The organism is Pseudorhodoplanes sp., assembly GCF_035565855.1.
Classification (GTDB): Bacteria; Pseudomonadota; Alphaproteobacteria; order Rhizobiales; family Xanthobacteraceae; genus Pseudorhodoplanes.
The window spans coordinates 1-50,110 of the sequence record NZ_DATMRX010000006.1 but is presented as its reverse complement, the minus strand read 5'-3'; the positions used below and the strand labels follow the sequence as shown (position 1 = coordinate 50,110).

Genomic DNA, 50,110 nt, shown 5'->3' with positions numbered 1-50,110 from the left:
ATTACCTCACGTTCGAAACCGCTCTCGGTCATTGCGCCGTCGCCTGGAACGATGCGGGTATCGTCTGTTTCCGGTTGCCGACCGCAAGTGCCGATGCCGCGAAGGGTTCACTGCTTCGCCGCCATCCGGATGCCGTTCCGGTGTCCCCTCCGGAGAATGTGGCTGCGGTGGTGTCGGCAGCTTTCCGCTATTTCGAGGGAGACGAGGTCGATTTCTCATTCTGCACCCTCGATCTGCGTCCGCAGGAGCCGTTCTTCGCACGGGTTTACGACGCCGTGCGCCAACTGCGATGGGGTGAGACGACAACCTATGGCGCGGTCGCAAAGACACTCGGTGCCGGTCCCGAAGCCGCGCGGGATGTCGGACAGGCGATGGCGAAAAATCCGGTGCCTCTGATCATCCCCTGCCATCGGGTGCTGGCCGCGGGCGGCAGGATCGGTGGCTTCTCGGCGCCGGGAGGCTCCGCCACCAAGGCGCGGATGCTGGCGCTCGAAGGCGCCCGGAGCGGAGCGGTACCCGCAGCACAGGGGACTTTCGGATTCTAGGTCGCGAGGCGGAAGAATGCTTTCGTCTCCGGCTCTCCTGCGCTAAGCGGGCCGCTTCATTTTTGTCTCGCCCGCCGCAATGATCCGTATCGACAATATCTCCAAGCAGAACGGTCACCAGATTCTGTTCATCGAGGCTTCGGCCGCCCTGCACAAGGGCGAGAAGGTCGGCCTCGTCGGTCCGAATGGCGCGGGCAAGACGACGCTGTTCCGCATGATCGCAGGGCAGGAGCAGCCGGACGAAGGCCAGGTCTCGGTCGATCGCGGTCTGACCATCGGATATTTCAGCCAGGATGTCGGCGAGATGAGTGGCCGCAGCGCGGTCGCCGAAGTCATGGAAGGCGCGGGCCCGGTCAGCATTGTGGCGGCGGAGCTGAAAGAGCTCGAGGGGGCGATGATCGATCCCGATCGCGCCGACGAAATGGACCAGATCCTCGAACGCTATGGTGAGGTCCAGGCGCGTTTCGAGGAACTGGACGGCTATGCACTCGATGCGCGGGCGCGCGAGGTGCTGGCGGGGCTCGGCTTCAGCCAGGAGATGATGGACGGCGATGTCGGCAATCTGTCGGGCGGCTGGAAGATGCGCGTCGCGCTGGCCCGCATTCTTCTGATGCGGCCGGACGGCATGCTGCTCGACGAGCCGTCGAACCATCTCGATCTTGAAAGCCTGATCTGGCTTGAGAATTTTCTCAAAGGCTATGACGGCGCGTTGCTCATGACCTCGCATGACCGCGAATTCATGAACCGCGTCGTCAACAAGGTGATCGAGATCGATGCCGGCACGCTAACCAGTTATTCCGGCGATTACGAATTCTACGCACGGCAGCGCGCGTTGAACGAGCAGCAGCAGCAGGCGCAATTCGAGCGCCAGCAGGCGATGCTGGCGAAGGAAATCAAGTTCATCGAGCGCTTCAAGGCGCGCGCATCGCATGCGGCGCAGGTGCAAAGCCGCGTCAAGAAGCTGGAAAAGATCGAGCGGGTCGAGCCGCCGCGCCGCAGGCAGTCAATCGCGTTCGACTTCATGCCGCCGCCGCGGTCTGGCGACGACGTGGCAAGCCTCAAGGGCGTGCACAAGGCCTATGGCAGCAAGCGCATCTACGAAGGGCTTGATTTTCACGTCGCCCGCATGGAGCGCTGGTGCGTTCTCGGCATCAACGGTGCCGGCAAGTCGACGCTTCTCAAACTCGTCACCGGCTCAACCGAGCCGGATGCCGGCACGGTGACCGTCGGCAGCAGCGTCAAGCTCGGCTATTTCGCGCAGCACGCCATGGACCTGCTCGATGGCGAGCGCACGGTGTTCGAGGAGCTCGACTATAGCTTCCCGCAGGCCGGGCAGGGGCAGTTGCGCACACTGGCCGGCTGCTTCGGCTTTTCCGGCGACGATGTCGAAAAGCGCTGCCGCGTTCTTTCCGGTGGCGAGAAGGCGCGCCTCGTGATGGCGAAGATGCTGTTCGATCCGCCGAATTTCCTGGTGCTGGACGAGCCGACCAACCATCTCGACATGGCCACCAAGGAGATGCTGATCGCCGCGCTGGCGCGGTTCGAGGGCACGATGCTGTTCGTGTCGCACGACCGGCACTTCCTGGCAGCCCTCTCCAATCGCGTGCTGGAGCTGACGCCGGACGGCGTACACGTCTATGGTGGTGGCTATACGGAATATGTCGCGCGGACAGGCCAGGAGGCTCCGGGGTTGCGGAGCTGACGGGCCATGGCCGATGAAGGGGCGTATGACGCTTAAGCGTCCACGCTCGCCTGCAATGCGTTTTCCTGGATGAAGTCGCGGCGCGGTTCGACGAGATCGCCCATCAGCCGGCCGAAAATGTCGTCGGCTTCGTCGACCTCCCGCACCTTGACCTGCAACAGCGAGCGGACGTCGGTGTTCAGCGTCGTCTCCCAGAGCTGCTCCGGGTTCATCTCGCCGAGACCCTTGTAGCGCTGCATCGAGATGCCCTTGCGGCCGACGGCAGTCACTGCCTCGAACAGCCCGACCGGGCCGTAGATCGGCGTCTCGTCGTCCTTGCGTCGCAGGATGCCGGGCTTGGCGTAAACCTCCTGCAGGAGCGGCGCATATTCGTCGAGCCTGCGTGCATCGGCGGACCCCAGCAGCGCCTGATCGATCAGCGCCGCTTCCTTCACGCCGCGCACGGTGCGCTCGAAATGGAAGCCTTCGGAATCGAACCAGCCCGTCCAGCCGCGCTCGGTCTCGTCGGACAGGACGTCCAGCCGGCGCGCGATATATCCGGCCGCCGCTGCGGCCGCTTGCTGATCGCCTGTCACTCTCGGGGTCAGGACACCGGCGATCGCCGCCTGCTCGATGACTTTGCGATTGTAGCGGCTGTGCAGGCCGTGGAGGAGATTGCGCACATTGCGCGCGTTCTCGACGAGCTTCTTCAGATCGGCGCCAGCGCGCTCCTCGCCACTGGCGACGCGCAACACCGAATCCTCGAGCCCGTGTTCGATGAGGAAATCTTCCAGCGCGCGTTCGTCCTTCAGATATTGCTCGGACTTGCCGCGCGAAACTTTGTAGAGCGGCGGCTGCGCAATGTAGAGATAGCCGCCCTCGATGATCTGCGGCATCTGCCGGAAGAAGAAGGTCAAGAGCAGCGTGCGGATGTGGGAGCCGTCCACGTCCGCGTCGGTCATGATGATGATCTTGTGATAGCGCAGCTTGTTGATGTCGAACTCGTCGCGGATGCCGGCACCGAGCGCGGTGATCAGCGTGCCGATTTCCTGTGACGACAGCATCTTGTCGAAGCGCGCGCGCTCGACATTGAGGATCTTGCCGCGCAGCGGCAGCACCGCCTGGAATTCGCGATTGCGGCCCTGCTTGGCCGAGCCGCCGGCGCTGTCACCCTCGACGATGAAGAGTTCGGATTTGGCTGGATCGCGCTCCTGGCAATCGGCGAGCTTGCCGGGCAGCGAAGAAACGTCCAGCGCGCCTTTGCGCCGGGTCAATTCGCGGGCCTTGCGCGCGGCCTCGCGAGCCGCGGCCGCCTCGACCACCTTGCCGACGATGGTCTTGGCTTCCGAGGGATGCACCTCGAACCAGTCCTGCAGCGCCTCGTTGATGACGTTTTCGACAACCGGACGCACTTCCGAGGAGACCAGCTTGTCTTTCGTCTGCGAGGAGAATTTCGGGTCCGGCACCTTCACCGACAGCACCGCGGTCAGGCCTTCGCGGCAATCGTCGCCGCTCAGCGAGACTTTCTCTTTCTTGCTCGTGCCGTTGTTCTCCGCATAACCGGTGATCTGGCGCGTCAGCGCGCCGCGGAAACCGGCGAGATGGGTGCCGCCATCACGCTGCGGGATGTTGTTGGTGAAGCAGAGCACGCTCTCGTGGTAGCCGTCATTCCACCACAGCGCGCATTCGACGGCGATCCCGTCGCGCTCGGCGCGGATGGTGATTGGCTGCGGGATCAGTGGGGTCTTGTTGCGGTCGAGATATTTGACGAAGGCCTCGATGCCGCCCTCGTAACGCATCTCCTCGCGCTTTTCGACGGGATGCCGGGCATCGGTCAGGATGACGGTCACGCCGGAATTCAGGAAGGCGAGTTCGCGCAACCGGTGTTCGAGCGTTGCGAAATCGAACTCGGTCATGGTGAAGGTCTGCGGCGACGGCAGGAAGGTCACTTCGGTGCCCTTGCGGCCCTCGGCCTTCCCGGTGACTTTGAGGGGCGCCTGCGCAACGCCATCCCTGAATTCCATCTGATGCTCGTCGCCGTCGCGCCAGATGGTCAGCCTCAGCCAGGTCGACAGCGCGTTGACGACCGAGACGCCAACGCCGTGCAGGCCGCCGGAGACCTTGTAGGAATTCTGGTCGAATTTTCCGCCGGCATGCAGCTGCGTCATGATGACTTCGGCAGCCGACACGCCTTCACCCTTATGGATGTCGACGGGGATACCACGGCCGTTGTCGCGAACCGTGCAGGAGCCGTCCGGGTTCAGCGTGACGACGACTTCCGTTGCGTGTCCCGCGAGCGCTTCGTCGATCGCGTTGTCGACGACCTCGTAGACCATGTGGTGGAGGCCCGAGCCGTCGTCGGTGTCGCCGATATACATGCCCGGCCGTTTGCGCACCGCGTCGAGGCCCTTGAGGACCTTGATCGATTCAGCGCCGTACTCGGTCGACGCCTGGGGGGGATTCTGGCGGGCGGGCTCAGCCATCAGGCAGCCTTCGAATCAGTTGCGAAAAAATGGGACGGGACGTGCCTTCGTGACACGAAAAAACAGGGCCGTACAGCCCTATTTCCTTGCCGTTAAGTAATTGTAATTGAAGCGTTTTCAAGCCCATCCGAAGCGCAAAATCTGCGCACTGGACGGCCTCATTCCGAAGACTTTTGGCGTCCGGTTGGGGGCGTCGTTCCGGCCTCATTTTCCGGCCGCTCGGCGGCCTCTCCGGGACGCCCAAGCTCATATTTGGGGTTCGGCCGATAGTCCGGAACCGGCTTTGCAAACTCGGACAGCGCAGTCGCCCAGATCTCGACTCGCGTCACGTCCTTGCGCAGCCCGTCGATTGCCTCATGGAGCTTTTCGGTCACCACCTGCGGAGCTGAATCTTTCGGTGCCATGCTTCCGGCCTTTCTCAAGCTTGGCGCCGACGCGCCTCCTTTCCACCATGGGACAAACCAAGAGCGCGGGATGGGTTCCTGACAAAGAGCCGCCGAAAACCTGCCGTGCACGCGGAACTCAGCTGAGTTGTCCCGGCGAGACCTCGACCATCTGCGCGCTGCCCACGATCTCTGCAAAGGCCTGCGGGTCGGCGCCGGTCATCCAGACCTGCGCGCCCAGTTCGGCCAGTGCTTCGAACAAGGCCCGGCGGCGGCCCGGATCAAGATGCGCGACCACTTCATCGAGCAGGAGTACCGGCGCCCGGCCGGTCATCCCGGCCAGCAGCGTCGCATTGGCGAGCACGAGACGGATCAGGACCGCTTTCTGCTCACCCGTTGAAGCATCCGACGCGGAAATGCCCTTCGGGCCATAGACGACCGCGAGGTCGGTCAGATGTGGGCCCTCCAGTGTGCGTCCGGCGGCGGCATCCCGTGCGCGGTTGTCCCGCAGGACCGTGCGATAACGCTGTTCGATGTCGGACGCTGGAAGCGAGAGCATCGCATCCTCCATCCAGCCCTTGAGCGCGATCTCCGCGAACGGAAAGACGGTCGCCGCACCCTGGCTCTCGGCAAGGGCGATCTGCAGCCGGTTCACGGTTTCGGCGCGCAGGGTCGCAACGGCGACCGCGAGCTCCGCGGTTTCGCGCTCCACGGCGTCGAGCCAATGCGTGTCGGCTTGCGCGTTCTCCAGGAGGCGATTACGCGAGCGCAGCGACCGCTCCAATGCGGAGACACGGCTCCCGTGCGAGGGGTCAACCGCCAGGACCAGCCGGTCCAGGAAGCGCCGCCGCTCCGAGGCCGGGCCGGTGAAGAGGCCGTCCATGGCGGGCGTGAGCCAGATGACCCGCACATGGTCTGCGAAGTCCGCGGCCGAACCCGCCGGCTCGCGGTCAATGCGATAGAGGCGGGTGGTGGGCTGATCGGGCTTTGGCGCCTCGATGCCGGTGCCGAGCGTTGCGAGCCCGTAGGCGCCTTCGACTTCGGCGGAAATCGCCCAGGATCCGTCCCCCTCGCTGAACGCTACTTCGTCGAGCGTGGCGCGGCGCAGCCCGCGGCCGGGCGACAGGAATGAGATCGCCTCGAGGAGATTGGTCTTGCCCGCGCCATTCGGTCCGACCAGCACGATCCGGTCTGCGGTCGTGGCGAGGCTCGCCGCGCGATAGCTGCGGAAATTTGACAGGCTGACGCGCAGGATGCGGGCGGGAGTCGCGGGCATAGGGGCGAACTACCAATATCCGCCGGTCCCGTGGAAGCGGAAAGGCGGACATTTTCCATAGTCCCGCCTGCGCGGGACCCCAAGCGAAACAGGCCGGCTGTGCGGAGCCTACACCCGCATGGGCATGAGCACGTATAGCGCGCGGCCGCCGTCCTTGTCCTGGATCAGCGTCGGCGATCCCGGATCGGCGAGCTTCAGGATCGCGGTTTCGCCCTCGATCTGAGAAGCGATGTCGAGCAGATAACGCGAATTGAAGCCGATATCGAGCGCGTCGGAATCGTACTCGACCTCAAGCTCTTCGGTGGCGCTGCCTGAATCCGGATTGTTGACCGACAGGGTCAGCTTGCCGGCTGTCAGGGACAGTTTCACGGCGCGGCCACGCTCGCTGGAGACCGTCGACACGCGATCCACCGCGTGTTCGAACTCGCTCTTGTCGACCTGAAGGATTTTGGAATTGCCGAGCGGGATCACCGGACCGTAATCCGGGAACGTGCCGTCGATCAGCTTCGAGGTCAGGACCACATCGCCGATGGTGAACCGGATCTTGGAGGTCGACAATTCGACCAGGATCTCCGCGTCGGCGACCTCGATCAAGCGCTGCACCTCGCCGACCGTCTTGCGCGGCACGATCACACCCGGCATCCCCTTCGCGCCGGACGGCAACGGGATTTCGAACTGCGCGAGGCGATGACCATCGGTCGCGACCGCACGCAATGTCTCGGCCTTGCTGCTGTTCGTGGCAGTGTGCAGGAAAATGCCGTTGAGATAGTAGCGGGTTTCCTCGGTCGAGATCGCAAACTGGGTTTTGTCGATCATCGTCTTCAGGTCGGCGGCCGCCAGCCTGAAGCTATGCGTCATGTCGCCCGCATTGAGATCGGGAAAATCGCTTTCCGGCAGCGTCTGAAGCGTGAAGCGCGAGCGGCCGGCGCGGATCGTCAAGACGCCGCGATCGCCGGACGCTTCGAGAATGATCTGCGATCCTTCCGGCAGCTTGCGCACGATGTCGTAGAGCATGTGCGCGGGCACGGTCGTCGCGCCGCCGGGTGATACCTCGGCGGAAATCGTCTCGTTGACTTCGAGGTCGAGGTCGGTCGCCTTGAGCGCGAGCTTGCCGCGCTCCGCCCGGATCAGGATGTTCGCGAGGATGGGGATGGTGTTGCGGCGTTCGACCACGCGATGCACGTGGGCGAGCGATTTCAGCAATTGCGCACGCTCGACGGTGACCTTCATCTCGCAAAAACCCTGAGGCGAGCGGACTGCGCCGCTGTGACGATGACCGGCCGCCAGCGGATGCCGGACGGCCGGGGGGACGCGAAATTGCCGTGCCTGAGGCCTTTGGGCAAGCCCCTCATTCCAGCTGGAGCTGGCGCTTCAGGGTGTCCACCTCGTCGGCCAGCGTGGTGTCGTTGCCGAGCAGGTGCTCGATCTTGCGCACGGCGTGCAGCACGGTGGTGTGGTCCCGGCCGCCAAACCTGCGGCCGATTTCCGGCAGGGACCGCAGGGTCAGCGTCTTGGCCAGATACATCGCGACCTGACGGGGGCGCACGACATTGGCCGTCCTCCGCGACGACAGAAGGTCCGAGCGGCTGACATTGTATTGCCGCGCCACCACGCGCTGGATGTCCTCGATCTTGACGCGCTTGGGCTCCTGCGGCCGGATCAGATCCCGCACTTCGCGCTCAGCCACTTCCATGGTCATCGGCTGACCCGTCAGCTTGCTCAATGCGAGCAGACGGTTGAGCGCGCCTTCGAGGTCGCGGCCGTTATGCGTGACCGATTTGGCGATGTAGGACACCACGGAGTCCGGCACATCGAAACCGGTGTGATGAGCCCGCGCCGCGAGCACCCGGTTCTTCAGGATTTCGAAGCGCAGTTCCTCGCCAAGCGGACCCATCTCGACCACCAGACCGCCGGCCAGACGCGAGCGCACGCGATCGTCAAGCGTCTCAAGATCCGACGGCGGACGGTCCGCCGCGATGACGACCTGACGCCCGGCGTCGATCAGCGCATTCAGTGTGTGGCAGAACTCGGCCTGCATGTTCTTGCCGGTGAGAAACTGCAAATCGTCGATCACCAGAACATCGATCCCGCGCAGCGCTTCCTTGAATGCGATCGCATTCTGGTTTTTCAGCGCGGAGACGAAGCCGTACATGAACTTCTCGGCCGTCAGATACAGGATCTTGCGGTCGCCGTTGGCATTGCCGGCCCAGGTGATGGCCTGAAGGAGATGCGTTTTTCCGAGCCCCACGCCCGCATGGATGTAGAGCGGGTTGAACATGACGAGATCGCCGCGCCGCGCCGACGCCACCTGCTTGGCGGCTGCATGGGTCAGCGTGTTCGAACGCCCGACGACAAATGTATCGAAGGTCAGGCGCGGATCGAGCGGCGAACCGCCGGACGCTTCATGCGCCGTTGAAACCGGAATCGGAGCCGCGCTCGGTGCGCGATGCTCGGCGCCATTTGACTTCTCGACGCGTTGATCGCGCGAAGCCTCCGGCTGATCGTCCACGCGCGGCTTCGCCGCCTGCGTCTTGATCGCCGCCGTGCGCACAGTCAGTTCGATCTTCTGGACGTTCCGTTCTTCCGCCTGCCAGCAGCGCAGCACGCGATCGCCATAATGCGACTGAATCCAGCTTTTCAGGAAACGCGTCGGCACCGACAGCCGCGCCGTATCTTTCTCCAATCCTTCGAGATCCATTCGAGCAAACCAGCTCGAAAAGACATCGTCGCCAACTTCAGCCTTGAGCCGGCCCTTAACCCTGGACCAACGCTCCTGCTCCAAACTCGTCATTTCGGTCGCCTCTTCCCGAATGTCGAAAAACCGATGGTGAATAGCGAGGCGAAACGCCCCGATTGTTGGACCGCAGCCCATTCACGTCGCAGGTTGGAGATTTGAAAAACCTTTCAGGCTGATCCGAAGATCAGCCTCTCCCGCGACACGAATGAGCGCGATCACCAGCCATCGATTGGAGGTGAAGCTGCCCGTAGCGATCCGGCTGTTATCGATGCCCCCAGCCGCACACGATCCGGCGTGAGCCGGGTGATGTCCTGTCCGTATTCAACTCGCCACTCATATGCGAGCTGCTTTTGACGCCGCGTGTGTAAGCGGCGCTTGTTCGCCTGACTCTTCGTCATGACTCCCCCTACCATCCGCGCGCCTCCACGCGGTGGACCGATTCTTTGTCGACGTTAACGTTCCGGGAGCTTCCCAGCGACACAGATACAAATACGCAGCGTCGCGAAGTTCAGCAGTGAATTAAACGTCTTGTCCGTCCAGTTCGTCGTCGCCTTTGTCACGTACAGAAGGTTGAGAAACGCAGACATAGTTCGCCCGTTCTCATTCCTCATGAGTTTGAAAGAAGACCATTTCCTGAAGGCCGCCGCAGCATTGTGCGGCGGTGGTTTCAAGATACACGCGCGCCCTCAAACTGCAATGAATTTGTCGCGCGCAGGATCGCCGCACCTTCAAAAAAGCCCCAAAAGACTGGCGATTTTGCATCTTTGTCACACAACGTCTTGAATCGCCGCGCGCTTTTCCGCGGACCAAGTTGCCTTCAAATTTACTGGCAGCCTCGGCCTTTGCGTCCAATGGGCACGAAATTGAAAGTCCCCGCCGCGCTTTGGCTCTAAACCGTTATTTTCGCGGTAGATTTTTTGCTCAAAATTCAGGGCAGTACGTCGAACGCGAGCCGCAAAAGTTGGGCGTTTCAGAGCGTCAGACCGGGCAAAGTGTGACGTCGTTGCGACACCGGGCAGGCAAAATAAAAGGGCCCGGCGGTGCCGGGCCCTTTTGATCTCTTCGAGATGATCAGGCGCGTTACTGCGCGAGCTTCGCGACCCGTGCGGTCAGACGCGACACTTTCCGGCTCGCGGTGTTCTTGTGAACGATGCCCTTCTGGCTCGCGCGCATGATCTGCGGCTCGGCGGCCTGAAGCGCTGCCAGCGCCGCAGTACGATCGCCACCCGCGATGGCCTCTTCGACCTTGCGGATATAGCCGCGCATCATCGACCGGCGATGCTGGTTGATCGCGGTGCGACGCGCGATCACGCGCGTCTTCTTCTTGGCCGACTTCGTATTGGCCATGGAGCCCTCTGCAACAAGGTCCGCTGCGCCTGCCTCGGCACCTGCGGATCGGTGATCTGGAAAAATGATAGAGGCGGCGGATAGCCGCCGCCTCATTTGGCGCGGGTTATAATCGCAGGACCCCTTCCCGTCAACGAACGAAAACGGGACCGAGGGCCGCCTTTAGGCGACCTTTTTGGCCCGAACGGCGTCATATCCGGCGATAATGGCCGTCCGGTCCGCCGCGGAGGGCTCCGCCAGAGGCGGTTTGACTGCGGAAAGCGCCGGATCGCCGTGAATATGGGCCAGGAGCGCCTTGATGCCCGAAACCAGCGGCTTGCCGTTGAACAGGTTCCGGATCGTCACGGCCGCTTCCGACGCCACCGGATCGCCCGACGACCAGGCGCGCTGGCACAGGTCGGCATTGCAATTCGCCGTGGCGGAAATGCAGCCCGCGAAGGTCCCGGTCCTCGCTTCGAGCAAGGCGGCTTCGGTCGACGGAAATACGTCGAAGTCCGGCGCGACCTGCGCAGCCTCGCGGGCATAGGCCATGTCGCCGGAGGAATCCTTCAGCCCGACGATGCGGCCGCGATGCTTCTCCAGCAACCGCCGGATCAGCGCCACGTGCCAGGGCAGCCCTGACTGCGCCGGGAAGTGATAGAGGTAGAGCGGGATCGGCTGGTCCGCGGTCGCCTTCACGATCGCGTCGATATAGGCGACGAGTCCGTCGTCCGGCACGCCCTTGTAGTAGAACGGCGGCAGCACCAGCGCGCCGGCAAAGCCAAGCCCAGCGGCGTGCCGCGTCAGTGCGATCGCATCGGAAACGGCCGCGGCGCCGGTGCCGACCATCAGCCGCTGCATCGGCAGGCCGTTGTCGCGATAGGCGCTCATCAGCCCCATGCGCTCCTCGCGCGAGAAGGATGTGGCCTCGCCGGTGGTGCCAAGGACGTTCAGCCCGTCGCAGCCATTGCCGAGCAGGAAGCGCGCGAGCTTGAGCGAGCGCGCGTGGTCGGGCGAGCCGTTCGCGTCGATGACGGTGGCCACTGCGGCGATCACGCCGCGCAAGCTTCGTTCGGTCACGAGATGATCTCCCAGCAATAAGACGGGGCTGTTCTAGCGCGCCGGGTGCAGCGCGCGAAGCGGAAAACCGGACCGCGGAACAAGAGTTGACGCGGACATCATTCCTGATAGTTTCCGTGGAAACTATTTGGACATTCGACATGGCGAACAAGGCTGGCGTCAGCCCTCTGGAGGCGCATCTCGGCTACTGGCTGCGGTTCGTGTCCAACCAGGTGTCGCACAGCTTCGAGCGCAAGGTTGCGGCACTCGAGGTCAGCGTCGCCGAATGGGTGGTGCTGCGCGAACTGTTCGATGGCGTTCCCGTGGTGCCGAGCGTTCTGGCGGCCCGGATCGGGATGACGCGCGGCGCAGTGTCGAAAATCATGGACCGCCTGGAAGCCAAGGCGCTGCTGACGCGGACGGAGAACGAGCGGGATCGCCGGTTTCAGGTGGTCGCGCTCAGCGCCAAAGGCCGCGCGCTGGTGCCGCGCCTTGCCGCCCTGGCGGATCAGAACGACCGGGAATTCTTCGGGCATCTGAGGCCCGCCGAACGACAGCAACTCGAGCGGATGATGCGCGATGTGGTGCGCCGGCACGGCCTGACCGCGGTGCCGGTCGATTGAACCGAATGAGGGAGTGAGAAGGATGGACACAGGTGTCAGCAAGATACTGCACGAATGCAGCCGCGCCTCGGACGAAGGCCGCGAGAGTTTTCCGGTGATCGTCGGCCGGCTTATGGCGGCAGGCGTCGAGCGCTATCACGCCGATCTCGTGCGGTCCGAAAAGACCTATTACCTCGCCAGCGGCGATTCCGAGATCGTGCCCAATGCGTCAGTCGGTGCGGAAGCGTCGGCGGCGTTTTCAGCAAGCGGCGTGGAAGCCGCGGTCCGCGACGTGCAGGCCGGCACAATCGCTTACAAGACGTTCTGTCAGCGTGTGCTGGCCGCGGGTTGCGTCGGTTATCACGTGTCGATCGCGGGCCGCCGCGTGGTCTATTACGGCCGCACCGGCGACAACCATGTCGAATGGTTTCCCGATCAGAAGAGCTGATGAGCGCGGACGGAATGTCCCGGTCATTGTCTATCCAACACCGGGGCTTGCCGCAATCCGGGGTGGTTGTCGCAGGAAGGCGCCTCTCTGTTCGCATCCATGGAGCGCCATTCCAATGTCAGCTACGGCCAGCACTTTCGCGCAGTCGTTCTTCCACGGAACACGCGCCGACCTGAAACCCGGCGACTTGATCGCCGTTGGTCACCAGTCGAACTTCACCGACGTCGCGCCACTGTCGTGGGTCTATTGTTCGGCGACGCTGGATGCGGCGATCTGGGGCGCCGAGTTAGCCGCCGGAAGCGGGCGCGAACGGATTTACGTCGTGGAACCGACCGGACCAATCTTCGACGATCCAAACGTGACCGACAAAAAGTTTCCAGGAAATCCGACGCTGTCCTATCGGTCCCGCGATCCGCTTCGCGTCATCGGCGAAGTCATCAACTGGCAAGCTCATTCGCCCGAAAGGCTGCAGCAGATGAAGGACGGCCTCGCCGCCCTGAAGGCGGCGGGCCGCGATTTAATCATCGACTGAGGAGGCGCCGGCGCGTCGGCGATCAGCCGCCGACATTGTAGGCCGCCAGCGCCGCCATGTTGACGAGGTTGGTGTCCTTCGCGCCGAGTTGCACGATCTGCACCGGCCTGTCGAGCCCGACCAGAATGGGGCCGATCACCGTCGAGCCGCCGAGTTCCTGCAGGAGCTTTGTCGAGATCGATGCGGAGTGGAAGGCCGGCATCACCAGCACGTTGGCCGGCCCGGTCAAGCGACAGAACGGATAGGCAGTCTGCAGGTCCGGATTTATCGCCACATCGGCCGCCATCTCGCCGTCGTATTCGAAATCGACGCGGCGTTGATCGAGGATGCGTACGGCTTCCTGAACATGCGCCGACCGTTCTCCGGGCGGATGGCCGAAGGTCGAAAAGGCAAGCAAGGCGACGCGCGGCTCGTAGCCAAGACGTCGCGCGACGCCCGCGACCTCGACCGCGATATCGGCCAGAACAGCCGCGTCGGGCATCTCGGTCACCGCCGTGTCCGCGACAATTACGGTGCGGCCCCGGGGTGCGAGAACCAGCGATACGCCAATGACCCGGTGCCCTGGTTTTGGATCGATACAGCGCCGCACGTCTTCGAGCGCGACCGAGAAATTGCGGGTCACGCCGGTCACCATCGCGTCGGCATCACCGGCCGCCACCATGCAGGCCGCGAAGTGGTTGCGGTCGGTATTGACCAGGCGCTGGCAGTCGCGGACCAGATAGCCTTTGCGCTGCAGCCGCTCGTACAGATAGCTCGCGTAATCGGCATTGCGTCGCGACAATGCGGCGTTGACGATCTGGAGATTGCCGCCGATCTCTACGCCGAGCTCTTCAGCCGCGGCGCGCACGCGATCCTCGCGGCCGACCAGGAGCGCGGTGCCGAGCCCCTGATTGACGAAGCTCGCAGCGCCCCGGATCACTTGCTCCTCCTCGCCTTCGGCGAAGACCACCCGCTTGGGCGAGCGGCGGAGCCGGTCAAAGACCCGCTGCAACACGCCGGCGACAGGATCGCGGCGGGTCCGCAATTGCTGACGATAACCGTCCATGTCCACGATCGGCTTGCGCGCAACGCAGGTGTCCATCGCAGCTTTGGCAACGGCGGGAGGCACGAACGAAATCAGACGAGGATCGAAGGGCACCGGGATGATGTATTCGGGCCCAAACCGCGGACGCGTGCCGTAGGCCGCCGCGACCTCATCGGGAACGTCCTCTCGCGCCAGTTCCGCAAGGGCGTGAGCGGCCGCGATCTTCATCTCCATGTTGATGGTGGTGGCGCGAACATCGAGCGCGCCCCGGAAGATGTAAGGAAAGCCGAGGACGTTGTTGATCTGGTTCGGATAGTCGGAGCGGCCGGTCGCCATGATGGCGTCGTCGCGCACTTCGGCGACTTCCTCCGCGGTGATTTCCGGATCCGGATTGGCCATGGCGAAGATGATCGGCTTGTCCGCCATCGACTTCACCATCTCCGTGGTCACCGCGCCCTTGGCCGACAGGCCGAAGAACACGTCGGCGCCGACCAGCGCCTCGGCGAGCGTGCGGGCCTTGGTCTGCACGGCGTGCGCCGATTTCCACTGGTTCATGCCATCGGTGCGGCCCTGATAGATCACGCCCTTGGTGTCGCAGAGGATCAGGTTTTCCTTCGGAAAGCCGATCGCTTCGAGGAGTTCGAGGCACGCGATGCCGGCCGCACCCGCGCCGTTGCAGACGAGCTTTGTGGTCTTGACGTCGCGGCCGGTGAGATGAAGCGCATTGAGAAGACCGGCCGCTGCGATGATGGCCGTGCCGTGCTGGTCATCGTGGAAGACCGGAATATCCAGCAACTCGCGCAGCTTCTGCTCGATGATGAAACACTCCGGCGCCTTGATGTCCTCGAGGTTGATGCCGCCCCAGCCCTTGCCGAGCAGCTTCACGCAATTGATGAATTCCTCGGGATCCTCGGTCGATACTTCGAGGTCGATGGAATCGACATCGGCGAAGCGCTTGAACAGCACCGCCTTGCCTTCCATCACCGGCTTTGCGGCAAGCGCGCCGCGATTGCCGAGGCCGAGAATGGCGGTGCCGTTGGTGATGACGGCAACGAAATTGCCCTTCGTCGTGTAGTCGAAGGCGCGGCTTTCATCCTCCGCGATCGCCAGCACTGGCACCGCGACACCCGGCGAATAGGCCAGCGACAGGTCGCGCTGGGTCGCCATCGGTTTGGTGGCGACGACCTCGAGCTTCCCGGGCCGGCCCTCCGAATGGAACAGCAGCGCTTCCTGATCGGTGAAATGGGGCCGTTTCGAACGGCCGGGCGGCGTGGCCGGCATTGCAACTCCCTGCACTCGTACTTTGGGCGGAGGCCCATTCGCCGACCCTAGCGGAACCCGGCTATGAGCCTCAAGGATGAACCGAACATGTCCGTATCGTGACCATTGCGGTTGAACCAATCCGTCTGGACAGGTATCGACTGGGTACGCCGAAAATTCTTTCGATTCTGGGACTGGGTATGATCCGTGCGCTGCTGCGACTGATCGGCGTGATCTTTCTCGCCGCTGGTTTTATCCTTCTCGTCTACGATGGCGCGAAGTCGATCGCCGACAGCCGGGTCTATATCTACAAGCTCGGTCAGCTCTGGACCGATATCCATGCGACCAGCCTGCAGGCCGCACAGGCCAAGGTGCAGGCGAGCCTTCCCGCAGCGGCCTGGGACCCGGCCATTACGACGGTGCTGGACCAGCCGGCCTGGCTGATTTTCGGCATCGTCGGAATCGTCCTGATCCTGCTCGGCCGCAAGCCCAAGCCGCTGATCGGCTACGCGCGCTGAGCCGATCCCGCTAGCGGCTCGGATTTTCGAGCGCGGCCAGCCCGGCCTTGGCGACCTGGGCGTCCTGTGCGGACAGCACGCCGGCGACTCCGATCGCGCCAATGATCTTGCCATCCTCGATGATCGGGAACCCGCCCTCGAACGGTGCGATGTCCTGGACGGCGAGCAGCCGGGTGCCGGCGCCGCCAGCGGCGACCGCGTCCTCGAGCAGCTTGGTCGGCAGGCGGAAGCCGAGCGCGGACTTTGCCTTCGCCTCCGCAACCCGGATCGAGACGAGCTGCGTGTTGTCGAGCTTCACCATCATCACGAGGTGCCCGCCGCTGTCGATCACCGCGATCGCCACCTGCCAATTGTTGCGCGTGGCCTCGCTCTCGGCGGCGGCGACGATCTTCTTGGCCGCCTCCAGGCTGATCGGCGGGCCGTAGGGCGGGGGCGACCCCGTCTGAGCCGACAGCGTGCCCGCGAAAAGAACGCACGCAAAGAGCGCGAGCGCGATTGTACTGAACCTCATGACAGCCTCTCTCATGCCGGTGCCGCGGCCGGAATCCGATCGCCAGCATAGGGGCTTGATCCATTCAGGGGAAGATGACGCGTGCGTGACCGTGACGCCGGGGGCATGCGGAGCGCTCGCATCATGATTATATTGGGGCCCAGATCAGGAGACCCATCCATGTTCACGTTCAAGAAGTCTCTGACCATCCCGAGCAAGGCCGACGCGCTGCCGGGCCGCAGCAATCCGATCCCTACCGCCAGCACCCATTTCGTCAACGGCAACCCCCTGAAGGGCCCGTATCCCGCGGGTGCGCAGAAGGCTCTTTTCGGCATGGGGTGTTTCTGGGGCGCCGAGCGGAAATTCTGGGAGCTCGGCGACGGCGTCTTTGTGACCGCAGTCGGCTACGCCGGAGGTCACACGCCGAATCCGACCTATGAGGAGGTCTGTTCGGGGCGCACCGGACATAACGAGGTGGTGCTGGTGGTCTTCGACCCGAAGAAAATCTCTTACGAGGCGCTTCTGAAGACCTTCTGGGAAAATCACGATCCGACCCAGGGCATGCGCCAGGGCAACGATATCGGGACGCAATATCGCTCGGGCATCTACGTCTTCGACGATGCACAGCGCAAGGCGGCGGAAGAGTCGAAGGCCATGTACGCCAAGGCGCTTGCGGACAAGCGCTACGGTGCCATCACGACCGAGATTGTCGACGCGCCGGAATTCTACTTTGCCGAGGACTATCACCAGCAATATCTGGCGAAGAATCCGTTCGGCTATTGTGGGCTCGGGGGCACCGGGGTCAGCTGCCCGATCGGAACGGGCGTCGCGGCCTGATCGGCCAATGAGATCGAGGGGGGCGGCGGTCTTCGCCCCTCTTCCATTCAAGGACGCGCTTCGGCTCCGGCAACGTTTCCATAGAGGGCGCGCCGTGGTGAGGGTTTGTTAACCATACAACGGGTTAATTGGGCTCGGATTTTACCGCCCGGATTCGCCCATGGGGCCCAAGGCCGCCACGCTCCGACGCCTGATCGTGTTGCTTGTCGCGCTGGCTTTGCCCGCCTGCGTGCACAATCAGGCTGCGGTCGCGCCGGTCGCGGTGGAAACCGCTGCCTTGCAGCCGGTTGTCGCCGCGCCCTACGCACCGACGGCACTCACTGGCCATGACGCGCCCTATCAGCTGGACGCCGGGGACCGGTTGCGGGTGCAGGTCTTCGGCCAGGAAGGTCTGACCAATTCCTACATCGTCGATGCCAGCGGGAATATCTCGTTGACCCTGATCGGGACCGTGCCGGTGCGCGGGCTCACCACCGCGCAGGTCGCGCGCGCCATCGCCGAGCGGCTCCGCAACGGCTACATCCGCAATCCGCATGTCTCGGTCGAGGTCGAGGTCTATCGCCCGTTCTTCATCCTCGGGGAGGTGAACGCGCCGGGCCAATATCCGTATGTCCCGAACATGACGGTGGAAGCCGCTATCGCGATTGCCGGCGGCTTCGCGCCGCGCGCCAACAAGCGCGACATCGTCCTCGCCCGCAATTTCAACGGCGAAGTGATGCGCCAGTCCGTGCCGCCCGATTTCCCGTTGCGGCCGGGCGACACCATCACGGTGTGCGAGCGCTGGTTCTGATCTTCGCGACTTTTCGCAGCACCGGCTGAACGACATGCGGGACGGCCCGCCATGTCGCGTTCACCTGAGGCCGGCAACGGCCGCAGGATTACGGCTGTTTCTGCATCGTCCAGCAGGCGACGACCTTGCTGCTGGTGTTGTTGTGGCGATAGCACACGTCCATGGTCGTCGCATCGCGCAGCGTGAAGTCATACTCGCCGTCATTGTCGAGCATGATGCCGCTTTGGAATGCCGGCGGCCGCAGCGTGCCGATCACGGTTTCGGTGAACTTGCCCAGGAACTCACCGGCAAAGCGCGTGCCCTGCTGCTGCTTGAACACGAAAGTGAGTTCCATCTCGCCGCCGAAACCCGGAACGGTGCCGTCGGACGGACGATGCGGATTGGGGCCGACGAAAACGGCTTCGGGCTTGCCCTTCCAGGTGCCGACGAGGTTCGGCACCGTCTGGGCGAAGGCGGATGTTGCGGCAAAAACCAGTGCGGCAGAGGCGACGAACGGCAGATAACGCAAGGCAGACTTCGCTTTCATCAAAACGATCCTTCCTTGATCAGACGAACGAGGGGCCGCCGCGAAGACGGCTATTTCAGGTGCTTGCCTAAGAAGTCGAGCGTGCGCTGCCAGGCGAGCTTCGCGCTCGCATCATGGAAGCTGCCGCGCTCGTCGCAATAGAAGCCATGTCCGGCGGCATAGGTGTAGACCTCGGCGTCCGGCTGCTTCTCCTTGATGATCGCGACATCCGACATCGGGATGTGCGGATCTTCCTCGCCGAAATGCATCTGGACCGGGCACTTCGCCTTCTCGTCGGCGAATTTGACGATCTGTCCGCCATAATATGCAACAGCCGCCTTCACGCCGCTGAGACGGGTTGCGGCAAGGAACGCGATGGTGCCGCCCATGCAAAAGCCGATGACACCGACCGGGCCGACGGATTTCACCTCATCGATGCCGGCTGCAACGTCGAGCAGCATCTTGTCCCAGTCGATCTTGCCGAGATGCGAGCGCGCATGTGCGACTTCTTCCGCCGAATAGCCGCTCTCGAAATTGCGCACGAAGCGATCGAACAGGGCGGGCGCGACGGCCACATAGCCCGCCGCCGCGAGCCGGTCGCAGACATTGCGGATGTGATTGTTGACGCCGAAAATCTCCTGCGCGACGATCATCGCGCCTTTTGGCTTGCCGGACGGATCCGCGCGATACGCCGCGAGCGTGTGATTGTCGGTGGTGGTGAGCGAAAAATGCTTGCCCAAAGCGGTTACTCCCTATGCGGTCACGCCGTTTGCGGCTGGGGCATAGCATGAGGCGGCGTGAGAGAAAACGCCTTCGCGAGCAGGGCATATGAGCGCTTCCGCGCGGTATGGTCGTAGACCATTGTGGTGATCATGATTTCGTCGGCCTGCGTTTCCGCGGCGAGCGACTCAAGCCGGCTCTTCACCATGGCCGGATCGCCGACGGCGAGACGTTCGCGATTTTTCGCAATCCGTTCGCGGTCGATCGGCGTGTAATCGTAAGCGAGCGCCACTTCGGGACTCTCCAGCGGGGCATAGACGCCCTTCGCGCGGCGCACGAAATTTAAATCAATTGTCGATGCAAGCCGTTCGGCTTCCTCGGCCGTGTCTGCGACGACCGCGGCGGTGGCCAGGATCGCAAGCGGCTGCTGAAGATGTTGCGAGGGCTGGAACTTCTCACGGTATTGCCGCATCGCGGCCGCGGCGTCGTATCCGGCAAAGTGGTGCGCGAAAGCGAAACCGGCGCCGATCTGCGCGGCGAGCTGCGCGCTGTAATTGCTCGAACCGAGCAGGAAGATCGGCGGCAGCGCAACGTCGTTCGGCATCGCATGCACGCTGCTGAACGGATGATCCTTCGGATAGCCGTTGTTCTCCAGAAGCAGCAATTCCTGGAAGCGATCGAGGAAGTCGTCCTCGTCGCGAACATCCTGACGCCGGCGCAAGGCGACCGAGGTGATGTGATCGGTGCCGGGCGCGCGGCCGAGTCCGAGATCGATCCGTCCGGGAAACAGCGCTTCCAGCACCTTGAATCGCTCGGCGACGGTCAGCGGCGCGTGGTTCGGCAGCATCACGCCGCCCGATCCGATCCGCATATGCCGTGTCGCCGCGGCAATCTGCCCGATCATGATGTCGGGTGCCGAACTCGCGATGTTCGGAAGATTGTGGTGCTCGGCGAGCCAATAGCGATGAAAGCCGAGAGTGTCGGCGTGCCGCGCGAGATCAATGCTGTCGCGGAGCGATTGAGCGGCGGAGCCACCGGCCGGGACCGGAGACAGATCAAGGATGGAGAGCGGGATCATGCGGCATGGCTCAAATGATTATGAGCCGATGTAAGCCAAATCGCACAAAGCGCCACCCTTCGGCAGCAGGGCGGCCATGCGGCAATCCCGCTTCAATTATCGAAGCGCTGCACCGAGGAGACGGAAGGGGTTGATGGGCGCCTGCGCCGCCCGCCTGACGCGGACCCCGCGTTGTGCTCTCCTGGCCGCCGCGGCTTTCTTGGCCGCCGCAGCTTTCTTGGCAGCCGCCTTCCTGGCGGCTTTCTTCGAAGAGGCCTTTTTCGCTTTCGCTTCCGAGCCGGGTTCCGGCGTTGGCACCGATCCAAGGGCCTCCTCATCCTCGATCGCATCGTCCGCAGCGTCCGGCTTGCTCGCGATCACCGGATTTGAAGGCGCTATTGCTGGCTGATCGACGTCGCGGTCAGGCGCGGTTTCGGATTGAGCCGGCTTGATGGACGCAGTTGACGTCGGCGCTTCAACGACAGGAGCCGCGCCCGGCGACGCCGCGGCGGGAGCCGGCGGCGTTTGCAATTCCGGCGGAAGTTGAACAAGCGGGGGATATTGAACCGCGACTTTGATCTCGGGTTCTGGATTGGGGATTGCCTGCGCCACCGGCGCGGGTTTCACCGTCTGAGCGGGCTGTGCGACCGGAACAGGAGAGGTCGGAGCCGGCTGCTCCGTCGGAGCAGACTGCGCGGCCGGAGCTGGTTGCACAACAGACGCAGCTTCGACGGTCGGCGCGGGCGGTGACGGCGGCGCAGTCTCGATTGGCGCGGGAGCGGAAACGGTCTTTACCGCCGCAGCCGCGGCGGAGCGGTCATCGGCGTTGGGCCGTCCGGCATCCTGTGCCGTGGTGCGGACAGGATTTCGGGTTGCTTCGGCGGCCGGCGCGTCATCCGTGACATCGCGCACCGGATTGCGCAGCGCTCGCGCAGTCACCGCGAAATCGAGCGCCAACGGTTCGGACTGCTGGATCGGCTCCGGCCAGCTCAGTGCGATGCGGTTGACCGGCGTCTCCTCAGCGGCAGCGAGCAGATCCGGACGCGCCTTCGGCTCCTGAATCATGCGCGAGGAGGCGTAGAAGCCTACGCCAACTGTGAGGACGAACGTCGACAGAACAGCAACGATGACGATCCGAAGATCGGGAAGCATTTGCTAACCCAGCATTAGGAGCTTTTTTCGGTTCACCTGAACCGGAACGGTCACGCGATTACGCCAGAGGTGGGAGACCCGCATGGCGGCCACTGCACCGCATCATGACCATGACCGCGATAGCCGTCGCAGCGACAAACGGCCGACCTCATCCGCCGAATCTTTTCTGATTCGCATGAGTCCGTCATGCGAATTAAGCGGTGATGTTCGGGGTAATTGCAGGTGCGTCAGCCCGCCATCATTCAGGGCGGGCTGCTATCGTCGCTGGATCGCGCGCTGCGTAGGCTAGCGCGCTGTGTTCCTGGCTTCCTTGCCGTCGCCGAGCACGACGACCTTCGTGCCGACCTTTACGCGCGAGTAGAGATCCATCACATCCTCATTGAGCATGCGGATGCATCCGGACGACACGAATTGACCGATTGTCGAGGGCTGGTTCGTGCCGTGTACGCGGTAGACGGTCTTGCCGAGATACAATGCGCGCGCGCCCATCGGATTGCTCTCGCCGCCCGCCATGAAGCGGGGCAGGTAGGGCTGCCGTTCGATCATCTCCGCCGGCGGATGCCAATCGGGCCACTCGGCCATGCGGGTGATCTTCTCGGTCCCCGACCATGTGAAGCCCTCGCGTCCGACGCCGATGCCGTAGCGGATCGCCGTGCCATCTCCGTTCACGTAGTAGAGAAACGTGCTCGGCGTATCGATGATGATCGTGCCGGCCGGATGCTTGGTCTGATAGTTGACCACCTGCCGCCTGAATTGCGGCGGCAATTCCTTGGGCTTGCCGACCTCGGGCTGATCTTCCGGCGGCAGCGCGGCGATTGTCACCTGCGGGATGGAGCCGGTGGTGCCCGGAATGCCGGGGCGGCCGCTCTCGATCGAGACCGGCGGGCGCGGGATGCCGGCATCGTCCTGCCGGACGCCATAGGGAGGCCCATAGGGAGGATTGTACGGTGCCGCGCCCTGGGGGGCTGCGCCATATCCCGGTGCGGCCGGGTAACCCGGATGCGGCTGCGAGGCGTAGGGTCCGGGCGGCGGTGGGGCATACGTCCCGGGCGGCGGCGAGGCATAATTGCTCGGTGGCTCGTTATAGGCTGGTCCCTGGCCTGGCGCTGATCCGACATAGGGCCGGTCCGGCGGGGGCGGCAAAGCCCCGGACGGCGCGCTGACGCGGGGATGCAGATCGTAAGGATAGGTGCCGCGGCCGGTGAGTGGGGGCAGGGACTGGCTGTCGATTGCCGGATCCGACGCCCGGCGCGAAACCTGACCCGGTGGCAGCACCTCATCGTCGTCGGGCTCCGCCGCGATCACGCCACGGTTTGGACCGGCCGGATAGGAATATTGCGCTGCCGCAGGTTCAGCCACGGCAAGGCCGAACGCCGCAAGCGATGACACCAGAACCAGTCGCCGCATCTCGCTGAAGTCCCCCATCGGAATTCTCGTTACTCCATGAGAGATAGATTGGGCAGCATGAAGGCGTGGTAAAGGTCCTCGATCCCGAACGAATTCGTGATCTTCGTCGATTACCTGGCGGGGAAGCGCGGTCAGCGGCCATCGCCCCGCATTAGACAAAGGTCGACAGCGCCCGCATCCGGCAGTTCCGGGAATAACCCGCGATCATCTGTTGTTTGACGATTTGGCCTGCTCGAGGCCGGGCGATGCGGGGACCGACCGGCGACGTCGCGCCAAAAGGTGATCCTGGGGGAGCGTGAGGAGAGAGCGACGAATGCCGTCGACGGACGACCGAAATGTGCAGTCGCCGGCGCAACCGCGACCGGGCGATTATGCGTATGATCTCAATCGTGCCTTGCAAGCCGTGGTGGGGCTGAGAGCCGCCGTCCCGGGGGACGCCTTCACCGCAGAGGTGCTGGGTACCGAGCGCGCGGGGCACGCGGTGCATATCCGCGAGGGCGGGCTGTTTCTCACGATCGGATACCTGATCAGCGAAGCCGACCAGATTTGGCTGCATCCTGCGGATCGCCAGCCGCTGGCAGGCACCGTCATCGCCATCGACCAGGTCACAGGCCTCGGCCTCGTCCAGGCATTGGGCCGTGTCGACCTTCCGGTCCTGCCGCTCGGGGACTCGGACGCAGTCTCGCTTGGCGACAAGGTGGTCGTGGCCGGATCAGGCGGATGCAAGCGATCAATCGTTGCCCAAGTTGTCGGAAAGCAGGAATTCGCCGGTTATTGGGAATATGTGCTGGACGAGGCCATCTTCACCGCGCCGGCGCATCCCAATTGGGGCGGCACCGCCTTGATCGGAGCGAGCGGCGAATTGCTGGGCATCGGTTCGTTGCAGCTTGAGGCCAATGAGGGCCGCGACATCAACATGATGGTCCCGATCAACCTCCTGAAGCCGATTTTCGATGACATGCTCGTCAGCGGCGGACGCAAGGGGCCGGCGCGGCCCTGGCTCGGGATGTATGTCGCCGATACCGACGGAAAGCTTGTGGTGATGGCGCTCGCCAATCGCGGTCCGGCGCAGCGCGCCAAGGTCGAGAGCGGCGACATCGTGGTGGCCGTCAACGGAGTGAGCGTGGAAAGCCTCGCCGACCTGTTTCGCAACATCTGGGCCACCGGAAATGCCGGCGTCGATGTCACGCTGACGCTCGCGCGCCATCGGCGTACCCTTGACGTCACGGTGACGTCGGCCGACCGCAACACGTTCCTCAAGACGCCGCGCATGCACTGAGCATGCCGGCCGCGCACGCGAGCGCGCGCGTTAACGTGCGGCGCCTGTGAGCGCGGTCGTTTCGAACTGGGTGGCCTGGAGCACCATGTTGCCGAGGAGGCTCGCCACCGAAAGCCTCACCGGTGCGAGGAGGCGCGTTCCTATCACCGGTACCAGCCACACTTCGATGTCGCGGCCTTCCGCCAGGAATTTGACGAGCTGGCTGGACGAACGATGGCCCGACATCGGCGTGAACTTGATCGAACAGACCAGCGCCATCTTGCGCGCGCCATTGTCGCCCTTGATGTGGTCGGTACGCTTGAACGCGAGCGCGAGGTCGTAGCGGCGCCGGCCGTCGAACATCGCCAGCGTGCGCATGCATCCCTCGGCCGCCATGGGGTCGTCGCCGCCTGGAATCAGGAAGGCCGACAGCGGATCGATCACGCCGACCTTGTGTGCCTCGGGAATGGGAACGCGATCGGATTCGAGCGGCGGCTCTTCCACCTGCAATTCGCGGACGCGCGATCCTTCGAAGCCGATCCGGACATTCACCTTTTCGTCTTCGCGCACCACCATCGAGACAAAGCTGTCCGGCTGCGGGCGACCGTCCCGAATCTGCCCGATCACGCTGACCTTGCCCTCGCCGCTGACCAGAAGGCTGAGAAAGCCGGTGATCCGGCCGTTGGCGACGATCGCGTAATCCGACGGGCTGAGGCGCGTCTGCCAGGTCAGCTTGCCGATCGCGACCCCGGCCATGGTCAGCGCATATTGAGCGTCGATCCGGACCTGTGCGGATGCGGAGGATGTGCCGACTGCGCCCAAGGCAATCAGTGCGGCGACGCCTTGTGCGATTTTTAATTTCATCCGCTGTCCACGGCGCCCCGTTGTCCGGCAGTGGAAGAGTTATAGACGCCGCCCGCTGCGATTGCATCCGTCTCACGGCTGAGAATTCCGCTATCCGGTGGGATGATCGGCGTGATGGCTCAATCGGCGAGCGGCAGAAGCTCGATTGTATCCACGCGCTGCGGATAGAAGGCGAGGTAGCCCGCGATCTTGCCCACTGCGGCGAAGGGCTCCTCGTAGGTCCAGACTGCGTTGGCCGAGTTCCGTCCGTCGATCGCGATCGAGTAATAGGCGGCGTCACCCTTGTACGGGCAATGGGTCACGTGAGGTGTCCGCGCCAGGGCATTCATGTCGACATCCTCGCGCGGCAGATAATGGACGGTCGGGTAGGAGGCTTCCTTGAGCGCAAGCGCACGGCGCGAATCGGCGACGACTCGCCCGGCATGGATGACGCGCACTCGATGCGCCGCAGGCGAAATCGTGATGGGATGCGAAGCGTCCGGAACCTTCATGCGCCGGCCCTTGGCCTCACGCGGCCGCAAGATCCGGTGCAGCGCGCGGGTAGAGGCATCTAAGTCATTGATTTAATTGGCGCACCCGACACGATTCGAACGTGTGACCTTTGCCTTCGGAGGGCAACGCTCTATCCAGCTGAGCTACGGGTGCGTTTCGGCCCCCTCCATAGCGCATGCCGCGCCCGCGCGGCAATGCCGCGTGAAGGGGGATCGTGATGTTGGCGAGTCCGAGTTCATGAAGCAGCGTGAGCCCGCCCCCCCCCCCTGCGGGTCCGATTTACGGTCCGTAAACCATACGGCGTTATCGATTCATTAAGCATGATTGCGCTGGTGCGCGCCTGAAGGGCCAATCGCGAGACCGGCAGCACCACGCCCGAAATCTGGGAGCTTGCGATGCGGCGTATCGTTGGTGGCTTGCTGGGCGCGGCGATCGCTTGTGCGAGCGTGACCGATCCCGCGGCTGCCGCCGACATGCCGCCTTATCAATATCCCCTCGCGGCGCCGCCTTCGTTTTACAACTGGACCGGCTTCTATGTCGGAGGCCAGGGCGGATACGGCTACGGCTCGATCGACGTCAATCCGCACGGCTCCAACATTCATGGATGGTTCGGCGGCGGGCAGATCGGGTTCAACTGGCAAGCCGAACGATCGCCCTGGGTGCTCGGCGTCGAACTCGACGCCGCCTTCGGAAGCATCAATCGCGCTATCGGCGCAATCAACGGCTATCCGTTTGCAAGCGCCTACAACAAGGTCGACTCGTTTGGCACCGCGCGGGTTCGCGTTGGCTACGCGATCGATCGCGCGATGATCTACGGCACCGGCGGCGTAGCATGGGCGCACAACGATCTCAGCCTCTATGCCGATCCGGATTTCCTCACGTTGATCACGTCATCGGCGAATACGCATGTCGGCTATTCGGTCGGCGTCGGATTTGAATGGGCGCTGTCCCGGCGTTGGACGATGAAGCTCGAATATCTCTACAACGGTCTTGGCTCGGCGAATTATCTCAGCGCGGCCGTGCCCGGCGGCGTCAATGCCGATCTCAGCTTCGGCACCGGCCGGTTGGGATTCAACTATATCTTCGATTGGGGCAGGCCCTATTTCGGAGAAAAGTTCTGAGAATTAAGTCGCTGCCGACGATCAGCGGCGACCCGCTCTACGCGATTATCTCTCTCTTCGGGCTTAGAGCGCATCAAATCACAGAAGCAGCGGCGCTCTCTTTTATCATCGTCCGCGGGAGCGGGCGATCCAGTCAGCACAACCGCTTCAGCAGTTTACTGGATGCCCGCTTTCGCGGGGCATGACAACAAACGATGTCAGGACGCGCCGCGTGCGAAAATGCCCGATCGGGTCTTCCGGCTCTCATCCGACGTTCGCTCCCAGCCGCCGGCCGGCGCCGCCACACTCACGGCTTCAGTCGGTTGCGACTGCGGCGTGAAAGACCGGACCGCAGCCTGCGCGGCCGCGACCGCGCCCGGTTCAAGCTTGCGGCCGATCTCGTCGCGATGCCGCGCGGCCTCGCGGTCGCCCTGGAGCGCTGCGAGTGCAAACCACTTGTAGGCCTCCTGGTGGTTCTGATCGACACCGATCCCGCGCATCAACAGAATGGCGTAATTGTACTGGCTGTCGGCGATGCCGCGCTCGGCGGCGCGCTGGAACCAGCGAACGGCCGTCTTGTAATCGCGCCGGCCGTCGACGCCCTCGGCATGAAGCACGGCGAGATTATGCATCGCCTTCGCGTTGCCCTTCTCGGCGGCTGCGAGGTAGTGCTTGCGGGCGAGATTGAGGTCCTTCTCGATTCCGTGGCCCTTCTCGTACAGGCTGCCGAGCCACAGATGCGCCGGTATGACTCCGGCTTTCGCCGCGCGCTTCAGCCAGCGTACGCCTTCCTCGACATTGACGCCGACGGACTTGCCCTCGACCAGTCGGACACCGACTTCGTATTCCGCGGCCGCCTTTCCCTTCAGCGCTTCGGATCGAAGTCCCGCGGGAAGGGTGGTCGGCAATGGCATCGTCGGCTCGCTCGCGGCGTCGGGCGAGCCTGCCGGCACGGTCACCGGACGGCCTATTGTGCCGGTATTCTCCTGATCGCCAATCGCGAGCGCGGATTGCTGGAGGCGCTCCGGCGACGCCATTGCATGATCCGGCGCTTGCGAGCGAATAAGATCCGGCACTTCGACATCGGCGCGGTCGCTCCCGATCGCGCGCGGCTGTGGCGCAATCGTCGCTACCGTATTCGCCTTGGCGATGACCGGGAGCGGAAGGTCCGTTACTTGCATCGACACGCGCGCCGCAACAACCGCAAGGATGATGACGAGCGCACCGAACATCAGCGGCTTGACCGGAATAACGATTGTGCGGCCTGGCAGATTCGGTTCGATATGCGCGGAAACTGAATCGTGCGCCGCGACGCTTCGCAGGCGCATCTTGCCTGCGAATTCGGGATCGTACTCATTCGCGACATCGTACAGGTAACGCGAGTTATCCTCGCGCCCTCCCGACAGGCTCATGTGATCTGTGGGTGCGGGCTTGATGTCGCGCGCGGCTTTCAGATTCTCTGCAAGTTGGTTGACCAGTTGCGAGAGTGTGGCGTGCGCGGTCTCAAGCGCGTCCTGCTCGGTCTTGTTGCCGGACGATTGAGCCGGGGGATTGCCAGGAGACTGCGCTTGCGGATTTTCGTCGGGTGTCCGCAATCCCTGCTTTTGCAGGGCATCCAGCCTTCGGTTGATGTCCTGCAAGCTCCGCTCGATCGAAAACGCTACGGGTTCCGCGGGGGCCGGAGCGGGTTCGGCCGGCTGGGCGGCTTGGACCGTCGTCATGCGATGGAGCTTCGCCGAAAGGCCGCGCACCTCTTCAGCGAGGGCGCCCAGCATGTCCTTGGCATCGGCCAATCGGGCGATGTCGCGCAGCGCGCCGATGGCATTCTCGATCTCTGCGGCGATCGAGCGGGGCTGCCGGGCGTCAGCCTGGTCGAGGCGTTCCGCCAAAACGTCAATCGCGGCGCGAAATGTCGCCAGGCTCTCCGCCGGCTTCAAATCGTCGAGGACGACGCGAATGTCCCGGAAGCCCTGCTCGATCGGCGCGAGCGCACGCGGGTCGAGACCGGCCCTGCGGCTGGCATCGAGTTTGTCTTTCAGCGCCTGGACGTCGGCTTCAAGGGTCTCGATGGTCTTGAGCGGCACCGCCTGCATCAGCGGCGCAACGATCTCCTCGAGATTTTGCCGTGTCGGTTTGCGTCGTTCTTGAGGGAATCCGGCAGCTTCTCCGCGCAGCGCTTCCATCCCCCGAATGAGGGCGTGCAACGGCCCTTCGATCTCAGCGGTGTGCGATGCGACCAGGTCCGGACGATGAGGCGCATGCGCGCCGGGCCGCAGCCACCAGAGCCCGGCCGGATTGGGCTGATGGGGCGATCCGCTCGCATGCGGCGGCGGAGAGAAAGCGGGAGGTTGCTCCATCCGATGCGGGCCGGGTTCTCGGACTGGATGAGCGTCAGGCCTCGCGGGGCCCGTGAGGGCTGGTCCGAAATGCGGATGAAGGTGTCCTTGCGATGCAGCCGGGTGAGGCGACGCGTTCGGCGGCATCGCGTTTTGCGGCATCGCTTGCGGGTGGAACGGCTGCGCCGGCGGCATGGTCCAGCGGGGCGCACGACCATTCTGATGATCTGGCATGACGGGGTATGTGACCGGAGCGCGCCATCCGGGATGCGCGTAATGATCTCTGGTCCACCCGCGCCTGCTCATGAGTTTCGACCCGCTTGACTCGTTTGCCCGGCGGCCCGCGCGCGACAAGCCAAAGCGTGCTTGCGCCGGGACCGAGGGCTGCCTGCGCACAGCTTTTTGCGCTTATGGTAAAGAACGCGTTAAGGCGGGTTAATTTTGTTTGGAAATCAGGCTTGTGCGGCCGATCCGACTGCCTGGACGGCCTGCCGGGGATCGAGCGCGGCCGCGTTCGGTGACGGGCTCAGCGTCACCACGCGGCGCGGACGTTAACGATTTCTTAACGATGCGATAAGCGGGCATCGGCGACGATGCGCGGCTCAGAAGTATTTGACGATCACTGCGATCGCGATTGCGATCATGATGCCCGACACCGTGAGCCATCCGGCCAGCAGCCACATTGCGCGGGAAGGCTTTGTCCTGATCTCGTCCATCGCCGCATGCGCGTCGCCCGCGATCGGCGTTCCGGCAAGCAGCGGTGGCGATTTGATGACAATGTCTGGCGGCGTTTGAACGCGTCCGAAATCACGCTCGCCCGTCTTCAAAGACAGGATGCGCGTGGCCGAGCTCGCTCGCAAACGGTTTGACATCGGTCGATCTCGTTGTGTGGAGCGACCATACGCGCAACGCTGCGCCTCGGGTTATCAAATTGTCGCTAGCGTAAATGACGCTTGCGTAATGTTCCGCAGCGATTGCCGCGGGCTCCATTGGCGAATGGTTAATAGGCGTTGATATGGGCGCGTCGCGAAAAGGCGGTGGCGAACAGGATCTTCACGTCGAACCAGATCGACCAATTGTCGATGTAATAGAGGTCGCACAGGATGCGGCCGCGAAGCTGCTCGTCGGCGTCGATGCCGCCGCGGAAGCCGTTGATCTGCGCCCATCCGGTGATGCCCGGCTTGACGTTATGCCGGCGCGCATAGAGCGCGATCTTTTCGCCCCAGGCCAGATCGTGCGCAACAGCGTGAGGGCGGGGGCCGACGAGTGACATGTCACCTTTCAGAACATTAATGATCTGCGGCAGTTCGTCGATGCTCCAGCGCCGCATGAAGCGGCCGATCCGTGTCACCCGATCGTCATCGCGGGCCGCCTGCCGCACCGCAGGGCCGTTCTCGAGCGTCGTCATCGTGCGGAACTTGTAGATCCAGAAGGATTCCTGGTTGAAGCCGTAACGCTGCTGCCTGAACAGCACGGGCCCCGGACTGTCGAGCTTGATCAGAACGGCGACAATCACAAAGAGCGGCATCAACATGATCAGCAAGGCGGTTCCGAGCACGAGGTCGAAGGCCCGCTTGATGACCGTCGATGCCGCCGACATCGGCGGATGCAGCAGATGGAGGCTGGCGATCGGACCGAGCTTCTCGATCGAGATGTGATCGAAACGCTCGAGAATGCGCTCGGGTGCGAGGCTGATCGAGCACGGCAGGGTCATGAACGCCTCGATGCAGCGCTCGATCATGGTCTGCTTCGACCACGGCGCGATCAGCAATATGTTGTCCGGCGCGAGCGCGCGGGCCTTGGCCACCGCACGATCGAGCGCGACGTTCAGCGGTCGAGCGCGCGAGCCTTGGTCCGCAGGATCGAACGCGGAAGGCAGGTAGGCGGTGCCGACAACGCGGCAGCCGAGGTTGAAGAGGTTATATCGCTGCGTGAAATCGTGGATGTCCTCTTCACCGCCGACCAGGAACAGCCGCTGTCCGGCAATCAGGCCCACGCGGTTTGCGGCATCGAGGCCGATGATGCGCAGCGCGTAGACGCTGAGCAGGGCGAACAGCCCGAAGCCGTAGAACAGCACGAGCCAGCCGCGCGAATAGAGCACGCTGGTCTTCGACAGGAATCCGATGATGACGAGGCAGATAAAGGCGAGAGTCCAGTAGCGCGCGATCTGGGCGGGACGCAAATCGAATTGTGCGCTCCTGATCGCCTGATACTCATCGCGGTAAATGCACGGGATCAGATAGAGCAGAGCCGCCATCAGTCCGACCTTCACGTAGTCGGTGACGGGTCCGATGTCGTCATAGGCAAGCTGGTGATAGAGAATGCCGGTCCCTACGGAGACCAGGATGATCGCGGCTGCGTCCGCGGCTGCGGCGATCACGGCAAGGCCGAAACGCCGCAGGGATGGACGCACCAGGATCGAGGCGCCGGCCCGCGTAGTCCGATCCAATAAGATATGAGTCACTGCAACGACCGTCACTTGTTTCAAAAAGAGGCGGTTCGTGCGAACCACCCCGCTTCCGAGGACAAGTGAGCAAGCGCAGGGCCATCAGCATGCGGCGTGCCGCTGCGTCGCTGTGGACGTCGCCGCGGCCCGTTCTTTCTGCGTTTTTGAAAAGTGCGGCAGGACCGGTTTGGTTAACCCGAGCGCCTTCGAACGCTCGCGTCTGTTCCGGATGTCCTAACGCGAAACAGCCTCGGCTCAGTTGGACGATTTGATGTTGATCGTGTTCCTGAGCGTGAAGTGATCCTGCGCGGTCGCGGTTATGTCGCGAACGAATTGCAGGAATTTGGTGAAGTCGACCGTCGCCGCATTCGAAATGTAAATGACGTCCTTGTTCTGAATCGGCGTCTGCGTCGCGAGAAAATAGCCGGCCGGGTCGCCGAAATTCGCCCAATAGATGACCGGGACGTGGCGGGTATTCCCCCATCGGCTCACATCGACGCCCATCTCGGCGAGGATGTCGATTGGTTCGACGCGATAGATGAAGACGGTTCGCGGGTCGGCTTGTTGATCGATCAGACCGCCGGCCTTGGCGACGGCTTCCGCAAGCGACAGCCGGTCCTGATCGAAGTTGAACTGGCCTTGCTGTCCGGTGGCGCCGAACGCAAGGAAGGTCTGCTGTTCGCTGAAGACGTAGATCGTATCGCCTGGCTGCACATTGATGTTGTTCTCGGGCTCCGAGATCAGCCGGTTGAATCCGACGGTCTGCTTGTGCCCGCGCCGTTGCAGCGTCACGAAGGTTTGCCAGCCTTGGCTTTTGGGTCCGCCCGCGCGGGCAATCGAATCCAGGATGCGCTCGCCGGGCAAGGACAGCGCGAATTTCACCGGATTGTTCACATCGCCCATGACGCTGACGAGGTTCGAGCGCTGTTCCGCGATCGAAATGACGACTTGCGGTTCGATCGCGCGATTGCGCAACTTCGCGACGATGTCGTTCTGGACCTCGGGAACCGTGCGCCCCGCCGCGCGGACCTGTCCGGCATAAGGCACGGTGATATTTCCCGCCCGGTCGACCGTCTGGTTCGGAATCTGCACGAAATTGCCGGGGCGCGACGCCGCCTGCAGCGGGATGAAAAGGCCGCCGGCCTGCGCTTCAAACACGGTGACCGAGACGACGTCGCCAACCCCGAGCCGGATGTCGGGCGCGGGCGGTCTGTCGGAGAATGACCCTACCGCCTTGAGCCCGCCGCGGCGCGAGAGAACCGTCGCAACCCCGGGAGACAACGGAACCAGTTCGTATTGCGCATCCGGCCCGCCATTGTAGGCCATGATCTGCGGGCTGTACGGCCCGGACGCCGGAAACAGGCCGCAGCCGGTGGTGAGAAGCGGCGCGCAAAGCAGGAGCGCCATCGCCAGCCATCGTCTGGCGGCGCGCAAGCGCGGACGGCCGAACTCGAGGCCCCCTGCGCCATCGAGGTGCAACAAGCCGCGCAGACCCACAATGCGGCACTCGTAAATCTTCATTGAACCCGGTTTGCCATGCGCACCACCGGGCGATCATTCGGATTTTATGGTTAATGGAGCTTTAAGCAGCGGGGCTAAGGGTTACCAATCCCTTTCGAATTTTAGCGGCCGCCACGGCCGGAAGGCGCGTCAGCGCGCGGGAGCGACAGGACGCCCGAGGCACGCGAGTCTCGCCGGTTAAGCATTAAGGGTCTGTTTACTTGCGTGGCGGGGGGCGATGCCATAATCCGGCTGGCGGGGGCAGGCCTTTGCTGGATGGCCGTTTTCTGGATCCGGCGACGTTTCGCGGCAATTCGCCGCGATGTGACAGGTCAGGCGCATGCTCAACGCGGCCCCGTTCAAACGACTGGACATGGCGGAACCGAACGGAACTCTTCCGGACGGCGGAGACTCGATCGACCTTCAGGGCATCCTGAGATTTCTGCGTCGGCGCGCCCCGATCATCGCCGCTGTCACCGCGGCTCTTGTGGCGATCGGCTTCGTCTATTCCTTGATTGCGACGCCCCGCTACACCGCGACCGCAAGCGTGCTGGTTGACAACAGCACCATCAAGTCACTGCGCGACCAGACTCCAACGAACGACTCGCCGGTCTCCGTCACCATCGACAGCCAGGTCGAGATCATCAAATCGGAGCGTGTCCTGCAGCGGGCCGCAAAGGATATCGATCTGGCGAACGATCCGGTGCTTCGGAGATCGCCCGGCCTCCTGACGAAGCTGAAGAATGCGGTGAGCGCCATTGTCGCGCCGCACGAAATCACGAAGGAGGAAGGCGTCGATGACGAATTCCTGGTCGACTGGCTGCACGGTCACATCGATGTCAGGCGCGTCGGCCTGACCAACGTGATCCACATCAACGCAACGTCCGAGAACCCGGACACGGCGGCGCGCGTCGCGAATGCCGTTGCCGAGGCCTATCTGAGCGACATCCATAATGCGAAGCGCGAGATGGGCGAGAACGCCGTGTCGTGGTTGCAGGACCGCCTCAAGCAGTTGTCCGAGCAGACATCGGAGTCCGACAGGGCGGTTCAGAAATTCAAGCTCGAGAACAACATTGTCAGCACCGGCAAGGGTGGCCTGCTGAACGAACAGCAGATCGGTGAAATCAGCAGCCAGATCATCCTTGCGCGCGCCCAGGTCGCCGAAGCCAAGGCGCGGTGGGATCGCGTCGAGCAAATCCTGAAAGGCGACGCGAGCGACGCTACGGTGACGGAGTCGCTGCGCAACGATGTGATCGTGCGCCTGCGCCAGCAATTTCTGGAAGTGGCGCGGCGCGAAGCCGAATTGTCGGCCCGCTACGGCTCGGGCCACATGGCGGCGGTCAATCTGCGCAACGAGAAGAAGCAGCTCCTCGACAACATCAAGGACGAATTGCGGCGCATCGCCCAAAGCTACAAGAGCGACTACGAGATCGCGAAGCTGCGCGAAACCACGCTGCAGAAGAGTCTCGACGAAATCGTTTCGAAGACCAGCCAGACCAATCAGGCGCAGGTCAAGCTTCGCGAGATGGAGAGCGCGGTCCATACGTCACGCGAGGTTCAGGAGAATTTCCTGAAGAAATACATGGAGCTGGCGCAATCCTTCCCGGTGACCGAGGCGCGGATCATCTCCGCTGCGAAGACGCCACGCTACAAGAGCTGGCCCTCGGTCACCAAGATCACCGCCGGAGCCGCGGTTCTCGGCCTGATCCTGGGATTGATCTTCTCGCTTGGCCTCGAAGCGATGGACACAACGTTCCGCACGCCATCGCAGGTCGAGGATGCGCTGGGCGCCCGCGTGCTGGGCGTTCTGCCGAAAATCGTCAACCCGAAGCTGCCCTACCGGACCCTGCATGCCGATGGGTTTCCTCATGCAGGCCCCTATGGAAAACAGCTGCTCGGTGAAGACCTCGGTTCGTTGCGTTACGCGGTCGAAAATCCGCTGTCGCATTTCGCGGAGACGCTGCGGCACGTCAAATTCGAGGCGAGCGCCAATCCGGTCGGCGCGCGTGAAGGCAAGGTGATCGGCATCTGCTCGACCAAGGCCGGAGAGGGCAAGAGCTTTGTCGCTGTGAATTTTGCCGAACTGATCGCCGATGCCGGCCAGCGCTGCGTCCTGGTGGATTGCGATCTGCGCTATCCGGCTCTGACCTATATGCTGAGCCCGGAAGCCGTGCAGGGCCTCGCCGATGTCATCAGGATGCCGGGGGCGCTCGATGGCGCGCTCTGGACCGATTCCCTGACCCGGATGTCCTTCCTGCCGGCCGCGTCGCAGCGGCGCATGCATCACCCGCACGAGCTTCTCGCATCGGACGGTCTCGCTGTGGTGATCGAGGAATTGCGCCGGCGCTACGATTTCGTCGTGCTCGACCTTCCGCCCGCGACGCCGTTCGCCGATGTGCGTGCGATGAGCCAGGTGGTGGACGCCTTCGTGTATGTGATCGAGTGGGGCGCGACCAGCCGCGATGCGGTGGCTGCGGCGCTGCGCGGTGCTCCGGTCATCCGCGAAAAGCTGCTCGGCTGCCTGCTCAACAAAGCCGATGTGACCAAGCTGAGCCGCTACGACCGCAGCACCGACAGCGACTATTACGCGCGTTACAGCGGCGCTCCCGCCTACAGGCCGGATCTGCTCGGATGAGCCGGCGTCCCCCCATGGCAGCGTCAGTCTGAAAGAAGCCGGCCATGAGCGGGACCATCCTCGTCAATCATCTGCTCGAGCCCCCGAACATGATCTCGGGGATCTCGCGCTATCTGTTCGCGCTGCTTGAGGAGCTGGCGAAGTCGCAGCGCTATCGCTACGTGCTTGCCACCACCTGGTCCGCCGAACAGCTCCCGCCCGCGCTGCGGGCTCTGCCGGTCGAAATCCGCACCCTTCCGTTTCAGCCGAAGACTCCGGTCAATGTCGTGAATCAGCTCGCGACAGTGTCGCGGCTCATGCGCGAGACCGGGGCGATCCTCGAATTTAATTGCAATCCGGTGGGCTGCTTTCTCGGCGGCTGGCCGCGCGTCATCACCGTCCACGACATCTATATGGACACGATGCCGCTGTCCTATCCGTGGCGGCACCGGATGTGGTGGAAGCTGCTTTTTCCGCTGGCCCTGCGCGGAGCCTCCGCCGTGGTCTGCGTCTCTCAAAGCACGCGGCGGGAAGTCGCGCAGCGTTACGCCTTCGCCAAGGACAAGCTCGTAGTCGTGCACGAGGCGCCGATTCTGGCGGGCGATGCGGGTGACGCCGGGGCGTGCGATGCCGGCTTCGAGACGCCGTACGGGCTCTATGTAGGCAACGTGTCGCCGAACAAGAATGTCGCGGTTCTGGTGGAGGCGCTCAAGCTCCTTAAGGCTGAAGGCGACGCGCCGATTATCTATCATGTCGGCCGCGACTCCGCCGGTTTGCTGGCGGAGGCGGAGCGGCGCCACGCGTCCGAAGGACTCATCCGCAAGGCGGGCGTCCTCTCGGATCGGGCGCTGGCGGCGGCGTATCGGGGCGCCACCTGCTTCATTAACACATCGCTGAATGAAGGCTTCTGCCTCCCCGTCGTCGAGGCGCAGTCGCTCGGCGCGCCGGTCATTTGCGCGGATATCCCTGTACTGCGTGAGGTCGCGGGCGAGGGCGCGTTGTTCTTCCCGCCGGACGATCCGGCGGCGTTGGCGCGCCAGATCAAGGCGATGTTCGCCGATCAAGCGCTGCAGCAGCGGATGGCGCAGGCGAGCCGCGACAATGTCGCACGCTTTTCCTGGCAACGGGCGGCGCGCGAAACCGAAGATGTATTCGGCGCCGTGCTGGCCAGCCGCACGCGCCCGCAGCCCCTGCGTCAGTGCGAAGAAGTCGGAGCGCTCAGTGACCGATAGGCTGATCCCCGCGGAGGCCCGCCTTCGCATCGACCACACGCATATGCGGCGCCGTGCCACCGGCATCGAGCGCATCACCCGCGAATTGTTCAGCGCGCCGGTTCTGGCGCCGCTGCCGGTCGAGACGGTTCAGGCCTCGGCGGGGCGTTTGGGCGTGGTGCTGGGGCAAAACATCACGCTGCCTTTTGAAGCGCTGCGTCACCGGAAGGACGTGTTCGTGTTTCCCGGTTTTGCGCCGTCGCCCTTGATCTCGATGACGTGCCGCGATCGCACCGTCATGTATGTGCACGACGTCTTCCTCCTGACGCGCAAGGACGAACTCAATCTCGCGGGCCGGTTCTATTTCGCGCCTATTTTCGCGAAGGCGCTGCGGTCGTTGCGCTATTTCCTCGTCAATTCGGAATACACGGCGTCGTCGCTGCTGCCCTATTGCCGGCCGGATGCGCAGATCATGTTGTGCCGGCCGACCGTGCGGAATGTCTTCGGGCTGAGCGCCGGTGACCGGGCTGTGCGCGATCCTGCGCCCCGTGCGCTGACCGTCAGTGCGATCGGTACGATCGAGCCGCGCAAGAATTTCCGTGCCGCGGCCGCGATCTGTCAGGCCCTGGCCGAGCGGCTGAACATTCCCGTCCAGCTGAATATTGTCGGACGGAAAGGGTGGGGGCCCGATGCCGATTGGCTCTCGCAGCAACCCCATGTGAAGCTTCTCGGGCCGTTGCCCGACGGTGAGGTCCGCACCGCGATCGAGGCGAGCGATCTCTTCATCTGCTCCTCGCGCGACGAAGGGCTCGGCCTTCCGCTGCTCGAAGCGCAATATGCCGGGCTGCCGGTGATCGCACCGGACATGCCGGTGTTCCGTGAGGTGCTTGGCGGGTCGGGGTGCCTCGTCGATATCGAGAACCCGGCATTTGCGGCGGGGAGGGTCTCCGCTCTCCTGGCATCGGGAGACTGGCGCAGCCGCCAGGCAGAAGCGGCGCTCGCCAACGTCAAGCGGTGGAATACACTCGCCGCGTCCGACCATTCTCATGTGCGCGGCTTCCTGCTGGACCTGCTCGCACGCGGCGCCGAACGCGCCGAGCATCGCGCGAGTCCGATCCGGTCCCGCGCCGCTTGAAACCGTCATCCCGTTAGGATTTCGTTAACCATACTTTCGCAGGCTGCACTGGCATCCGCGAGGGCGATTCAGATGAAGTCCGTCATTCTTGCTGCAATGGTCCTCTTCGCAACGGCGACGTTTGCGCAAGCCCAGAGCACGATCACGCCGGCGCGGATCAATTCCCGGGTCGACTCGCTGAAATACAATTCCAACCCGAGCACACTCGGTCCGAACGACAGGGTTTCCCAATACGGATTGAGCCATCGGACGGATTCGCGCGTTCGTTCGCGGGTGGATTCGTACAATTACAACACCAACCAGAGCCTGTTCCGCGTCGTCGATCCGCGCCTGAACGTGCAGCGGTTCTGATCGGTAAAATCCGATCTTAGGCTTAACACGCCAAATCGCCCCCATCTTGATCCGGGCGTCTTAGATATCGTTCACAGCAGACGGGATTGTATGTCCGCCGCCTGTCTGAGCTGAATGGGAACGGATCGATGCGTGTGCGTGAGGGTCTCGTTGAAATCGACGGGCAGGTGGTCACGACCCGAAGCCTGTCCGATTCAGTTTCGGCGATCGTGCGTCGCCTGCGGGAGATGCGGTCGTTTCTGGTCTGTACGCTGAACCTCGATCATCTGGTGAAGCTGCGAAGGGATCCGCGATTTCGCGACGCCTATGCCAAGGCCGAGGTCGTGACCCCGGACGGCTTTCCCATCGTCACCTTCGCGCGGATGGAAGGCGTTGTTCTGGAACGCACGACCGGCGCGGACCTGATCGTGCCGCTCTGCCGCGAGGCGGCGGCGCACGGTTATCCAGTGTTCCTGTTCGGCTCGACCTTCGAGGCGCTGTGTGCGGCCGGACGCAGATTGGCCGAGGACATCCCCGGTCTTCAGATTGCAGGAGTTTATGCCCCGCCGGCAAACTTCGAGATCGCATCCGACACTGCCGACGAGGCCATCGACATCATCCGCCGGTCGGGCGCGCGGATCTGCCTCGTCGCGCTTGGCGCGCCGCGGCAGGAGCTGTTTTCGGCGCGCGCCATCGATGAAACCGCGGGGATCGCGTTTCTCGGGATCGGCGCCTCGCTCGATTTCATTGCGGGGACGCAAGTCCGATGCCCGCCCTTGTTCCGCAAACTCAATCTCGAATGGGCCTGGCGCGCCGCAAGCAATCCGCGGCGCTTGCTGCCGCGCTACGCTGCCTGCGCGGCGTTGTTCGCCGAGCTTTATGCGCGATATGCGATGCGGGCCTGGTGGCGGCCTGCGCGGCATCGCTTCTGAAACGCGGCGAGGCGCGTCAGAGCAGCGTCACTTTGCGCGCGAAGAAGGCTTCGGCGAACCGCTCCGGCGCCCGGCATTCCATGCCGCGCAGCCGGGCGAGGCCCCGGAAGGTATCGGCGTCGAACCATTGCTTCGACCGCTGGGTCGCGAAATGGCGGTCTAGCAGCTCGATCTTGCGATCGAGGATGGCGGCCGGCACCGGCACGTAGAGATTGGGCTGGCCGAGATCGCCGTCCCATTTCGGAATTTCGTATTCCAGAATCAGGTGGTCGCGAAACGTGTTCCAGGTCAGCCGGCAAACCTCGCGATGATCCTGATGGGCGTCGTCCCTGCGATGCGTGAAGATCAAGTCGGGAGAAACGCGGGTCTTCAGCGTCTCGAACCACTGCTTGATGGCTTCGCCCTGTTCGGGAAAGAACCCGTCGCGAAATTGCAGCGTCTCGACGGTGCTGGCTGCGGCCCCGGTCAGGAAATCCTTGGCCGCGTTGCGCGCCTCCGCTTCACGCGGCCCTGCGGCGCTCAGCACGCACCAATGCACGTCGAGCACAAATCCGCGCGCGATCAGGCCGAGCAGCGTGCCGCCCAGTCCGATCTCGATATCGTCGGAATGAGCGCCGAGACAAAGAACGGAAAGACGATTGCCGGGAGCCGGCAGATTGAGGGACAGCATGGACTGACGTTCCGGTACCGGCAGACAAGTGCAGGATAGAGCGTTCGCGACGCGAAGGCTCTATCAGATCCGACGGACCACGTGGCGCTGGCGTTGAAGGTCGGGCTCCGGCGCCCACGGCATCTGGCCGTTCTCGACCATCTCTTCGAGGATCTGGCGGTCCCTCAGCGTGTCCATGGCGCGCCAGAAGCCTTCGTATCTGTAGGCGAGCAGATTGTTCTCCGCGATCAGGCGGTTGAACGGCTCGAGAACGAGTTCCTCACCGTCCCGGATATAGTCGAAAATCTCGCGGCGGAAGATGAAATAGCCGCCGTTAATCCAGGTCTCGGATTCGGAGTTCGAGCGCATCCGCTTGACGACGCCGCTTTCGTCGAACTCGGCGAGGTGAAAGTTGAACGGCGCGCGCACGGCGATGAAGCAGGCGATCTTGCCGCTCCGCTTGAAGTAATCGATCATCTCATCCAGCGGCGCGTCGGTAAGGCCATCGCTGTAATTGGCGAGGAACATCTCCTGATCCTCGACCTGATTGCGAACCGCGAGCAACCGCTGGCCGATATTCCGCCACACTCCGGTGTCGATCATCGTCAGACGCCAATCCGGTGGCGGCTCGCCGATGATCTCGACCTTCTTGCCGAATTGCGACACCACGCAGTTATGCGTGGCCGCCGTGTCGAGATGGAGGAAATAGTCCTTGATGACGTTCGCCTTGTAGCCGAGGCACAGCACGAAATCGCGATAGCCGTAGCGGCTGTAATATTGCATCACGTGCCACATGATCGGGTGCGAACCGACCGGGATCATCGGCTTGGGGATGCTTTCGGAATATTCGCGGATTCGGGTGCCAAGACCCCCGCAAAAGAGCACGACCTTCATTGCCTGTCCGCCTGCCTTGTCGCGCCGTACATGGTCGGCTTGCGACGTTTCTGCAGCGGCTTTGTCGCTGCGTTTTGTTGCATCAATCGTTGCGCGCAAAGGTAAGAGGAATCAAGCGTTTCGCATCCTCTGTCGCGGCTAAGTGCGTGTTAGCGTAAATAGACGAGTCGCAAAAAGCGGCGCGCACGAAGCCCGATGTTTTTAGATTGGAGCGCGCAAGCAAGTGGCAAGGGTTTCGATACGCCGCGCGTTTCGTTAACGATGCGCTTTCCGGTTTAAGGTTAACCCTTGCTTGGACGAATAGCCGACAGCGCGGCATGATAAGCAGAACCGGCATCGATGAGGGCGATCCTTGATCTTCCGTGAGACTCCCCTGAAAGGCGCCTTTGTCCTCGATCTCGAACGCCGCGAGGACGATCGCGGCTTCTTTGCGCGCACCTTCTGCCAGAGGGAGTTCCAAGCCCATGGGCTCCGGCCGGTGGTGGCGCAGGCCAACATCGCTTCGAACATCGCCGGGGGCACGATGCGCGGCATGCATTTCCAGTATCCGCCCGCCGCCGAAAGCAAGTTGGTCAGTTGCATTCGCGGGGCGCTTTACGATGTCATCGTCGATCTGCGCCCGGAGAGCCCAACCTTCCTTCAGCATTTCGGCATCGAGCTTAACGCGGAGAACCGCACCGCCCTGTATGTTCCGGAACGGTTCGCGCACGGCTATCAGACGCTGTGCGACAACACCGATGCGATCTACCTGATGGGCGATTTCTATACGCCCGGGGTGGAAGGCGGCCTGCGCTACGACGACCCTGCCCTGGATATCGGCTGGCCACTTCCGGTCACGGTGATTTCGGAGAAGGATCGCAACCTTCCCCTCTACGCGGCCTGCGAAGACGAACTGAAGCGCAGGATGAACATCGCGCTCCAGCCGGCCTGAGCGGCCGGCTGCTGCTCCGCAGTTTCGTGTCGATCAGACGGCGACAGCCGCGCGCGAGGCGCTCTCGTCGGTCGCTTCCGGCGCGAGCGGCGGCGTGGTGGCGCGAAGCTGCGAGTCCACCAATCCTTCCGCAAGCAGCTTCTTGATGTGGCTGATGCGCTGGTAGCGCGGCCCTTCGAACTCCTCGAGGGTCACGGAGGATTCGCGATACGCCTTGTAGAGCTGTTCCGCGCCCTTTTTCGCGTCCCATTGCGGCTTGAAGGCCGGCAGCTTCTGGCGGATCTTTTCGAAGCTCACGCGGTAGGAGCGCTTGTCCGGCCCGGCATCGTCGGCGAAGGCCAGCTTGCATCCCGGCACGATGCCGGCGACGATTTCCGCAAGTTCGCGGATCCGGTAATTGTGCTGGGTCTGCCCGACGTTGAACGCTTCATTGAAGACAACGTCTTCCGGCGCCTCCATCGCGGCGATGAACGCGCGCGAGATGTCCTCGACATGCACGATCGGCCGCCAGGGCGTGCCATCCGATTTCAGGTAAATCTTGCCCGTGGTAAGCGCCCAAGCTACGAGATTGTTCAGCACGATATCGAAGCGCAGGCGCGGCGACAGGCCGTAGGCGGTCGCGGGCCGCAGATAAACCGGGCAGAAGCCGTCGCCCGCCAGCCGGGAAATGTCGCGTTCCGACATGACCTTGGATTCGCCATAAGCGGTCACAGGATTGAGCGGCGCGGTCTCGTCGATCAGGTCGTCCCCGGATTGCCCGTAATTGCTGCACGAGGAGGCGAATACGAAGCGGCGGACGCCGGCATTTTTCGCGAGCTCGGCGAGCCGGACGCTCGCGACATGATTGATCTGATCTGTCAGGCCCGGTTGCAGATCGCCAAGCGGGTCGTTTGACAAGGCGGCGAGATGCAGGACGGCATCGATGCCGGCGAGATCGCCGGCCACGATGTCGCGCGTATCCTTGCGGATCGTCGGAACCGGCACGATGTCGCCGCCATGCGCGAAAGTACAACGGGAATAGAGGTCGCTGTCGAGACCGACCACCTCATGCCCCGCCTTCAGCAGCATCGGCGTGAGCACGGTGCCCACATATCCAAGATGACCGGTAAGAAGGACACGCATCATCAAACTCCTGTGCTCAGACCCGCCATCACGACAACCGGAAGGAAGGACGACATTGCGGCGAAAGGGACCGCAGCGGCCCCTGCAAGTCAACGGCGGGACCGCAACATGCCTAATGTGGGCGGGGGTACCCCGCGCGAGCGCATTGCCCGACGTGATCCGCGCAAATTTTTGCGGTGGAACAATACTGCCAAGTTTCTGTAATCAGCTCAGCCGCACATTTAGGTTAATGCGCGAAGTTGCAAGTCGCGACAATTGTCGCCGCATTTGATCGCAATGCGATGTGTTAGGTGTCCGGGCCATGAATTGCGTCAGCCAATTCCCAACCCGTGTAACCGATGCAGCTTGAGGTCCGCCCCCACGGCGATATGAGACTGCGCGCCCGGCCGCCCGTCGAGAGCGGGCGGCTTGTGGTGCTGTCGTCGGCCTTCATGTTCTGCATCGCGCTGTATTTCCTGCTCCCCGGCGACGCGCTGCCGATGTTGGGATGGCAGTATTACGGCGGTGGCGGGGAATTTCAGAAGATCCATCCGGCGACGTATCTGACGATTGTTGTCTTCTCTTTGCTCATCGCGGTGGATCGGACGTTCCGCCGCCGATGCCTCGCGCAGCTGATGAGCGATTACGCCTTCGTTGCGTTCGCGATAGCCGCGACGGCGACATCGTTCGTCGCCATCGTGGTGCGGGGTGCCTCGATTGCCAATCTCGCCGAGACATTCGCTCTGGCGTTGGTTGTCCGGCTCGCGATTGTCGCGATTCCGCGCAAGCCGATGATCCAGTTCCGTACCTTCGTCGACGTCCTGTTTTTCGTCGGCGCGGCGTCGGTGTTCTTTGAATTCGCGTTCAAGCGCTCGCTGATCTTCGAGAACCCGGTCTTCTACGATCCCAATACCGGGCAGACGATCGTGACCGAATTCCGCGCCGCTGGCATCTTCGGACATCCGCTCAGCGCCGCGGGCTTTTTCAGCCTGTATGCGATCCTGAATTTCGTCTCGACGCCGATGCGGCTGTCGTTCGGCTGCGCCACGCGCCTGTTTCTCGCGGGGCTGGCCTTCGTCGCCGTTCTGCCGACCGGAGGCCGGTCGTCGCTGCTTGCCGGCGCGCTGATCATGACCGTCTATGTCGGGGTCTCCGTACTCCGCGCGCTCGCGAAGGGATCGTTCAGCAAGGCGGGCCTGGTCTGGTTCGTGGCTCTGCTGACCTGCATGGTGTTTTCGCTTCCGGTCATGGAGCGCTTCGATGTGTTCAACGTGATGCTCGCCCGCTTCTCGCACGACGACGGCAGCACGTTGAGCCGCGAATACGCGCTGCAACTGGTCCTGAGCCAGCGGCTCGAGGACCTGTGGCTCGGCTTCGATCTGGAGTACGTCCTGAACCTGCAGCGCAGATTCCGGCTGGTCGCGATTGAGAACGCCTGGATGAATTTCGCCCTGGTTTGCGGATTGATCGTCACCATCCCGCTCTTTGTCTCCTATCTCCTGCTGCTCTTTCGGTCGAACCCACGCTATTGCACATCGGGAATCTATTACACCGCGCTTTTCCAGCTCATCCTCTCGAACGCGACCAACGATCTTTGGGCGAAAAACCCCGGATTCGCGACGACTTTGGCCATCGTTTTTTCGTTCCTGCGGAAGGACCTCGTGGTCACAGCGCCTGCCATTCGGCAGTACCGCGGATCGCAAGGCCGTCTCTCGCTGCCCGCGCTCTCCGGTGACCGGATATCGCAGGGCAGCGCCATTGGAGTGCAATCGTCATGACCGACTTTGCCGAAAGCAAACCGCTGATCACGATCGCAATCCCGACCTGCAACCGCGCGTCGCTGCTTCGCGGCTGCATCGACTCCGTGCTGTCGCAATCCTATGAGAAATTCGAGATTCTGGTCTGCGACAATGCCTCGACGGATCGGACAACCGAAATGTTGAGCGAGATCGACGACCCGCGATTGCGGGTCGTGCGGCACGAGCAAAATATCGGCCTGATGCCGAACTGGAATGCCTGCATCACCGAGGCCCGAGGTGATTTCATCGTTTTCGTTCCGGACGATGACCGGATCGCACCCTGGATGCTCGAACGCTGCACCGACCTCCTTGCGCGCGATCCCTCACTCGTCGGCGTCGTTGCGCTTAACGATCTTCATCTGCTCAAGGATGGCCGCAGACTCGGTCCGGCCCAGAGCCGCATCCTGCCGACCGGTATCCATGAGGGGTCCGACATCCTGCTCGAATATCTGAGAGGTCATCTCTCGGTTCAAATGTGCAGTCTGGTGATTAGCACCAGGCTGCTGCGGCGCATCGGCGGCTTTGCGAACGACTGGCCCTATGCTGGCGACACCGCGGCATGGAGCCGGATCATGCTGATGGGCCGTGCCGGCCTGGTCAACGAGAGCTGCGCGACTTTCGCCTGGCACGACGAAAGCGCGACATCGAAATATCCGATTTCCAATCGCCGCGACAGCGGGCGGCGTTTCATCGCGACGCTGGATACGGCGATCGACTATCACGTCGCGGACCCTGTTTTGCGGACGAACATCAAGCGCGAGGTTAGGCGCTATATCGCACGGGACATGATGGCGGCGATCACATCATGCAGGAAGAGCGGAGTGTCTCTTGCGAGGATGTTGCCCCGGATCTGGCAATGCAGGCGAGAGATCGCGCATTCGCGAATGGCCGTTGGCGCGTCGGAATTCACGAGGTTCGTCGCGATCATTCTGCTTCCGGGATTTGTCTCGGGCATCGTTGGCCGGATTGGACAGAGCTTGCGGGGGCGCGCATGCCGCGGTTCCGAGGATTATCGCCCCGATGCATAATCCTTTCATCTCCGTCGTCATCAACAACTACAATTACGCGGACTATGTCGGCGCAGCGATTGAATCCGTGCTGGCGCAGACCTGCGGCGATGTTGAGTGTATCGTTGTCGATGACGGTTCCACCGACGAGTCGCGCGCGGTCATTGGTCGCTATGACGGCATCAAGCCGGTCTTCAAGACGAATGGCGGTCAATTGTCTGCGGTGCGGGCCGGATTTGAGCAGGCGCTTGGCGAGATCGTCATCTTTCTCGATTCTGATGATTCCCTCTATCCAAAGGCCTGCAGCGAGATCGCAGCGGCCTGGCGGCCGGGACTTTCGCTGCTGCAATTCGGCCTCGACAAGAAGGACAATGCCGGCAAGCCGCTCGGGACCTATCCGAACGGCCCGTTCATCAAGTCGGATCACATCGGTTTCCTGCTGCGATACGGATATATCCCCTCGTCTCCAATGTCGGGGAACGCCTTCTCGCGCAACTATCTGGCCGAGCTGTTCGCGATGCCCGCGCCGGACGAGCGCATGGCGGCCGACGGATATCTGATTTACTGCGCGCCGGTGTTCGGCGAAGTCGCAGCACTCGAGAGAGCTCTCGGTTGCTATCGGGTCCATGGCGGAAACACCTCGCCGTCCGCGATCGTCTCGCCGCAGACCCTGCAGCGCCAGCTTCTGAACGACATCAAGTTCCGGGAGCGGCTCGCGCAAACGCTTGAGCGGCGCGGCTTCGCTCCGGATAGGCCGCTCAATTACCTCGGGCCTTACGATTTTCGTACGATCCTCCTTTTGAATCGGGGCTATCGCAATGACTCGAGCGTGCGGCACATCGGCTGCGGCTTCGCTCTGGTTCAGGCAATCCGGAAATTCCTGACCTATCCCGATATTCCGCTCGCGAAGCGTGTTCGAAACGTCGCGGGCGTTCTCGCAATTGCAGCGCTTCCTCCGGCCTTCGTGCGGCGTCTTTTGCCCGAGCAGACCCTCGGGTCTTCGGAAGCATGGAGTAGCCGATGAGCGGCGACCTGAAAGGGCGGACGCTTCGCGGTGGCCTTGCGAAACTGTGCGGGCAGGCTGCGAACTTCATCCTTCGCTTCGGCTACATCATGATTCTGGCGCGGTTGCTGAGCCCGGATGATTTCGGCCTCGTGGCGATGGTGACGGTCGTGACCGGAGTCTACGAGATCTTCACCTCCGCGGGCCTGTCGTCCGCAATGATCCAGCAGGCGACGATCTCCAGCGATCAGATATCGAAGCTGTTCTGGGCAAACCTGCTGTTCGGCGTCGTCCTCAGCATTCTTTGCGTCGCGACCGCACCGGTCCTCGTCATGTTCTTCAACGAACCGAGATTGCTGTGGGTGACGATTGCGATGGCGCCGACGTTCCTGCTCGGCGCGGCAAGCGTGCAGCACATGGCGATCCTGCAGCGCGAATTGCGTTACATCACCGTCGCTATCATTGAACTTGTCGCGCTGATTGCCAGCATTGCCGTCGGCATCGGCATGGCAATGACGGGATACGGATATTGGGCCATCGTCGGCGCTGCTCTGACCATTCAAGCGGTCACGGCGATAGGCGCCTTTGCGGTGACGCGCTGGGTGCCCGGGCGCTTCAGTTCGTCCACCGAAATTGGACCGATGCTCTGGTTCGGCGCGACGATGTGCTTCAACAGCCTCGTCGCGTATGTTGCCTACAATTTCGACAAGCTGCTGATCGGACGGGTCTGGGGCGCAGACGCTCTCGGTCTGTATGGACGCGCCTATCAGCTTATCAATATCCCGATCCTCAATCTTAACTTGTCCATAGGCGGGGTTGCATTTGCTGCCTTGTCCCGGTTGCAGCACGATCCTGAGCGCCTCAAGTCCTATTTCCTCAAAGGCTATTCGCTGGTTGTGTCGATAACGATTCCCGTTGCGATCTTTTGCGGGGTGTTCTCCCTGGAGATCGTGACGACCGTGCTCGGGTCGCAATGGATCGATGCCGCGCAGATCTTCCGTCTGCTGTCGCCGACCATTCTGATCTTCGCGGTCATCAATCCTCTGTCGTGGCTCCTGTACGCGATCGGAAAGCACCGGCGCAGCCTTCATATTGCGCTCGTCCTGATGCCGATATTGATCGGTGCATATTTCATCGGCCTTCCATACGGCCCCAATGGCGTCGCGGCAGCCTTTTCAATCGCGATGGCGCTCTGGATCGTGCCGATGGTGACCTGGTGTCTGCACGGGACGAAGATATCGCCGAAGGATCTGATCGTCGTGGTCGGCAGGCCGCTGCTGTCGGGCCTGATCGCCGCCGCGATCGCGCTCGGCGTCCAGCTTTATGTCAGCGACATCTTCAAGTTGCCGGCCATTCTGGAACTCGCCGTCGGCGGCGGCGCGATGGTCCTCGTCTACGGCGCGGTGCTGCTGTTCGCGCTCAACCAGAGGCACTTTTACCTTGATTTGATCCGCGGGTTGAAAAGCCGTCCGTCGAGTGAAAGCTATGGTCCGGCGGAGTGATTTCGCCCGGCGGATATGGAGCGACGACGTCAGCGTACATCCGGACACTGAAAGGGATGCAGTTATGCTGAAGGCAGGCGACTGGGTCGAAGTTCGAAGCAAGGACGAAATCCTGAGGTCCCTCGACAGGCGCGGCCGCCTGGACGAGCTGCCGTTCATGCCGCAGATGTTCAAATATTGCGGCCAGCGGTTCCGGGTCTTCAAAAGGGCACACAAGACCTGCGATACGGTCGATCAGACCGGGGGACGCAGCCTTCCCGATACGGTCCATCTCGATCTGCGTTGTGATGGTGCAGCTTACGGCGGATGCCAGGCCGCGTGCCTGATCTTCTGGAAGGAGGCGTGGCTCAAGCCGGTCGATGGGTCGCAATCCGCGAAGAGCGTGCCCGCGACTGTCACGAATGCGGGCTGCACCGAGGAGGATGTCTGGAACGCGGTGTGGCATCCGGGGAGCACACCGCAAGACATTCGTTACGCTTGTCAGGCGACCGAATTGCCGCGCTACACCAGGCTGCTGCCGTGGTGGGACATCCGGCAATATATCGAGGATTATCGCTCCGGGAACGTGTCGCTGCGCCAGGTTCTGTACGGCGCGATCTACGCCGCCTATTACAACGGCTCGCTCTCCTATCGCGACAAGATCGGCCTGCCGGCGCGGTGGCTGTACGATCTCGTGCAGCGTGTGCTCGGTGGCGTGCCGTTTCCGCGCAAGAAGGGAAAGCTTCCCGACGGCATGGCGGTTGCGATCGCCGATCTTCATCTGCAGCCCGGCGAACTGGTCCGGGTCAAGTCCTATCAGGAGATTCTTGCGACGCTCGACAGGGGTAACAAGAATCGCGGGTTGTTTTTCGATGCGGAGATGGTGCCGTATTGCGGACGCACCTTCCGCGTAAAGGCGAGGGTGCATAACTTCCTGAACGAGAAGACGGGCCGGATGATCTCGCTGAAGACGCCGGCGGTCATGCTGGAAAATGTCTGGTGCCAGTCGCGTTACAGCGATTGCCGGATGTTCTGCCCGCGCGCGATCTATTCGTGGTGGCGCGAGGTCTGGCTGGAACGCGTGTCCGAAGACTCGGCCAACGCCGTCGCGTCGGACGGTTGCGCGGGCGGCGGCAAGCGGCAGTTGCCGGACGCGGCCTGAGCGCCTGTGACGCGCACATCGCGCGCTACCTTGCGCTTTACTTGCCTTTCAAGGCGGCGACGATCGCTCCGTAAGCCGGCTTCGGATTCATGTCGAAGTCGAAAGGCAGGCTGCGCGGGATTCTCGCCTCGATCTTCTTGCCGGCCTGGATTTCTTCGGCCGTTGAGGTGTGCCGGTCACTCAGTTCCCAGGTCACGAGCTCGCGGACCGCGCCCGTCGAGAGAACGTCGGTCAGATAATCGCGATATATCTTCGCGACGCCACGGTCGCGCACCGCGAAGTCTTCCGGGAAGATCGTATCGTCGACATCAAGCTCGGTGATCTGGATGTCGAGCCCCATGCCCTTGATCGTGTCGAGGAATTCCAGCAACGAGTCGCGATCGTATTCGGGCTGAAATTGCGCAGACAGGTGCGACTGGATGCCGATAGCGTCAAGTGGCACGCCATCGTCGCGCAGGCGCCGGACGAGATCGAGGAAGTGAACGCGGACCTTGGACCAGGGTGAATCTGGCTTGCGTGAACGGTTCTTGGCGAACGGCGAGTCGAACCAGCGATATTCCAGGAAGGCCTCGTTCAGCACGAGCCGCCCGTGCGGATCGGCCTGCCTGGCCCGACGGAAGCTGCGCGCGATGTAGTCGCGCCCGAGCGCCGCATACCACGGTCCGCCGCGCAAGCCGCCTTCGTTCCGGCTATCGACCCAAATCGGTTCGTTTACGACGTCCCAGGAATGCACGCGGCCAGAGTACCGGCCGGCGACCTCGTCAATGTGGCGATCCAGCAGCCGCGTCATCTCGGCGGAGGACAGCCGGCGCGTCCAGTCCGGCATGTGGTCGTTCCAGATCAGCGTGTGTCCGCGCATCTTGAGCTTGTGCTCGGCCGCGAACTCGAACAGGCGATCGACCACGTTGAAATCCGCGACCTCGGACGCAGCCCGGATCGAGCCGAATTTCATGCTGTAATCGGGCGTCAGGATCGCGCATTCCCGGGCCAGGAGCTGCGCATAAGCCGGGCTTCGGTAAATGTGCTGGTCGAA

46 protein-coding genes and 1 tRNA gene are annotated in these 50,110 nt (G+C 63.0%); 21 read left to right on the top strand and 26 right to left on the bottom strand.

The window, feature by feature from the left end; all coding sequences use genetic code 11:
* Positions 1 to 545, top strand: a 545-nt coding sequence (locus tag VN004_RS00510; protein WP_325606148.1) for a methylated-DNA--[protein]-cysteine S-methyltransferase, incomplete at its 5' end; no start/stop codon positions are given.
* A gap of 79 nt (positions 546 to 624) precedes the next feature.
* Positions 625 to 2,247 (top strand): ABC-F family ATP-binding cassette domain-containing protein, encoded by a 1,623-nt coding sequence (locus VN004_RS00505; protein ID WP_325606147.1) that lies wholly within the window; start codon positions 625 to 627, stop codon positions 2,245 to 2,247.
* A 32-nt stretch (positions 2,248 to 2,279) separates the two neighbouring features.
* On the opposite strand, the gene gyrB is transcribed toward VN004_RS00505, so the two are convergent.
* From gyrB to VN004_RS00470, 7 genes are all read right to left on the bottom strand, one after another.
* Positions 2,280 to 4,709 carry a DNA topoisomerase (ATP-hydrolyzing) subunit B gene (gene gyrB / locus VN004_RS00500; protein WP_325606146.1) on the bottom strand — a complete coding sequence of 810 codons (2,430 nt, stop codon included), beginning with the start codon at positions 4,707 to 4,709 and terminating at the stop codon, positions 2,280 to 2,282.
* A 158-nt stretch (positions 4,710 to 4,867) separates the two neighbouring features.
* Positions 4,868 to 5,113, bottom strand: coding sequence for a hypothetical protein (locus tag VN004_RS00495; protein ID WP_325606145.1), 246 nt, complete (start codon positions 5,111 to 5,113; stop codon positions 4,868 to 4,870).
* Positions 5,114 to 5,231: 118 nt separating this feature from the next.
* The gene (gene recF / locus VN004_RS00490; RefSeq protein ID WP_325606144.1) at positions 5,232 to 6,368 is read right to left on the bottom strand and encodes a DNA replication/repair protein RecF; all 1,137 of its coding nucleotides are present in this window, start codon (positions 6,366 to 6,368) and stop codon (positions 5,232 to 5,234) included.
* A gap of 108 nt (positions 6,369 to 6,476) precedes the next feature.
* On the bottom strand, positions 6,477 to 7,598 hold the full coding sequence (gene dnaN, locus VN004_RS00485; RefSeq protein ID WP_325606143.1) for a DNA polymerase III subunit beta: 1,122 nt from the start codon (positions 7,596 to 7,598) through the stop codon (positions 6,477 to 6,479).
* Positions 7,599 to 7,716: 118 nt separating this feature from the next.
* Entirely contained in the window at positions 7,717 to 9,159 is a 1,443-nt protein-coding gene (gene dnaA, locus VN004_RS00480) for a chromosomal replication initiator protein DnaA (protein WP_325606142.1), read from the bottom strand.
* Positions 9,160 to 10,185: 1,026 nt separating this feature from the next.
* Positions 10,186 to 10,452, bottom strand: coding sequence for a 30S ribosomal protein S20 (gene rpsT / locus VN004_RS00475; protein ID WP_325606141.1), 267 nt, complete (start codon positions 10,450 to 10,452; stop codon positions 10,186 to 10,188).
* A 162-nt stretch (positions 10,453 to 10,614) separates the two neighbouring features.
* Positions 10,615 to 11,511: a dihydrodipicolinate synthase family protein gene (locus VN004_RS00470; protein WP_325606140.1), complete on the bottom strand. Its 897-nt coding sequence runs from the start codon at positions 11,509 to 11,511 to the stop codon at positions 10,615 to 10,617.
* A 140-nt stretch (positions 11,512 to 11,651) separates the two neighbouring features.
* Here VN004_RS00470 and VN004_RS00465 point away from each other — a divergent pair, with 140 nt between their 5' ends.
* The 3 genes from VN004_RS00465 to arr all read left to right on the top strand — a co-directional run bounded on the left by VN004_RS00465 (position 11,652) and on the right by arr (position 13,072).
* Positions 11,652 to 12,113, top strand: a complete 462-nt coding sequence (locus tag VN004_RS00465; protein ID WP_325606139.1) for a MarR family winged helix-turn-helix transcriptional regulator — start codon at positions 11,652 to 11,654, stop codon at positions 12,111 to 12,113.
* A 22-nt stretch (positions 12,114 to 12,135) separates the two neighbouring features.
* Positions 12,136 to 12,540 carry a DUF1398 family protein gene (locus tag VN004_RS00460; protein ID WP_325606138.1) on the top strand — a complete coding sequence of 135 codons (405 nt, stop codon included), beginning with the start codon at positions 12,136 to 12,138 and terminating at the stop codon, positions 12,538 to 12,540.
* Between the two features lie 115 nt (positions 12,541 to 12,655).
* Positions 12,656 to 13,072, top strand: a complete 417-nt coding sequence (arr, locus tag VN004_RS00455) for an NAD(+)--rifampin ADP-ribosyltransferase (RefSeq protein WP_325606137.1) — start codon at positions 12,656 to 12,658, stop codon at positions 13,070 to 13,072.
* Positions 13,073 to 13,094: 22 nt separating this feature from the next.
* Here arr and VN004_RS00450 read toward each other — a convergent pair whose 3' ends face one another.
* Positions 13,095 to 15,377: an NADP-dependent malic enzyme gene (locus VN004_RS00450; RefSeq protein WP_325606136.1), complete on the bottom strand. Its 2,283-nt coding sequence runs from the start codon at positions 15,375 to 15,377 to the stop codon at positions 13,095 to 13,097.
* Between the two features lie 179 nt (positions 15,378 to 15,556).
* Here VN004_RS00450 and VN004_RS00445 point away from each other — a divergent pair, with 179 nt between their 5' ends.
* Positions 15,557 to 15,874, top strand: coding sequence for a hypothetical protein (locus VN004_RS00445; protein ID WP_325606135.1), 318 nt, complete (start codon positions 15,557 to 15,559; stop codon positions 15,872 to 15,874).
* A gap of 10 nt (positions 15,875 to 15,884) precedes the next feature.
* Here the strand turns inward: VN004_RS00445 and VN004_RS00440 are convergent, their stop codons facing one another.
* Entirely contained in the window at positions 15,885 to 16,385 is a 501-nt protein-coding gene (locus VN004_RS00440) for a heme-binding protein (RefSeq protein ID WP_325606134.1), read from the bottom strand.
* Between the two features lie 159 nt (positions 16,386 to 16,544).
* On the opposite strand from VN004_RS00440, the gene msrA reads away from it, so the two are divergent.
* Together msrA and VN004_RS00430 are read left to right on the top strand one after the other, a co-directional pair.
* Positions 16,545 to 17,201, top strand: a complete 657-nt coding sequence (gene msrA / locus VN004_RS00435; RefSeq protein WP_325606133.1) for a peptide-methionine (S)-S-oxide reductase MsrA — start codon at positions 16,545 to 16,547, stop codon at positions 17,199 to 17,201.
* 160 nt (positions 17,202 to 17,361) lie between these two features.
* A complete protein-coding gene (locus tag VN004_RS00430) occupies positions 17,362 to 17,991 on the top strand; it encodes a polysaccharide biosynthesis/export family protein (RefSeq protein WP_325606132.1) in 630 nt (209 codons plus the stop codon).
* An 88-nt stretch (positions 17,992 to 18,079) separates the two neighbouring features.
* Here VN004_RS00430 and VN004_RS00425 read toward each other — a convergent pair whose 3' ends face one another.
* From VN004_RS00425 to VN004_RS00405, 5 genes are all read right to left on the bottom strand, one after another.
* Positions 18,080 to 18,517: a hypothetical protein gene (locus VN004_RS00425; protein WP_325606131.1), complete on the bottom strand. Its 438-nt coding sequence runs from the start codon at positions 18,515 to 18,517 to the stop codon at positions 18,080 to 18,082.
* A 50-nt stretch (positions 18,518 to 18,567) separates the two neighbouring features.
* A complete protein-coding gene (locus tag VN004_RS00420) occupies positions 18,568 to 19,236 on the bottom strand; it encodes a dienelactone hydrolase family protein (RefSeq protein WP_325606130.1) in 669 nt (222 codons plus the stop codon).
* 20 nt (positions 19,237 to 19,256) lie between these two features.
* Positions 19,257 to 20,294 (bottom strand): LLM class flavin-dependent oxidoreductase, encoded by a 1,038-nt coding sequence (locus VN004_RS00415; RefSeq protein WP_325606129.1) that lies wholly within the window; start codon positions 20,292 to 20,294, stop codon positions 19,257 to 19,259.
* A 96-nt stretch (positions 20,295 to 20,390) separates the two neighbouring features.
* Positions 20,391 to 21,425 carry a hypothetical protein gene (locus VN004_RS00410; protein WP_325606128.1) on the bottom strand — a complete coding sequence of 345 codons (1,035 nt, stop codon included), beginning with the start codon at positions 21,423 to 21,425 and terminating at the stop codon, positions 20,391 to 20,393.
* A gap of 285 nt (positions 21,426 to 21,710) precedes the next feature.
* A complete protein-coding gene (locus VN004_RS00405) occupies positions 21,711 to 22,850 on the bottom strand; it encodes a L,D-transpeptidase family protein (RefSeq protein ID WP_325606127.1) in 1,140 nt (379 codons plus the stop codon).
* Positions 22,851 to 23,145: 295 nt separating this feature from the next.
* Between VN004_RS00405 and VN004_RS00400 the strand changes: the two genes are divergently transcribed.
* Complete coding sequence (locus VN004_RS00400) at positions 23,146 to 24,111, top strand: S1C family serine protease (protein ID WP_325606126.1); 966 nt, start codon at positions 23,146 to 23,148, stop codon at positions 24,109 to 24,111.
* Positions 24,112 to 24,141: 30 nt separating this feature from the next.
* Here VN004_RS00400 and VN004_RS00395 read toward each other — a convergent pair whose 3' ends face one another.
* The 3 genes from VN004_RS00395 to VN004_RS00385 all read right to left on the bottom strand — a co-directional run bounded on the left by VN004_RS00395 (position 24,142) and on the right by VN004_RS00385 (position 25,599).
* Complete coding sequence (locus tag VN004_RS00395; RefSeq protein ID WP_325606125.1) at positions 24,142 to 24,954, bottom strand: DUF3108 domain-containing protein; 813 nt, start codon at positions 24,952 to 24,954, stop codon at positions 24,142 to 24,144.
* A gap of 119 nt (positions 24,955 to 25,073) precedes the next feature.
* Positions 25,074 to 25,445, bottom strand: a complete 372-nt coding sequence (locus VN004_RS00390; RefSeq protein ID WP_325606124.1) for a DUF427 domain-containing protein — start codon at positions 25,443 to 25,445, stop codon at positions 25,074 to 25,076.
* Positions 25,446 to 25,522: 77 nt separating this feature from the next.
* Positions 25,523 to 25,599, bottom strand: a tRNA-Arg gene (locus VN004_RS00385).
* Positions 25,600 to 25,841: 242 nt separating this feature from the next.
* Between VN004_RS00385 and VN004_RS00380 the strand changes: the two genes are divergently transcribed.
* A complete protein-coding gene (locus VN004_RS00380; RefSeq protein WP_325606123.1) occupies positions 25,842 to 26,567 on the top strand; it encodes an outer membrane protein in 726 nt (241 codons plus the stop codon).
* Between the two features lie 197 nt (positions 26,568 to 26,764).
* Here VN004_RS00380 and VN004_RS00375 read toward each other — a convergent pair whose 3' ends face one another.
* The 4 genes from VN004_RS00375 to VN004_RS00360 all read right to left on the bottom strand — a co-directional run bounded on the left by VN004_RS00375 (position 26,765) and on the right by VN004_RS00360 (position 32,849).
* Positions 26,765 to 28,903: a tetratricopeptide repeat protein gene (locus VN004_RS00375; protein ID WP_325606122.1), complete on the bottom strand. Its 2,139-nt coding sequence runs from the start codon at positions 28,901 to 28,903 to the stop codon at positions 26,765 to 26,767.
* A gap of 581 nt (positions 28,904 to 29,484) precedes the next feature.
* Positions 29,485 to 29,754: a hypothetical protein gene (locus VN004_RS00370; protein WP_325606121.1), complete on the bottom strand. Its 270-nt coding sequence runs from the start codon at positions 29,752 to 29,754 to the stop codon at positions 29,485 to 29,487.
* Positions 29,755 to 29,882: 128 nt separating this feature from the next.
* Complete coding sequence (locus VN004_RS00365; protein WP_325606120.1) at positions 29,883 to 31,346, bottom strand: exopolysaccharide biosynthesis polyprenyl glycosylphosphotransferase; 1,464 nt, start codon at positions 31,344 to 31,346, stop codon at positions 29,883 to 29,885.
* Between the two features lie 237 nt (positions 31,347 to 31,583).
* Positions 31,584 to 32,849: a polysaccharide biosynthesis/export family protein gene (locus VN004_RS00360; RefSeq protein ID WP_325606119.1), complete on the bottom strand. Its 1,266-nt coding sequence runs from the start codon at positions 32,847 to 32,849 to the stop codon at positions 31,584 to 31,586.
* 352 nt (positions 32,850 to 33,201) lie between these two features.
* Between VN004_RS00360 and VN004_RS00355 the strand changes: the two genes are divergently transcribed.
* From VN004_RS00355 to VN004_RS00335, 5 genes are all read left to right on the top strand, one after another.
* Positions 33,202 to 35,463, top strand: coding sequence for a Wzz/FepE/Etk N-terminal domain-containing protein (locus tag VN004_RS00355; RefSeq protein ID WP_325606118.1), 2,262 nt, complete (start codon positions 33,202 to 33,204; stop codon positions 35,461 to 35,463).
* A gap of 44 nt (positions 35,464 to 35,507) precedes the next feature.
* Positions 35,508 to 36,674: a glycosyltransferase family 1 protein gene (locus tag VN004_RS00350; protein ID WP_325606117.1), complete on the top strand. Its 1,167-nt coding sequence runs from the start codon at positions 35,508 to 35,510 to the stop codon at positions 36,672 to 36,674.
* A complete protein-coding gene (locus VN004_RS00345; RefSeq protein WP_325606116.1) occupies positions 36,664 to 37,788 on the top strand; it encodes a glycosyltransferase in 1,125 nt (374 codons plus the stop codon). The genes VN004_RS00350 and VN004_RS00345 overlap by 11 nt, the downstream gene beginning before the upstream one ends.
* 72 nt (positions 37,789 to 37,860) lie before the next feature.
* Entirely contained in the window at positions 37,861 to 38,139 is a 279-nt protein-coding gene (locus VN004_RS00340) for a hypothetical protein (protein WP_325606115.1), read from the top strand.
* Positions 38,140 to 38,267: 128 nt separating this feature from the next.
* Entirely contained in the window at positions 38,268 to 39,050 is a 783-nt protein-coding gene (locus VN004_RS00335; protein ID WP_325606114.1) for a WecB/TagA/CpsF family glycosyltransferase, read from the top strand.
* A gap of 16 nt (positions 39,051 to 39,066) precedes the next feature.
* Here the strand turns inward: VN004_RS00335 and VN004_RS00330 are convergent, their stop codons facing one another.
* The 3 genes from VN004_RS00330 to VN004_RS00320 all read right to left on the bottom strand — a co-directional run bounded on the left by VN004_RS00330 (position 39,067) and on the right by VN004_RS00320 (position 41,053).
* Entirely contained in the window at positions 39,067 to 39,720 is a 654-nt protein-coding gene (locus VN004_RS00330; protein ID WP_325606113.1) for a PIG-L deacetylase family protein, read from the bottom strand.
* A 63-nt stretch (positions 39,721 to 39,783) separates the two neighbouring features.
* A complete protein-coding gene (locus VN004_RS00325) occupies positions 39,784 to 40,593 on the bottom strand; it encodes a sugar phosphate nucleotidyltransferase (protein WP_325606112.1) in 810 nt (269 codons plus the stop codon).
* Between the two features lie 82 nt (positions 40,594 to 40,675).
* Positions 40,676 to 41,053, bottom strand: coding sequence for a hypothetical protein (locus VN004_RS00320; protein ID WP_325606149.1), 378 nt, complete (start codon positions 41,051 to 41,053; stop codon positions 40,676 to 40,678).
* Here VN004_RS00320 and rfbC point away from each other — a divergent pair.
* Positions 40,946 to 41,524: a dTDP-4-dehydrorhamnose 3,5-epimerase gene (gene rfbC, locus VN004_RS00315; protein ID WP_325606111.1), complete on the top strand. Its 579-nt coding sequence runs from the start codon at positions 40,946 to 40,948 to the stop codon at positions 41,522 to 41,524. The two genes, VN004_RS00320 and rfbC, sit on opposite strands and share 108 nt — an antisense overlap.
* Positions 41,525 to 41,557: 33 nt before the next feature.
* Here the strand turns inward: rfbC and VN004_RS00310 are convergent, their stop codons facing one another.
* A complete protein-coding gene (locus VN004_RS00310) occupies positions 41,558 to 42,646 on the bottom strand; it encodes an NAD(P)-dependent oxidoreductase (RefSeq protein WP_325606110.1) in 1,089 nt (362 codons plus the stop codon).
* A gap of 368 nt (positions 42,647 to 43,014) precedes the next feature.
* On the opposite strand from VN004_RS00310, the gene VN004_RS00305 reads away from it, so the two are divergent.
* The 5 genes from VN004_RS00305 to VN004_RS00285 all read left to right on the top strand — a co-directional run bounded on the left by VN004_RS00305 (position 43,015) and on the right by VN004_RS00285 (position 49,077).
* Positions 43,015 to 44,403: a VpsF family polysaccharide biosynthesis protein gene (locus VN004_RS00305; protein WP_325606109.1), complete on the top strand. Its 1,389-nt coding sequence runs from the start codon at positions 43,015 to 43,017 to the stop codon at positions 44,401 to 44,403.
* Positions 44,400 to 45,452, top strand: a complete 1,053-nt coding sequence (locus VN004_RS00300; RefSeq protein WP_325606108.1) for a glycosyltransferase family 2 protein — start codon at positions 44,400 to 44,402, stop codon at positions 45,450 to 45,452. The genes VN004_RS00305 and VN004_RS00300 overlap by 4 nt, the downstream gene beginning before the upstream one ends.
* The gene (locus VN004_RS00295; RefSeq protein ID WP_325606107.1) at positions 45,445 to 46,455 is read left to right on the top strand and encodes a glycosyltransferase; all 1,011 of its coding nucleotides are present in this window, start codon (positions 45,445 to 45,447) and stop codon (positions 46,453 to 46,455) included. Before VN004_RS00300 ends, VN004_RS00295 begins: the two co-directional genes overlap by 8 nt.
* Entirely contained in the window at positions 46,452 to 47,936 is a 1,485-nt protein-coding gene (locus VN004_RS00290) for a lipopolysaccharide biosynthesis protein (RefSeq protein ID WP_325606106.1), read from the top strand. Before VN004_RS00295 ends, VN004_RS00290 begins: the two co-directional genes overlap by 4 nt.
* Positions 47,937 to 48,000: 64 nt before the next feature.
* The gene (locus VN004_RS00285; protein ID WP_325606105.1) at positions 48,001 to 49,077 is read left to right on the top strand and encodes a hypothetical protein; all 1,077 of its coding nucleotides are present in this window, start codon (positions 48,001 to 48,003) and stop codon (positions 49,075 to 49,077) included.
* Between the two features lie 37 nt (positions 49,078 to 49,114).
* Here the strand turns inward: VN004_RS00285 and VN004_RS00280 are convergent.
* On the bottom strand, positions 49,115 to 50,110 hold a 996-nt coding region (locus VN004_RS00280; protein ID WP_325606104.1), incomplete at its 5' end, for an endo-1,4-beta-xylanase.

Bases quoted from the DNA above. Each gene is read 5' to 3' on its own strand.
- VN004_RS00425 (WP_325606131.1), bottom strand. From the start codon at position 18,517: ATGAAAGCGAAGTCTGCCTTGCGTTATCTGCCGTTCGTCGCCTCTGCC.
- VN004_RS00380 (WP_325606123.1), top strand. From the start codon at position 25,842: ATGCGGCGTATCGTTGGTGGCTTGCTGGGCGCGGCGATCGCTTGTGCG.
- VN004_RS00350 (WP_325606117.1), top strand. From the start codon at position 35,508: ATGAGCGGGACCATCCTCGTCAATCATCTGCTCGAGCCCCCGAACATG.
- VN004_RS00445 (WP_325606135.1), top strand. From the start codon at position 15,557: ATGATCCGTGCGCTGCTGCGACTGATCGGCGTGATCTTTCTCGCCGCT.
- VN004_RS00460 (WP_325606138.1), top strand. From the start codon at position 12,136: ATGGACACAGGTGTCAGCAAGATACTGCACGAATGCAGCCGCGCCTCG.
- VN004_RS00285 (WP_325606105.1), top strand. From the start codon at position 48,001: ATGCTGAAGGCAGGCGACTGGGTCGAAGTTCGAAGCAAGGACGAAATC.
- VN004_RS00415 (WP_325606129.1), bottom strand. From the start codon at position 20,294: ATGATCCCGCTCTCCATCCTTGATCTGTCTCCGGTCCCGGCCGGTGGC.
- VN004_RS00325 (WP_325606112.1), bottom strand. From the start codon at position 40,593: ATGAAGGTCGTGCTCTTTTGCGGGGGTCTTGGCACCCGAATCCGCGAA.
- VN004_RS00390 (WP_325606124.1), bottom strand. From the start codon at position 25,445: ATGAAGGTTCCGGACGCTTCGCATCCCATCACGATTTCGCCTGCGGCG.
- VN004_RS00395 (WP_325606125.1), bottom strand. From the start codon at position 24,954: ATGAAATTAAAAATCGCACAAGGCGTCGCCGCACTGATTGCCTTGGGC.
- VN004_RS00330 (WP_325606113.1), bottom strand. From the start codon at position 39,720: ATGCTGTCCCTCAATCTGCCGGCTCCCGGCAATCGTCTTTCCGTTCTT.
- VN004_RS00450 (WP_325606136.1), bottom strand. From the start codon at position 15,377: ATGCCGGCCACGCCGCCCGGCCGTTCGAAACGGCCCCATTTCACCGAT.
- arr (WP_325606137.1), top strand. From the start codon at position 12,656: ATGTCAGCTACGGCCAGCACTTTCGCGCAGTCGTTCTTCCACGGAACA.
- VN004_RS00400 (WP_325606126.1), top strand. From the start codon at position 23,146: ATGCCGTCGACGGACGACCGAAATGTGCAGTCGCCGGCGCAACCGCGA.
- VN004_RS00310 (WP_325606110.1), bottom strand. From the start codon at position 42,646: ATGCGTGTCCTTCTTACCGGTCATCTTGGATATGTGGGCACCGTGCTC.
- msrA (WP_325606133.1), top strand. From the start codon at position 16,545: ATGTTCACGTTCAAGAAGTCTCTGACCATCCCGAGCAAGGCCGACGCG.
- VN004_RS00440 (WP_325606134.1), bottom strand. From the start codon at position 16,385: ATGAGGTTCAGTACAATCGCGCTCGCGCTCTTTGCGTGCGTTCTTTTC.
- VN004_RS00295 (WP_325606107.1), top strand. From the start codon at position 45,445: ATGCATAATCCTTTCATCTCCGTCGTCATCAACAACTACAATTACGCG.
- VN004_RS00300 (WP_325606108.1), top strand. From the start codon at position 44,400: ATGACCGACTTTGCCGAAAGCAAACCGCTGATCACGATCGCAATCCCG.
- VN004_RS00430 (WP_325606132.1), top strand. From the start codon at position 17,362: ATGGGGCCCAAGGCCGCCACGCTCCGACGCCTGATCGTGTTGCTTGTC.
- VN004_RS00290 (WP_325606106.1), top strand. From the start codon at position 46,452: ATGAGCGGCGACCTGAAAGGGCGGACGCTTCGCGGTGGCCTTGCGAAA.
- VN004_RS00505 (WP_325606147.1), top strand. From the start codon at position 625: ATGATCCGTATCGACAATATCTCCAAGCAGAACGGTCACCAGATTCTG.
- VN004_RS00305 (WP_325606109.1), top strand. From the start codon at position 43,015: ATGAGACTGCGCGCCCGGCCGCCCGTCGAGAGCGGGCGGCTTGTGGTG.
- VN004_RS00340 (WP_325606115.1), top strand. From the start codon at position 37,861: ATGAAGTCCGTCATTCTTGCTGCAATGGTCCTCTTCGCAACGGCGACG.
- VN004_RS00495 (WP_325606145.1), bottom strand. From the start codon at position 5,113: ATGGCACCGAAAGATTCAGCTCCGCAGGTGGTGACCGAAAAGCTCCAT.
- VN004_RS00370 (WP_325606121.1), bottom strand. From the start codon at position 29,754: ATGTCAAACCGTTTGCGAGCGAGCTCGGCCACGCGCATCCTGTCTTTG.
- dnaA (WP_325606142.1), bottom strand. From the start codon at position 9,159: ATGACGAGTTTGGAGCAGGAGCGTTGGTCCAGGGTTAAGGGCCGGCTC.
- VN004_RS00465 (WP_325606139.1), top strand. From the start codon at position 11,652: ATGGCGAACAAGGCTGGCGTCAGCCCTCTGGAGGCGCATCTCGGCTAC.
- rpsT (WP_325606141.1), bottom strand. From the start codon at position 10,452: ATGGCCAATACGAAGTCGGCCAAGAAGAAGACGCGCGTGATCGCGCGT.
- recF (WP_325606144.1), bottom strand. From the start codon at position 6,368: ATGCCCGCGACTCCCGCCCGCATCCTGCGCGTCAGCCTGTCAAATTTC.
- VN004_RS00410 (WP_325606128.1), bottom strand. From the start codon at position 21,425: ATGCTTCCCGATCTTCGGATCGTCATCGTTGCTGTTCTGTCGACGTTC.
- VN004_RS00355 (WP_325606118.1), top strand. From the start codon at position 33,202: ATGGCGGAACCGAACGGAACTCTTCCGGACGGCGGAGACTCGATCGAC.
- VN004_RS00375 (WP_325606122.1), bottom strand. From the start codon at position 28,903: ATGGAGCAACCTCCCGCTTTCTCTCCGCCGCCGCATGCGAGCGGATCG.
- VN004_RS00335 (WP_325606114.1), top strand. From the start codon at position 38,268: ATGCGTGTGCGTGAGGGTCTCGTTGAAATCGACGGGCAGGTGGTCACG.
- VN004_RS00360 (WP_325606119.1), bottom strand. From the start codon at position 32,849: ATGAAGATTTACGAGTGCCGCATTGTGGGTCTGCGCGGCTTGTTGCAC.
- gyrB (WP_325606146.1), bottom strand. From the start codon at position 4,709: ATGGCTGAGCCCGCCCGCCAGAATCCCCCCCAGGCGTCGACCGAGTAC.
- dnaN (WP_325606143.1), bottom strand. From the start codon at position 7,598: ATGAAGGTCACCGTCGAGCGTGCGCAATTGCTGAAATCGCTCGCCCAC.
- VN004_RS00405 (WP_325606127.1), bottom strand. From the start codon at position 22,850: ATGGGGGACTTCAGCGAGATGCGGCGACTGGTTCTGGTGTCATCGCTT.